This window comes from Chlorobaculum tepidum TLS (assembly GCF_000006985.1).
GTDB lineage: Bacteria > Bacteroidota > Chlorobiia > Chlorobiales > Chlorobiaceae > Chlorobaculum > Chlorobaculum tepidum.
On the sequence record NC_002932.3, the window covers coordinates 2,037,501 to 2,091,776 of the forward strand.

The following is a 54,276-nucleotide window of genomic DNA, read 5'->3' on the forward strand; positions in this document are numbered from 1 at the left end:
CATCGCGAAGAGCGTCTTTCCTGCGAAGCGGCTCTTGCGGATCAACTCATGGTATGGAACCTTGGCGAGCAGGCGCGTGCCGACCTGTTCGGCGAACTGGTCGAGCATATTGGTACCGCCGCCTTTGGTGTAGTCAACACGGTTGGCCACGATGCCGGCGAGCTGCACCTTGTAACGCACGCTCTTCTGCTGAATGGCCATGCAGAGGCGGTTGGCCGCGAAGATGCTGTCGAAGTCGTTGGTGGCGATGATAACCGCATAGTCGGCATAGTTCAGCGGGGCGCTGAAGCCGCCGCACACCACGTCGCCGAGCACATCAAAAAGAATAACGTCGTACTTGTCGTACACCCCCATCTCCTGCAACAGCGTCACCGACTCGCCGACGACGTAGCCGCCGCAGCCGCTTCCCGCAGGAGGCCCCCCCGCTTCGAGACCGTCGATACCCGCAAAACCGGTTTCGACGATATCTTCGGGTGAAAGCTCCTCGTGGTGGAAATCGACCTCTTCAAGAGCCTCGATGACGGTTTTCTGGAGCTTTCCAGTAATTGGAAAGGTGCTATCGTGCTTCGGGTCGCAACCGATCTGGAGCACCTTAGCCCCCTTGAGCGCCAGCGCTGCCGAAATGTTTGCGCTGGTCGTGCTCTTGCCGATCCCGCCTTTTCCGTAAACGGCCAATACTAAACTCATGGTATGATAGAGGTCAATTGGTTTATCGATTTTTCAGATTCTCCTGTTATCCACCGAGATGCTCCTTCGCCTTGCGGAACACATCGGCCGTGACAACAGGCTCGCCGATTTCGCGGGCGTAGTTGTCGGTATTCTTGCGCACCTTCTTGCGCACGAAAAAAGGCACCTTGCCAAGCATTTTCTCGGCTTCAGCGGTCCAGCTCAGTTCGCCGGTTGCCGTTGCGGTCACGACCGCAGCTTCTGACGGAGCCTCTGCGGACGAAACTGAGGCAACCGTGCCGTTGCCCGACATCGTTGGTTCGGTGAACGCTTCCGGCTCCTCCGCCTCGTATTCGAGGCCGGCATCGCCGAAGAAGTCGATCAGATGCTTCTCCAGACCAAGCTTGGCCGATGTGTAAACCCGGTCGGCCATCACATCCGCGCCATCGAAACCGAAGAACGGATAGTAGCCGAGCAGGTGGTTTTCGATATGGGTGGGCGCCGAAATGACCATGCAGGGCACGTCGAGCTTGCGGCAGCTGTGCCGCTCCATCTGGGTGCCGCAGACCAGCTCCGGCATCTCTTCCTCGATGAAGGCCGAAACCTCCTGAAACTTGTCGGTCACCATCAGCTCGCCCGGCAGGTAGCCTTCGAGCTGCTCGCGCACCCAATCCGCCTGCTTCGGCAAATAGGTACCCGCGCCGATGATCTTCATGCCGAGCTCGTCCTTGAGGAACTTGGTAACGCCCACAACCTGCGTGGCGTCGCCGAACACGAACGCGCGCTTGTTGCTGAAACTCTCCATATCCGCCGTACGCGCGAACCACGGCACGCTGCTCGGAGCGCTCTGGCCATCGAGCGAAAAGTCGCGCAGCTCCGGCATTGCCATCGGAGCCATGCCCTTCTCCGCACCGATTTTGTTCACCTCGGCGATAATCGCCCGGAGCCAGCGCAGCGTTGCGTTGACGCCCAGCGGCGCTTCGGTGATCGAGGGCATTCCGAATTTCTCCTTGAGGTATCCGGCAGCTTGGCAACCGATCTCACGAAACGGCGCGATGTTGACCCACGCGGCGGGCAACTTTTTCAGATCGTCGATACCTGCACCCCAGGGAGCCACCACGTTCACCTCGATGCCGAGCGTCTTGAGCATCCGGCGCAAGCTGGTAAGGTTGGAGCGTAGGTGGAAACCGAGGGAGGTGAAGCCGAGCAGGTTGACCGAAGGTTTTTCGGTTTTCGGCTGTTCGGCGGCGAAGCGCCTCACCAGTTCGGTGAAGAGTCCTTCGGCGGCCTCGTTTTCAGCCACGCGGAACGGGTTGACCGCATAAACCATGATCTTGCTTTGATCGACGCCGGAAGCACGAGCCATCTGGCCGAGGTCCTCCTGGAGCAGCGCCGTGCTGCAACTCGGGGCTACCACGATCAGCTCCGGCTTGTAGTGCTTGTCAACCTGCTCGACCGTGCCGGGCAGACGCGAAGTGCCGCGCGCCAGATCCTGGCCGCGAACAACGCTGATGGAAAGCTTCGGGAATTCGGGCGTCCGTTCGAGCATGGTGTAGGTCGCCGTAATATAATCGTCACCCTGCGGAGCATGGTAAACGGTATGGACCCCTTTCATACTGTTGGTCACACGGCTGACACCGTGCAGCGCGGTCCCTTCATACAACCAGAAAGCTAAACGCATGTTGGTTCGTTGGTTTTCGTCTTGAAAGTTACTGAGCGCTGGGCATCACCCCTTCGAGCCACACCGATTCGTCGAACTCCGGCAGGCTCTCGCGGCGCAGGAGCGGCGAAACGAACAGGTTCGCCAACGTGAACACGCCCGACCAGCTGTGGATCGACATGAGCGTGAACTCCATGCTCCACTTCACGATGAAGCCGTTGCCGACGAACGGGTTGGCCGTCATGAGCGAGGTAACGATCATGTCGGGCCTCGTCGCCCTGATCTCTTCGAGCTGGCGATGGAAGTTGGGCTGCTCGACCACCTTGACGCCTTCAAGCGCTTCGAGTTCGCGAGCGTGGAATTTCTTGTTGATGTAGGCGCTGCTGCACTCGACAACCTCCGCGCCAGCGTTCTTGAGGAAGCGAGCCAACGGCAGCTCCATCATCGTGTCGGCGGTGAGGAAAATCTTCTTGCCCTTCAGCAGATCGGTCTGCGGCTTGATCTTCTCCCATGCCGCCTCGGCACGATCGGAAAGATCGACCTTGATACCAAACATGGCAGCGAGGTCTTCCCAGAAGGTCTTGGTGCCGTCGGGGCCAAACGGGAAGAGTGAGGTGAGCACCTGCGAGCCGCGTTCGCGGTTCAGGCGCGAGCAGACGCGCGACAGATAAGGCTGGATCGGCGCGAGCACCGTGTCGGGGCCGATGGCAGGAAGCTTGTCGAACCGGCTCTCGGGCAGGAAGCCGCCCACCGGAATGCCGAGCTGTTCAGCCTCGGTGCGCAGGTCGTCCGCCGTGATGTCGTTGACCGAGCCGACGAAAACCACCTTTTTCTCACCGGCAGGAGCTTCGGGGCAGAAGGGCACGAGCGCCTGAAGCACCGAGTCCTCCGCCTGCGTGAAGTTGAATACCAGACCGCTGGCCGGAACGAAGAGCACGGGCGTCTTGTCGGTGCTGAGATGATGGGCCAGCCCCTTGAAATCGACCTTCATGACTTCGGGGGTACAGGAAGAAAGCAGGAAGATCACCGACGGATTGTGGTCGCGCTTGATTTCCTCGATCACCGCTTCGAGCTGAGGTTCCGCGCGGGAAAGATCGGCCTCCTCGATGAGCGCCACGCCAAAGCGAGGCTTGGCGAAGATCATCATGCCGAGGGCGTTCTGGAGAAAGTGCGCGCAGGTGTGGGTACCGAGAATGAGGAAAAAGCTGTCCTTGATCTTCTGGTAGAGCCAGCCGACGCAGGCCAGGCCGCAGAAGCTGTGGGTAACGTTATCCTCTTTGAGAATCTGGCAATCGCTTGAAACCGGCATCATGGCAGTATGACTTTATAGGATGGTGCTGGCTGCTCCGAAATGGCTCCGGGCGCTCAACCCTGGAAATTGAGAACTCGAAAATAAAAATATTTTTTCATTTATCCGGCTTAACCGCTTTCCGGGCCTCGACCGACGCAACCTTGTCACCAATGGCTACCGATTTGTCGCGACGATCGTCGATCTTCATCACGGTGTAGACCCTCGCCACACCCTCGACAAAGCAGTATTCGTGAAGCTTTCGGGCAATGGCGAACAGCTCGTCCGCCGAACCTTCAACGATAGTGCCCATGTCGTTCAGCCGGAAGGGCAGACAACTCTCTTCGAGCAGCGACTCGAGTCCTGCAATCCAGGCACTCAAACCGCTGCCCACCGTACCAAGCGGAATTACCGTGATTTCGAGAAGAGCCATGCCGCTACCGAAATAAAATTGGGCTAAAGCCCTTGTCTGTTTTGCGTTATTCATAAACCCCGGACTAAAGTCCGGAGCAACTTTTGAGAGTCCTGACAAGATGGACATATACCCATACATGCCGTTCAATTACCCCGGCATTCTCATACTCTCAGGAGGGGTCCAGCCCGACGGACATTCATCCCCTCTTGCATTCATGTTGCCCCGGCTTTCACGCCGGGGTTACGGAGCAAAAAAATCCGGGCTTCAGCCCAATTTCTTACTTGAAGACCGTCTCGTCCCTGCCCGGTCCGACAGAGATGAAGGTCACCGGAACCTCCAGAGCCTCTTCGAGGAAGTTGACGTATGCCTGAGCGTTGGGATGCATCTCCGCGAAGCTCTTTGCCTTGGCATTCGAAGCCATCCAGCCCTTGAGCGACTTGTAAACCGGCTGCACTCGCGACAGGGTCTGGTGCTCGGTCGGGAAGTCGAAAATTTCCTTACCGTCGAGCATGTATGAGGTGCACACCTTGATCTCCTCGAAGGTGTCGAGCACGTCGAGCTTGGTCAGCGCCAGCTCGGTCACGCCGCTGACGGTAACCGAATAGCGCAGGGCGACGAGATCGAGCCAGCCGCAGCGACGCTTACGCCCCGTGGTCGCGCCAAACTCGCAGCCGATGCGACCAAGCGCTTCGCCAGTCTCGTCATCCAGCTCGGTCGGGAAATCGCCGTTGCCCACCCTTGTCGTGTAGGCCTTGCAGACGCCGATGATCTTGCCGACGTGGTTCGGAGCCACACCGGAACCGGTGCAAGCGCCGCCGGAGGTCGGGTTGGAGGAGGTCACGAAGGGATAGGTGCCGTGATCGACATCGAGCAGGCAACCCTGCGCGCCTTCGAGCAGGATGGTCTTGCCCGCCTTGATCTGGCGATTCAGGAAGAGCTGGGTGTTGGTCACGTAGGGATCGATCGCCTTGTCGAACTCCTCGTACTCGCGGATGATCGCCTCGACGTCGATCTCCTCCTGCTCGTACACCTTGCTGATCAGCTTGTTCTTGGCCGCGAGGTTCTCGCGCAGCTTCTCCTTCAGCACGTCGCGATCGAGCAGATCGACCACCCGGATGCCTTTGCGGGCGAACTTATCCTCGTAGCTCGGGCCGATACCACGACCGGTGGTGCCAATCTTGTTATCGCCACTCAGGCAGGACTCGCTCAGCGAATCGAGCCGCTTGTGGTACGGCATGATCAGGTGCGCGTTGTGGCTGATGTAGAGACGCCCCTTGACGTCGTAGCCCAGCTCCTCAACCTTTTTGATCTCATCCATGAGCGCGTTCGGATCGATCACGACGCCGTTGCCGATCACGCAGATGCAATCCTTGTTGAAGATGCCCGAGGGGATGAGGTGGAGCACGACGGTTTTGCCGTCGAAGCAGATGGTGTGACCGGCGTTGGCACCGCCCTGGTAACGCACCACGATGTCGTATTTGTCCGAAAGGTAATCGACCAGCTTGCCTTTGCCCTCGTCGCCGAACTGCGTGCCCACAAGCACGGTAGCAGACGCTGCCGGCCTGCTGAATATTTTTTCTTCCACGTCGCTTGTTTTTACTGAGTAAAAGTATCGATCGAAGCCAGAAGCCTGTCCCGGCCACTGCCCGACAAAGACGAATAATTTACAATAAATCTGGCATTCGGTGCACAACTTTCAATCGTGCGACTGGCTTTCGACTTTTCGGCCTGCTTGAGTTTATCCCACTTGGTGAGCACGATGCCAAACGGCCGCCCGCAATAGTCAAGAAATTCCATCATCTCCAGGTCGGAGGCCATCCCCGGATGCCGCGAATCCACCAGCAGCACCACGAGCGCGATCTCGCCACGCTTCTGGATGTAGCCCGTCAGCAGCTTCCCCCAGCTCTCACGCTCACCCTGCCCGACCTTGGCATACCCATACCCCGGCAAATCAACGAAGTACAGATTGTCGTTGATAATGAAATAGTTGATAAGCCGCGTCTTTCCCGGCGTCGAGCTGGTCTTGGCCAGCCCTTTGCGGGCGCAAAGCGAATTCAGCAGCGAGGATTTACCGACATTGGAGCGCCCCACGAAAACGATCTCCGGCCTTCCGTCTGATGGAAGTCCGTTCAAGCTCGAATAACTACAGAAAAAATCAGCGGTGGTAATGTTCATGGACGCGGGTGAAGAGTAAAGAAGCTCAGATAGAAATGGTCTGCGCCTCGTGCTGGTTGCCAAAGGGGTGAAGCTAAACAATAGCGGAGGGAAATCCCAAAGGGGGATAGTGGAACATCGGCATACTGAAATACGCTCTAAGCGATAACACTGCCTATGTCGCAGCCTAACCTATTGATTTACGAAGAATCTATAGGCTCCTCGCTGTTTCAAGTGGGTAACGTGTGAGAAGCGTATCTTCTGGTTTGCCCATTTTACCACTTTGCTTATGAAAGACCTCGACCTTTTTCAGTGAGCCTTGGGACTTGCATCGCCCTGGCAGGTAAGCATCTCATCGTTCGATGCCGAAAAGAAGCGCCTGGACATCCACCTTGACGTTGCGCCGGGCAGTACCTTTTGTTGCCCAGAGTGCGGTATTCTCAAGCTGCAATCCTTTCCCTGGTCTGGCCGTGACAGCGGTTTTACGCTGCTGTTCGAGGCGATGATTATGGTGATGGCCAGGTCAATGGCGGTCAAGGCAATCGCCACGATAGTCGGCGAGCACGATACCCGCATCTGGCGTATTGTGCATCATTACGTCGATCAGGCCCGCGAGATGGAGGACTACTCAGCCGTCACCACGGTGGGCGTCGATGAACCCTCCAGCAAGCGAGGGCACAACTCTGTGACGCTGTTTGCTGATCTTGCGAGATCGAAAGTGCTGTTCGCCACCGAGGGCAAGGACGCCTCGACCGTTGAGCGATTCCGCGACGACCTGGTGGCTCACAAGGGTAATCCGGCATCGGTCACCGAATGTTGCAGTGACATGTCGCCAGCGTGTATCAGCGGTATTGGCAGTCATTTTGTCAATGCGCATCTGAGCTTTGACAAATTTCACGTCATGCAGATCATCAATCATGCCGTCGATGAGGTGCGGCGTCAGGAGCAACAAGAGCGGCCCGAACTGAAAAAAAGCCGGTATCTCTGGCTGAAAAACCAGCAAAACCTGAAGGCAAAACAGCGTAACCGACTCGAAGAATTGTCGTTAGCCAAACTGAATCTGAAAACAGCGCGAGCCGACCGGATGCGTCTGGCGTTTCAGGAATGCTTCAATCAGCCGGTGACATTGGCCGAATCGTTTCTGAAAAAGTGGTGTTTCCGAGCGGCAAACTCAATTTCGCCCTACCCACTTGAAACAGCGAGGAGCCAAGATAACGACGGCTGGACTCATCGGGCATCTTGGGCAGGTATTTGACATCGACAGGCACAACTCCCGGCTCGTGGTCTTTGTCGCTCTTTTTGAGCTTGGGCTCTCCCTCTTCGACAGGCATCAACGCGTTCAGGTTGGCGACGCCATGCCGGCGCAGACAGCGGTTCGAGTCCGGAACGCGAGACCTTTAGGTTGATGCATTCGCGAACGATGGCCAGAAGATCATCGAGTGGCAAAAGCAACGATTTGCTGAGTTCGATGACAACCAACGCTTCCAGATCGCTCATGGTCTTGTTGAACCGGTGCGGCGTATTGGGAAGGTCGTCAACCTGGTCGCGGTTTTTCCATTGCAGGGCCGTGGCTTTACCAATGCAATGCCTGGCCGCTTCTCCTATCCTGAATTTTCCGCTTTCGATTTCCAATACCACTTTCAGCTTGAATGCTTCGCTATAACGCTTCGATTCCATCGGTCAACTCCTCTTGGTTGGTGTCAACCTTTTGCAGGACGGGACATGATCTCTACAACACCAGCGATCATTCCCTTACCTTTGATTCAGGCTCATTGGCTGTATTAGACCGCCTTCTCTGGCTTTAGCGAGATACAATGCCGTACGTGCTCCCTCTCGAAGCTCATTTGGTAATCCGTTGACAGAGCAAGCATACCAGCATAATTCAGCAGAGGTGGCCGCTGAAAAGCCTTGCCTTACCGAGCCAAATGTTTAACTTTTAAAACATTTTCCGGTCATAAGCCGGGATTCGGCAACTCTTCATCGCTATCCGGATGTCCTCTCTGCATATCTACAACTCGCTTACCCGCACAAAGGAACCCTTTAAACCCATCCATCCCGGTCTGGCGACTATCTACGTTTGCGGCCCGACCGTGTACGGCCACGCTCACCTCGGCCACGCCAAAAGCTACGTATCATTCGACGTGGTGGTGCGCTGGCTGCGTCATGTCGGCGAAGAGCAGGGCTACAAGGTTCGGTACGTGCAGAACATCACCGACGTAGGCCACCTGACCGACGACGCCGACGAAGGGGAGGACAAAATCCAGAAGCAGGCTCGGCAGGAGCGCATCGAACCGATGGAGGTGGCGCAGTACTACACCCGCAGCTTCTACGAGGATATGGACCGGCTTGGCGTCGAGCGCCCGAACATCGCGCCGACCGCGACCGGGCATATCCCGGAGCAGATCGCGCTGGTCGAGCGGCTCATCGAAAGCGGCCACGCCTACGAATCCAACGGCAACGTGTATTTTGACGTCAACTCGTTCGAGGGGTACGGCAAGCTTTCGGGCCGTACCGACCAGGAGGCGTTGCAATCGGGCGGGCGCGTCGCAGAGCGAAGCGACAAGCGTAACCCTTCGGACTTCGCACTCTGGAAAAAGGCCGAGCCGGGCCACATCATGAAATGGCAGTCGCCCTGGGGCGAGGGCTATCCAGGCTGGCATCTGGAGTGTTCGGCGATGGCGATGAAGTACCTCGGCGACACCATCGACATCCACGGTGGCGGCATGGAGAACAAGTTCCCGCACCACGACTGCGAGATCGCGCAGTCCGAAGCGGCCACCGGCAAGCCCTTCGTGCGCTACTGGATGCACAACAACATGGTGACGGTCGATGGCGTCAAGATGGGCAAGTCGCTCAAGAACTTCGTGAACCTCAAGGAGCTGTTCGGGAAATTCGACCCGCTGGTCATCCGCTTCTTCATTTTGCAATCGCACTACCGCTCCCCGCTCGACTTCTCCGAAGCGGCCATCAGGGCATCGCAGTCAGGTTTCGAAAAGTTGCAGGAAACGTACAAGCGATTGGTAGAGTCGGCGGAGGGCAAGGGCCAGCTCGACGTGGCAACGTTCGAGCAGAAAATCACCGACGCGCTCAACGACGACTTCAACACACCGGTCGCCATTGCCGTGCTTTTCGAGTTCATCAAAGCGCTCAACGGCGCGCTCGACAAAGACGGGCTTGACGCCGCATCAAAATCTGGCGCTCAGAACCTTTTCGATAGCTACGCCGGAAAAGTCCTCGGCATTCTGAAAAGCCGCGACGAACTGCTGGCCGGAGAGAGCGGCGAAAGCGCGCAAACCCTCAACGACGTCATGGCTGTGCTGCTCGAACTCCGCAAGGAGGCTCGCGCCAGCAAGGATTTCGCCACCAGCGACAAAATCCGCGACCTGCTCATGGAGCGCGGCATCGAAATCAAGGACACCAGGGAAGGCGCAACGTGGTCAAAGAAAAAAGCCTGAAAAAAAGAAAGCCGGAGGTTGTGCTCCGGCTTTCTTTTTTTCTCTGACCACCCCACATCATCCTACAGGAACCCCTCCAACCCCGGCTCCCGCCTCATCATCTCAACCGCTTTGACCACCTTTTGCGACTCGCCCGCCTTGCAGATAAGCAGCGCGTCGGGCGTATCGACCACGATAATGTCATCCACGCCGATGCTCACCACCGCCTTGCCATGGGGCTTCCGGACAAAGACGTTTTTCGAGTCGATCATGATCGACTCGCTGCCATCCATGTCGCGTCCTTCGAGGCCAAGACCAATCTTGATCACCTCGTCCCAGCATCCAAGATCGGTCCAGCCAAAATTCCCGGCAAGCATATAGACCTTCTCAGCCTTTTCCATGATGCCGTAGGCAATCGAAACAGGGTGAACCCAGCTATAGACATCCTCGATGACCGACTCCTGCCGCTCGGTACCGATAAAGGCGTGAACGTTCTGCATATCTTCATACAGATCGGGCAACGAGCGGCTGTACTCCCGGCTAATGTCATCGACGTGCCAGATGAACACGCCACTGTTCCACCAGAAGTCCTGGCTTTGCAAAAAATGCTCGGCAGTAGCCAGATCGGGTTTCTCGGCAAAGGTTTTCACCCGGAAGAGTGCAATGTCATCGTCATCCGGATCGTCGTTTTCCTCCCCGATCATAACCGATGGTTCGACCTGGATATATCCATATCGCGTCTCAGGCCTGTCAGGATGGATGCCGACCGTGATCAGCCCTCTCTGTTTCCGCGCAAGTCTGACGCCCTTGGAGACCGTCTTCAGGAAATGCTCTTCGTCAAGCACGAGATGGTCGGCAGGCAGTACGATAGTGACAGCGTCGGGATCGCGCTTGCGAATGAAGGTCGTGGCCAGCGCGATGCAGGTGGCCGTATCCTTGATGGTGGGTTCGATAATGATGTTATCGACATCGAAATCGGGAAGCGAGTCGTTGACCAGGCGCCTATGCTGCTTGCCGGTGATGATGAGAATGTTCTCTCTCCGGACGGCACCGGCAATTCTTTCGACCGTTTTCCGGATCATCGTTCCGCCGTCGAAGAAATGGAGAAACTGCTTTGGGGATTTCTTTCTCGAAAGAGGCCAGAGCTTGCTGCCTATACCTCCGGCCATAACCACCGCATAGACATGTTTGTCGGCAATCTGCTTCATACTTCATAATCTTGCTGATCTTACAACGCTTTCACCAAAAATCCTTTTTTGTTAATGTACGACATTTTCCACCAGTGCCGACGGGCATTTCCCCGGGGCACAGAACATTTGCCATTGGCGTTAAAATGTCGTTTTTTCCCTGTTGTATGCTTTTTCATCACCATCGCAGCCGAACTATTCGTCATGCAGAACGACCTGCACCTACTCGAGGGACTCTGCCGTCAGCACGGCATCCCGGTTACCAAAAATGCTCTTACACTTCTGGTGCGCTATGCCAGGCTTCTCGAAGCCTGGAACCTCAAGGTAAACCTCGTCAGCCGCAAGGAACATGCGCCGGTCATCGTCAAGCATGTGTTTCACTCGCTGCTCATCGCCCGCATCCACGACTTCAAACCCGGCGAAACGGTGCTCGACCTCGGCACCGGCGGCGGCTTGCCAGGCATTCCGCTGGCCATCCTTTTTCCTGAAACCTCATTCCTGCTGGTCGATTCCACCGGCAAGAAGATCGCTGCCTGCAAAGCAATGATCAAGGAACTTGGCCTCGAAAACGTCATTGCCCTGCATTCAAGAGTCGAAGAACTGAAAGGTGTGATCTTTGACACGGTGCTCAGCCGTCAGGTTGCACCGCTCGAAGAGTTATGCGCCTACAGCGCCAGGCTGCTCAAACACGATGGGGTGCTCATCTGCCTCAAAGGCGGCAGCCTCAATGAAGAGATTGCCGAAGCGGTGCTGTCAAGGGAGAAGCATCTGGGATTCCCCGCCTCAGTGGATCAGCTTCCGATAGGAGAGATCGATCCGATGTTCTCAGAAAAGCAGATAGTCATCGCCCGCTGGTGATCGAGAAGATCGAGCGAACGATGACTACCGTGTTTTTTCTACAATCCGAGAAGATGTCGCCTTTATTCAGCGGCGTCACCACCCTCGTTCTCCTGAGATCTGCTCTCGGCTTTCTTGGAGCCTTTGACGCGCTTTGCGCGATCCTGCTTGGAAACTACCGGTGCTGCGGACGGAGCCTCGGCATAATCCACCAGCTCGATAACGGCCATCTTGGCGGCATCGCCATAGCGAGGAGCGAGTTTGATAATGCGAGTGTATCCACCGTTACGCGAACCGATTCTGCCCACGATCTCTTCGAAAAGTTCACGGACGGCCTCTTTGTCACGAAGGGCACCGAAAACCTCACGCTGGGCATGGTGGGTTCCTTTGCGCGCCTTGGTAATGATCTTCTCGACAACCTTGCGGGTTTCCTTGGCTTTCGCCTCGGTGGTCTCGATACGCTTGTGGATCAGCAGCTGCGTCGAAAGGTTCGACAGGGTTGCTTTTCTATGGGCACTCGTTCTTCCGAGTTTTCTTGCTGGCTTGACTTTACGCATTTCTTGTTTTCGCTCTCATTGATGTTCAATAAAACAAAGAACCCTTCTCAACCCTTTAGCTGGTAACGGGTGATATCCATCCCGAACTTGAGGTTAAACTTTTCAAGCTGTTCCTTCAGTTCGGTCAGCGACTTCTTGCCAAAATTTTTGTAGTTGAGCAGCTCCTCTTCCCTTCTGGAGACCAAGTCACCAAGCGAATCGATTTCGGCGAGCCTCAGGCAGTTGTGCGAGCGAACCGAAAGATCGAGGTCCTCGATTTTAGTCTGCAGGAGCTTGCGCATGCTTTCAAACTCGTCGTCGAGCTGTTTGTACTCCTCCTCGGAGAACTCCTCTTCAGTCGGAGAGAAGTTGGCAAAAAAGGTGATATGATCGTTGATGATCTTGCCGGCGAGGCTGATCGCGTCATCGGGAGTGATCGAGCCGTCGGTTTCGACATCGAGAATCATCTTTTCGTAGTCGGTCTTCTGGCCGACACGGGTGTTCTCGACGGTCAGTTTGACGTTCTTGATCGGTGTATAAATCGAGTCGATGGCGATGAAGCCAATCGGCATTCCGTCGCTGCGATTCTCTTCGGCGGGCACATAACCACGCCCGCGGCCGATATAGATATCGATTGTCACGGTAGCCTCGGAGTTGATCGTCGCGATATGCAGATCCTTGTTGAGCACCTCGAATTCACCTTCCTGTGCAACGATGTCGCCAGCAAGGAAATCTTTCGGCCCGGCAAGGGTCAGGGTTGTTTTGCAGCTGCGCTTGCAGTTCGACTTGAAGCGCACTTTTTTCAGATTGAGTACAATTTCGGGCACATCCTCGCGAACGCCGTCAATCGTTGAAAACTCGTGAAACACACCATCGATCTTGATCCCGGTGATTGCTGTTCCAGGAAGAGAGGCAAGCAGAACCCTTCTCATGGCATTGCCCAGCGTAACTCCGTATCCCCTCTCCAGCGGCTGGGCTATGAATCGCCCGAAGCTGCCGGTGTGGGTCGCTTCGTCCACATCGATCTTTGTAGGCATCTGCATCTGATATATCATAGTCTTGCTCCCTTAGGAATTCAAAAAGATCACTTGGAGTACAACTCGACGACAAGCTGTTCGTTGAACGGCTCCTGCACGGCTTCGCGCTCAGGAATAGCCAGGAACACCGCTTTGCGGTTCGCTTTGTCAACCTGGATCCACTCGGGAATCCTTGAATCGGGCACCTTGTTGAGCGAATCAGCTACGGCATCGAGGTTGCGGCTCTTCTGCCTGAACTCGATCTGATCGCCAGGTGATACCAGGAATGAGGGAATGTTGACCTTCTTGCCGTTGACCAGCATGTGCCCATGCGTAACAAGCTGACGGGCACCGGCGCGAGACGGCGAGAATCCGCAGCGATAGACCACGTTGTCGAGTCGGCGTTCGAGCATCTTCACCAGGTTGTCACCGGTAACACCTCGCTGAGCTACAGCTTTTTTATAATAGTTCCTGAACTGCTTTTCGAGAATGCCATAAAGATATTTCATCTTCTGCTTCTCTCTGAGCTGCAGCGCATATTCCGACACTTTGCCTCTGCGGGACTGACCGTGCTGACCCGGAGCGTACGGGCGTCTTTCGAGATATTTTTCAGCCTTGGGAGAAAGAGCTATTCCCAACCTACGAGAAACCTTGGTAATTGAGCCTCTGAATCGTGCCATAGCAATTGCTTCATTGAAAATTCTTAATTATAACCATCAGACCCTTCTGCGCTTGGGAGGCCTGCAACCGTTATGCGGAAGCGGCGTAATATCGCGAATGGAACGCACCTCCAGACCAACTCCCTGAAGCGCCCTGATGGCAGCATCACGACCGGAACCAGGTCCTTTGATAAGCACGTCGACATAACGCATACCAAGATCGTAGGCCTCTTTGGCTGCCGCCTCGGAAGTCACCTGCGATGCATAAGGGGTATTTTTCTTGGAGCCCTTGAAGCCGTTCTTGCCAGCGCTCGACCATGAAACCGTATTGCCGAGCGTATCGGTAATGGTCACCATGACGTTGTTAAACGAAGCCTTGATATGGACGGTACCTTCCGGGGTAACCTTGACTTTCTTTTTTTTCCTGCTCGCTGTTGCCATGAGTCTGTCGGTATTTTATCTCTCTTGTTGCTTATTTGCTCCGCTCGTTACTTCTTGCCGGCCTTCTTCTTGCCTGCAACCGTCTTGCGCTTGCCTTTCCTGGTTCTCGCGTTGGTGCGGGTACGCTGACCACGAACCGGCAGAGAACGCCTGTGACGAAGACCACGATAGCATCCGATATCCATGAGGCGCTTGATGGAAAGCTGCTGTTCAGCACGTGCCTCACCCTCAACCGTGTATTCGTTGCCGATAATTTCCCTGATAGCGTGAGCCTCTTCATCGCTCAGCTCTGAAATTTTCTTGTCAGGAGCGACTCCGGCTTTGGCGAGTATGTTTTTGGCGGATGTGTTCCCGATGCCATAAACATAGGTCAACGCAATGACCGCATGCTTGTTCAATGGCAAATTAACCCCAGCTAACCTCATATGTTTTTTTCAAATCTGTTGATTGTTCCTGAAGATCACCCTTGGCGCTGCTTGTGGCTTGGATTCACCTTGCAGATCACAAATCGTTTTCCTTTGCGCTTGATAATCCTGCAGTGCTCGCAACGTTTTTTGATAGACGAATATATTTTCATGGTAAACCCCACATGCTATGATTGTCCGGTCTGTCCAAAATATGAAAAGGCATGTAATGTAATAAATACATCCTTAATAATCAACCGGATAAAGGACGATTATTTCTGTTTTTTACTTGTACCGGTAGGTAATCCGGCCTTTGCTCAAGTCATAAGGAGAAATCTGAACCTTCACCTTGTCACCGGGCAGAATCCGGATGTAGTGCATCCTGATCTTTCCCGAAACGTGCGCAAGCACTTCGAGACCGTTTTCGAGCTTGACCCTGAACTGCGCGTTCGGAAGCGCTTCCAGAATTTCGCCTTCTACCTCAATTGATTCTTCCTTGGCCAATGTGTATCTCTCCGCTTTCTGATCGTTATACTATGATTGTGATGCTTGCCCTGCCTGCGTTACTTCGTCAGGATTTCCGCCTGAGCTTTCCCGATGGCGATGGTATGCTCAAAATGGGCTGAATAGCTTCCATCCTCGGTCACCGCGGCCCAGGCACCCCGCTTGCTGACCGCACGACGGGAACGACCGAGCGCGATCATCGGCTCAATGGCCAGCGTCATACCGGAACGAAGCTTCACCCCGGTATGCGGTCTTCCATAATTCGGTACTGCCGGTTCTTCATGCAACTCGCTGCCGATGCCATGGCCAACCATATTCTCGATCACACTGTAGCCAAATGAGCGAGCATGCTTTTCAATCGCTGCCGAAATATCATGCAGACGGTTTCCCTCGACAGCCTGCTCGATGCCAAGATCAAGACACTCACGAGTAACATCAACCAGTTGCCGCACCGCAGGATCGACCTCGCCGATAATGTACGTCCGCGCTGAATCTCCATGATAACCGCTCTTGTATACTCCGCAATCGACCGAGACGATTTCGCCCTCGTGAATAATGCGCTTCGTGCTCGGCACACCGTGAACAACCTCCTCATTGATCGACACGCAAAGCGTCGCCGGATAAGGCGTCACGCCAGACTCGCCTTTCGGAACGTAATTCAGAAAACTCGGCACAGCGTTATGATCTCTGATGAACTGTTCGGCAAGCTCGTCAAGGCGCTTGGTTGAAATGCCGGGCCTAATCTCGTTCTCCAGCATGTCAAGCACGCGGGCGACCAGTCTTCCAGCCTCCCGCATCAGTTCTATTTCCCGTTCGCTCTTGATGGTGATCATGTCCCGTCTCTTGCTTACCGGCGTCCGCGCGCCTTGGCCGTCTTCATGAATCCGTCGTAATGACGCATCATCAAGTGGCTCTCGACCTGCTGAAGCGTATCGAGTCCCACGCTGACGACGATGAGCAGACTGGTACCGCCGAAGAAGTTGGCGAAGCCTGGAGTCACGTTGACAAACTTGGTCAGAAAAGTCGGTAAAATTGCGATTACAGCAAGCGCAATGGCCCCCGGAAGCGTGATCCGGGTCAGGATGTTGTCGATGAACTCCTCGGTGTTCTTGCCCGGACGAACGCCCGGAATGAAGCCGCCCTGACGGCGCATCGTGTCGGCAACCTCTTTCGGGTTAAAGGCGATGGCCGTATAGAAATAGGTGAAGAAGACGATCATCAGACCGAACACGACCGCGTAAAACCACGAGTCGTAAGCGAACGCCGCAGCGACTTTCTGCATCGCCTCGCTCTCTGGGAAAAATGAAAGGAAAGTGCTCGGAAGAAACATGATCGACTGGGCGAAAATGATCGGCATGACGCCAGCCGTGTTGATCTTTATCGGGATGTACTGCGTACCGCCACCATAAACCTTGCGGCCCACGACGCGTTTGGCGTGCTGTACGGGGATCCTTCTCGTGGCGACGGTCAAGATGACGACGATAGCCACAATGGCTACCATCAACGCCATGATAACAATCTCGACGATCCAGTTCTTGCTGCCAAACGAAACCGACTGGGCTTCAGCAACCAGCGAGGCCGGGAACCTTGCCAGAATACCGATCATGATGATAAGCGATATGCCGTTTCCGATCCCCCGTTCCGTGATCAGCTCGCCAAGCCACATGACAAACACGGTGCTGGCAGTGAGAATAATGACCGCAGTGATGGTAAAGAAAAAACCCGGATCGGGCACAACCACCTTGCCGAACGATGATGGGCTTGAAAGGTTGACACTCACGCCCCACGCCTGCAGCAGCGCTATAAGAATAGTGCCGTAGCGAGTATACTGGTTGATCTTCTGGCGTCCCTCCTCACCCTCTTTCTGGAGCTTCTGCACATAAGGAGTCACCGCGCCAAGCAACTGGATGATGATGGAGGCCGAGATGTACGGCATGATGCCAAGAGAAAAGATCGAGGCGCGAGCGAACGCGCCTCCGACAAACAGGTCAAACAGACCGAACAGGTCGTTGGAATGAGAGGTGGTTGCGCTCGCTACCGCAGAGGCGTCAACCCCTGGGATGGTGATATGCGATCCCAGCCTGTAAACAAACAGAAGCAGGAGGGTATACAGTATACGCTGCCTTAACTCCGGGATTTTATTGATATTCCTGATACTCTCAGTAAGCTTCATGGCAGCTCATTCCCTGATTCAAGACTTGACCGATTTCTTCTCTTTCTTGACCTTGACAACTTTGGCTTTAGGAGTCAAAAGAGCCTCTTCAAACGGCAGACCGTTAACCTTGGCAGCCTCTTCGAGGGTGCGATACGCCTTGACGATCTTGCCGCCAGCCTTGGCGATCTTCTCTTCGGCACTCTTGCTGAAGAAGTGTGCCGTGATGGTCACTGTGGAAGTAAGCTCACCGTTGCCGAGTACCTTGAAATACTCCTGGTTGCTGGCGTTGCAGAGGTGCTTGAGATCGAGCACGCTGATCTCTTCGCCAACAAGCCCTTTCTCGATCCACATCTGGATCTGGGCGACGTTGACGCAAGCCACAGCCTTCTGGTTGGGAGGAGTGAAACCGAATTTCGGAAGTCTGCGGTAGATCGGCATCTGACCGCCCTCGATGACCGGACGCTGGTAGCCGCTGCGCGACTGCTGACCCTTGTTGCCCTTGCCCGCTGTCGTACCATTACCTGAACCGGGGCCGCGACCGACCCTTTTTCTTGCTTTGACTGCACCTTTGGCAGGGCGGAGTGAACTTAAATCCATTGCTTTGATTCCCGACTGTCTTTATTGATTCTGTTAAAGCTCTTCAACCTTGACAAGGTGCTGGACGACGCGAATCTGACCTCTCGTGCAGGCGTTGTCCTTGATTTCGACCTTGTGGTTCGGCCTTCCCAGACCGAGAGCCTTGATCGTGTCTTTCTGCTTCTTGGTGCCGCCGATAACGCTGCGCACTTGGGTAACCTTTATCATTTTCTCGCTCATGATCACCTTATCTCCTTTTTAGCTTTCAAATACCTCTTTCAAGCTCTTTGAGCGGCGCTCTGCCACATCGTTGGCGTCAGAGATGTTCTGAAGTCCCTTGATAGCTGCCTTGACCACGTTGTGCGGATTGGAGGAGCCGAGAGACTTGGTCAGAATATCATGGATCCCAGCCATTTCAAGCACGGCCCTGACGGCACCGCCAGCAATCAATCCGGTACCAGGGGTCGCCGGCTTCATCAGCACTTTGGCCGAACCGTATTTGGCAACGATCGGGTGGGGAATGGTTCCCTTGACAATCGGCACCTTGATGACGTTCTTTTTGCCATCCTCTACGCCCTTGGCAATAGCATCCTGAACTTCGTTCGCTTTTCCAAGCCCGTATCCAACATGACCTTCCTTGTCACCGACAACCACAATCGCGTTGAACCCGAAGCGCTTGCCGCCCTTGACCACCTTGGCGGTCCTGTTGATGTGCACCAGCTTCTCTTTCAGATTCAACTCTCCGGGCTTGATATTCCTGCCAGATTTTTTCGACATGTACGTTCTCTCTTTGAAAAGTTTTAAAAGATGAGGCCGGCTTCACGGGCACCGTCGGCCAGGGCCTTGATGCGACCGTGATACCGGAATCCGTTTCTGTCGAAGACGACCCTGGAAATCCCCTGTGCAAGAGCCTTCTCGGCAATCTGCTTGCCAATCGCTGCACTCACCTCGGATTTGGTACCGGTAAGCCCGGCATTCTCTTTCGACATGCTCGATGCCGCCATAAGGGTCTTGCCGCTCTCGTCGTCGATCAGTTGCGCATAGATCTGCGAAAGACTCCTGAAAACGCACAGTCTTGGCCTTTCCTGGGTGCCACGCACGACAGCCCTGCTGCGTGCCTTGATTTTCTGCCTGCGTGCAGTTTTATCTACTTGGCTCATTATCTCTAACCGTATAAATGTTTTTTACCTGACTTGTTTCGCTCATGCGGCGCGGCGGCTTACTTGCCGGCAGCCTTGCCTTCTTTGCGGCGGATGACTTCGCCTTCATACTTGATGCCCTTGCCGCGATATGGTTCCGGCTTTCTGAAGGAGCGAATCTTTGCGGCGATCTGGCCAACCAGAGCCTTGTCGATACCGCTGACAAGAACGGTAGTCGGATCCGGCACCTCGATCTTGATCTCGGCAGGAGGCTGGAAGTAGATCATGTGCGAGTATCCGAGGGTCAGCGCCAAGAGGTTGCCCTTGAGCTCAGCGCGGTAACCGACGCCGGACATCTCGAGTTTGCGGGTGAACCCTTTGGTCACACCTTCGACCATGTTGCTCACCAGCATACGGTACAGTCCGTGCATAGCACGCGCACGCTTGCTATCGTCCTTTCTCTGGACAGTCACGGCGCCGTCGGCAACCGAAACGATAACCTCATCGACCAGAGCCTGAGAAAGCGCCCCCTTCGGACCGGTCACGTTGATCATATTCTCCTTGACCTCGACCTGAGCCTGATCGGCAAGCCTGATCGGCATTTTTCCTATTCTTGACATGGTAAACTGATGCTCTTTGGCTTATGAAATTAATAAATACGGAACAGCACCTCGCCTCCGACGTTCTGTTCGCGCGCTTCCTTGTCGGTCAAGATGCCTTTCGAGGTCGAAAGGATGAAAAGACCAAGCCCGCCAAGGTATCGCTTGATATCCTTACCCTGATAGACCCTGCGGCCAGGTTTGCTGACCCGGCTGATCTCCTTGATGGCGTGCTGGCCATCCTGCATGTATTTCAGCTCGACACGAATGAAAGGAAACTGCTCGGAGGTGATCACCGTGTAGTTCTTGATGTATCCCTTTTCGAGAAGAAGCTTCGAGAGATTTTCCCTGACTCTGGTATAAGGAATATCGGTCGTCTTGTTTTTTGCACTTCCGGCGTTTCTGATCCGGGTGATAAAATCGGCTATGGAATCCGTTACGGGCATGGCTCTAACAGTTGGTTACATTCGTAAATGAACAGACATCTTTCTCTTGATCTCCGCAGGCGCGCTTACCAGCTTGCTTTTCTGACACCGGGAAGCTTTCCTTCGAGGGCCAGTTTGCGGAACATGTTGCGGCAAAGCCCGAACTTCCGGTAGTTACCGCGGCCACGTCCGGTCAGGACGCAACGGGTGCGAAGCCTCGTGGCTGAGCTATCTCTCGGAAGCTGGCTCAGTGCCTGATAATCGCCTGCCGCTTTCAGCTCCTCACGTTTAGCCGCATACTTTTCGACGAGCTTCTTCCTCTTTTCGTTTCGTGCAATGATGCTTTTCCTTGCCATCTTGGTACAGGGCTATGATTTATTGGTTCTTTTTCTTGAACGGCATGCCGAGCAGGCTGAGCAGCTCGTAGGCCTCTTCGTCTGTTTTCGCGGAGGTGACGAAGCTGATATCCATACCATTGATTCTCGGCACCTTGTCGATGTCGATCTCAGGGAAGATAATCTGTTCTCGGATACCGACATTATAGTTTCCACGGCCATCGAAGCTCGTATCGCTCAGGCCGCGGAAATCGCGGATCCTCGGCACAGCAACCGAGATAAAGCGGTCCATGAACTCAAACATGATCTTGCGGCGAAGGGTAACGCGGCATCCGATGGCCTGTCCCTCGCGGAGCTTGAAGTTCGAGATAGCCTTCTTGGCCTTGCGAACCTGCGGCTTCTGGCCGGTGATCTGGCCAAGCTCTTGCATGGCGGTTTCAAGCAGCTTCGGCTCCTGTGCGGCTTCGCCAACACCGATGTTCACCGAAATCTTCTCAAGGCGGGGCACCATCATGATGCTCTTGTACTTGAATCGCTCCATCAGTTTCGGAACGACGGTCTCACGGTAGTAGACCTCAAGGCGGGCAGGCATAGCAACTTCCTGCGCTACACTCTCTTTTTTTGACATTTTTGCTTGCACTTTTTACACAGGATGGTCTTGGTCATCCTGCCTTTTAATGAAATCTCTTTCAGCTCTTCTTGACGTTCGAGACATGAATCGGAAACTCGCGCTCGATGATCGCCCCCTGGGGCATTCCCTGGGTCGGACGCATGTGACGCTTCCGGATGTTGACGCCCTCGACAATCACGCGGCCTTTCTGAGGGAACACCTTCAGGACTTTACCTGACTTGCCCTTGTCGTTACCGGCAATGACCGTTACCTCATCGTTTTTCCTGACGTGGAGCTTGACCTTTTTGATACCAGTTTTCATGATTGACCTGTATGATAGTAATTCTTGAACGTGAGCGGGAGACGGGACTCGAACCCGCGACCAACAGCTTGGAAGGCTGTGACTCTACCAGCTGAGTTACTCCCGCTGATCGGCTCTCAGAGAACCTCCGGAGCCAGCGAAACGATTTTCATATATCTTTTGTCGCGAAGCTCGCGCGCCACCGGGCCGAAAATACGGGTGCCTCTCGGCTCGCCCTGTGCATTAAGCAGCACGACGGCATTCTCGTCAAACCTGATATAGGAACCATCTTTTCTTTTCTGCTCCTTGACGCACCTGACCACAACTGCCTTGCAGACATCTTTTTTCTTGACGACGCCGCCAGGAACCGCAGCCTTAACCGATACCATGATCTGGTCTCCAAGCGCGGCATAACGCCTGCCGGTACCGCCGAAAACATGAATGCACCGTACTTTTTTCGCTCCGCTATTATCGGCGACAACCAGGTTAGTCTCTTTCTGGATCATCCTGCATTAACCCCTTTAAATGATAATAAATCCGTTACTTGGCCTTTTCGACGATTTCAACAAGCCGGCAGCTCTTGTTCTTGCTGAGCGGCCTGCATTCGGTGATCCTCACCAGATCGCCGACACCTGCCTCATTGTTCTCGTCATGAGCCATCAGACGGGTTGTCTTCTTGAAGTACTTCTTGTAGACCGGATGCTGAACCCTGCGCTCGACGGCAACAACGATACCCTTATCCATGCTATCGCTTACAACCTTGCCCAACCAGCTCTTCTTTCTGCCCCTCGTTTCAGCTCCACTTGACATTGCTGCGTTGTCCATTTGTTATTCTTCCTGTTTGTTTACTGACGCACCCACTATCAGGCGTTGCTTTTTTCCTGCCTGTCGATCTGGGTGAGCCTGGTTTTCATCCGGGCGATATCCCGCTTCAAATTACGGAACACCATCGGGTTCTGCGCCGGTTCGATCGCCTGGTAAAAGTTGAGATCGGCCAGTCTGTTTTCGAGCTCTTTAATCTTTGAGAGGAGCTCTTTTTTGTCCATGGCCGCTATTTCATAGTTTTTCATAATACACTTCTCTGGCGGTTAGATTGCACCTTATCCTTCGTAATCTGGCCTGACGATGAACTTTGTCTTGATCGGCAGCTTCTTGGCAGCAAGCCTAAAGGCCTCTACAGCGACCTCACGCGGCACGCCATCCGCTTCGAACATAACGCGGCCCGGCTTGACGACGGCAACCCAGAACTCTGGGGAACCTTTACCGGAACCCATTCGGGTCTCCGCAGGCTTCTTAGAAACCGGCTTATCAGGAAAAATCCTGATCCAGATTTTTCCATCCCTCTTCATATAACGGTTCATCGCGATACGAGCGGCTTCGATCTGGCGGCTGGTGATCCATGCCGGCTCCATAGCCTTCAGGCCGAAGGAGCCAAACGTTACCGCCGTTCCACGCTGGGCGTTGCCCTTCATGCGGCCACGCTGCGTCTTTCTGTATTGAACCCTCTTTGGCATTAACATACCGGCAACTCCATTCTCTCAGTTTCAAATTATATGGTACTTGGGTCAGGTCAGGCCTTCTTGGCGGGACGGCGGCGGCGTTTTGCTCCGCGCCCATCGCCACGACCCCTGCCACGGGAATCACCACGGCGTTCCTGCATTTTCTTCATCTCTTCCTCTTCAATGGCGTCGAGCCTCTGCACGAGAACCTCGCCCTTGTACACCCAGACCTTGATGCCGATAGCACCGGCGATGGTGTGAGCGGTCACGCTTGCGTAATCGACGTTGGCGCGGAGCGTGTGAAGCGGAATCTTTCCTTCTTTGTATTGCTCGGCACGAGCAATTTCAGCACCGCCGAGACGGCCTGCACAGCGAATCCTGACGCCTTCAGCGCCGGCACGCATCGCCTGCTGGATCGCCATCTTCATGGCACGGCGGAAGGAGACGCGATTTTCAAGCTGATAAGCGATATTCTCGCCGATGAGCTGCGCTTCGATTTCCGGCTTGATCACTTCGATGACATCGATCTTGACCTCTTTGCCGGTGATGCGAGTCAGCTCCTGGGAAAGGTTATTGATCTCCTCACCCTTGTGGCCAACGATAGCGCCCGGACGAGCCGCATAGATATTGATCTTGATATGCTTGGTCGTGCGCTCGATAACAATCTTAGCTATGCCGGCTTTCTCTTTCTTCAGCCTTGCATGGACGTAGTTGCGGATAACCTGATCCTGCTTGATCTTTTCGGCGATAACCGGTCCGTCATCGTACCAGCGGGAAGTCCAGTCTTTGATGATTCCCAGTCTGAATCCAGTTGGATTTACTTTCTGACCCAATGCTATCTCCTTGTTTTATTTGGTTACCTTGTTCTCAACCTTGTCCACGACAATGGTCAGGTGATTCGAACGCTTGCGAATCCTGTAGGCGCGGCCCATCGGAGCCGGCAGGAGCCTCTTGAGCGAAGGACCTTCATCGACGAAGATCGCTTTGACGAACAGCTCGTTATCGTTGAGCCTTTCGTCAGGATTGAGCTGCGACCAGTTCGCCACAGCCGATTTGAGCGTAACCATCACGTTACGGGAAGCGCTTTTGGTGGAGTTGTGCAGGATGGCTTTCGCCTGATCGACCCGCTTGCCACGAACAAGGCCGGCCACGAGCCGCATTTTTCTGGGCGACGTCGGTGTATGCCGTAAAATTGCTTTAGCTTGCATGATATCTCTTACCTTTCCGCGTTATTCAGTTTATTTTTTCCTGGGTGCCGAACCGCCCTTTTCAGCCTTGCCGCCCGCATGGCCGCGGAACAACCTGGTCGGAGCGAATTCGCCAAGTTTGTGGCCGACCATGTTTTCGGTAACGTACACTGGCACATGGGTCTTGCCGTTATGAACCGCTACGGTGTGACCGACAAAATCAGGAGAGATCATCGAGCTTCTCGACCAGGTTTTCACCACCTTCTTCTCACCTTTGCTGTTCATATCAAGGATCCGCTTTTCCAGCTTGAATTCGATGAACGGGCCCTTTTTCAATGATCTTGGCATAATTCTCTCTGCTTGTTGTTTGTTACCGCTATGTTACTTGGCTTTTCTGCCGCGGACGATCAACTTCGTCGAGGCTTTTTTCTTATTTCTGGTCTTCAGACCCTTAGCAAGCTGCCCCCAAGGAGACTTCGGATGCTTTCTGCCGCCACCAGATTTCGATTTACCTTCACCACCACCCATCGGATGATCAACCGGGTTCATGGCCATACCACGGGTCTGGGGACGAATACCGAGCCAGCGGCTGCGTCCTGCTTTACCGAGGCTGATGTTCTCGTGCTCAGCGTTTCCAATAACGCCGATGGTTGCACGGCACTCGATGCGCACTTTCCTGATTTCGCCTGACGGCATCTTCAGGGTTGCGTAGTTGCCTTCACGAGCAGCAAGCACGGCATATGCGCCGGCTGACCTTGCTATCTGTCCGCCTTTTCCGATCTTCAGCTCAATATTGTGTACATCGGAACCGATCGGGATGTTTTTCAGCGGCATGGTATTGCCAACCTTGATATCCACCTTTTCGCCGCTTTCGATGCGGTCGCCGACCTTCAGATTTTTGGGAGCGAGAATATAACGTTTTTCTCCATCAACATAATGAAGAAGTGCAATCCTTGCTGATCGGTTCGGGTCATATTCGATCGCGGCAACTTTTGCAGGCACGTTGTCCTTGTTGCGCTTGAAATCGATGATACGGTAGAACCTCTTGTGACCACCGCCCATGTGGCGAGAGGTCACGCGACCGGTGCTGTTGCGTCCTCCAGTCCTCTTGATCGGCACAAGAAGGCTTTTCTCGGGAGTACTCTTGGTGATCTCATCGAAACCTGCATATGAGGCGAACCTCGTGCCCGGAGTAACCGGCGCTAATTTCCTGATTGCCATCGTACTATTTATCTTATCCAGTTGATAATCTTATTTCTCGCTCTTTTCAGCCGGCTTGGCATAGTAATCGATCGTCTGGCCATCGCCAAGGGTCACGATCGCTTTTTTCCAGTCGCTCTTCTTGCCGGCGATGAGCCCTTTGCGGGTGTACTGACGCTTTGACTTGCCGAGGCAGTTGATGGTACGGATGGAAACGACATCGACACCGAACTTCTCTTCGACGGCTTTCTTGATATCAAACTTATCAGCATCTATCTTGACCTGGAACACATACTGGCCTTTTTGCTCGGTGAGTTTCGTGCTCTTTTCAGTCAGCCACGGGCGCAGCAACGGGTTTTTCATTGCAATCTTCTCCTTTTTACTGGCAAACGGTAATTACCCTAATGTTTCTTCTATTTTCTGCAGGGCGCCCTTCTGGAAAAGCACGACCTGGCTGTTGAGAATATCATAGGTCGAAGCCTGATCAGCGACCATGACGTTGAGCTTCTCGATATTTCTGCCGGAGGTGCTGACCACGTTGTCGTGATGCGGCATCATGAGCAGAGTCTTCTTTTCTGCGAGACCGAGATTTTTAAGCATATCGGCAACCGGACGGGTCTTGATAGCCTCAAAACTGAAATCATCGACCACGACGATCTGACCGGCAGCGGCCTTGGCGCTCAACGCCGAACGGCGGGCGAGCTGCTTGACCTTGCGGTTGACCTTCTGATCGTAGGTGCGAGGCTGTGGGCCGAAAATGGCACCACCGCCGACCATGAGACCGGAGCGAGTTGATCCCTGGCGGGCATTACCAGTGCCTTTCTGGCGAAACGGCTTCTTGCCGCCACCGCGAACTTCGGCGCGGGTCTTGGCTTTATGGGTCCCCTGGCGGCGATTGGCAAGAATTGCCTTCACATCCAGGTACATAGCATGTTCAGAAACTTCAACGGCGAAAATCTCATCGTTCAGCGTAACCACTTCACCGGTTTCTGCGCCTTGTATATTGAGTACTTTTAATTCCATGGTTCTCTGCACTCACCATTTACTTGGTTGTTGAAACAATCTTGACATAGGAGTTCTTCGGTCCCGGCACAGCGCCTTTCACGACGATGAGATTCGACTCAGGCATAACCTTGACGATCACAAGATTCTGAACCGTCTTGTTTTTTCCACCCATTCTGCCTGCCATTCTGGTGCCCTTAAAGGTTCTCGAAGGGTCGGACGAACCACCAACCGAACCCGGGGCCCTGAGCCTGTCGGACTGACCGTGCGTTCTGGAACCGCCACCGAAGTTGTGACGCTTGACGACACCGGCAAAACCTTTACCCTTGGTGACACCGAGCACATTGACCTTGTCGCCTTCCTTGAAGACATCGACGGGCACGGTAGCACCAGCTTCGAGTTCCCCAACAATCAGACTCTTGCTGACTTCGGACAGAATGTATCCGGGATTCTTGCCAGCTTTTTTGTAATGGCCTGCCAGAGGCTTGGAGACCTTTTTTTCATCACGCTCGCCAAAACCGAGCTGATAGGCTTCGTAGCCATCTTTTTCCGTGCTCTTTACCTGAGTCACATAACACGGCCCGGCCTGAATCACCGTGCAGGGAACTGCTTCGCGTTTATCATTGTATAAACGGGTCATGCCGATTTTTTTCCCGAGAATCGCACCCATATCCGATTAGCTTTTCTATTTACTTTAAAACACGTTATGACTTGATTTCCACATCAACGCCGCTCGGAAGCTCAAGCTTCATGAGCATATCAATCGTTCTGGCCGTCGGGTTGATGATCTCGATCAACCTCTTGTGCGATGAAAATGCGAACTGCTCACGGGATTTTTTGTCCACATGAGGTGAACGGTTGACCGTATAAACATGAGTTTTCGTGGGCAGCGGAATGGGGCCAAAAATGATGGCCTCCGTCTGCTTGACCACATCGATAATCTTTAAAGCCCATTTATCAACGAGGCTATGGTCGTACGACTTGAGCTTGATCCTGATCTTTTGCTGAACAGCCACTGGTCTATCCCTGTTTCGATGGTTTCAATAAAAAAGGGGCGAGAGCGCTGCCTCGCCCCGGGATAACGATCAATCCGATCACTCGACGATTTTGGTTACCGAACCGGCACCAACCGTACGGCCGCCTTCGCGGATTGCGAACCTGAGGCTCTCTTCCATGGCGATAGGAGCGATCAGCTCGACATCGATGGAGAGGTTGTCACCAGGCATAACCATTTCGACGCCCTCAGGAAGGGTCACCGAACCGGTAACGTCGGTGGTTCTGAAGTAAAACTGCGGACGATAGCCGTTGAAGAACGGAGTGTGACGGCCACCCTCTTCCTTCTTCAGGATGTAAACCTCAGCCTTGAACTTGGTGTGTGGGGTAATCGAACCCGGCTTGGCGATAACCATGCCGCGCTCGAGCGCATTCTTGTCAACACCACGGAGAAGCAGACCTGCGTTATCGCCTGCCTGACCTTCGTCGAGGGTCTTCTGGAACATTTCAATACCGGTAACAACCGATTTTGCGGTCGGCTTGATACCGACGATCTCGACTTCGTCGCCAACCTTGATGCGGCCCCTCTCGATACGACCAGTACCGACGGTACCGCGACCAGAGATGGAGAACACGTCTTCGACCGGCATTAGGAACGGCTTGTCAATGTCACGGACAGGCTGCGGAATGTAGCTGTCAACGGCGTCCATGAGTTCCATAATCTGCTTCTCAGCCTCCGGATCCCCCTCGAGCGCCTTGAGTGCCGAACCTTTGATGATCGGAATATCGTCGCCAGGGAAGCCGTATTCGGTAAGAAGCTCACGAAGCTCCATCTCGACCAGCTCAAGAAGTTCCGGATCAGCGATGTCAACCTTGTTCAGGAAGACGACCAGCGCAGGAACGTTCACCTGACGGGCAAGCAGGATGTGCTCACGGGTCTGGGGCATCGGGCCGTCGGTACCGGCAACGACGAGGATAGCGCCGTCCATCTGGGCCGCACCGGTGATCATGTTTTTGATATAGTCAGCGTGACCAGGGCAATCAATGTGAGCGTAGTGACGCTTTGCGGTCTGATACTCGACGTGTGCCGTCGAGATGGTGATACCGCGCTCTCTCTCTTCGGGAGCTTTGTCGATGTCACTGAACTCACGTAAAGTTGCCATGCCCTGCTTGGCGAGAACGCTGGTGATTGCAGCGGTAAGAGTGGTTTTACCGTGGTCAACGTGACCGATTGTACCAATATTTACGTGAGGTTTATCCCTCTTGTATGACTCTTTAGCCATAACTCTTCTCCCTGTCGGTTATCTGTTTAGTAATGCGGTGATGAAAAACTGTTATTCGGAATCCTTGCCAACCCTCTTCTCTTGCAGTGCTTCGGCGATGTTGCGAGGAACCTCGCGATAGCTCTCGAACTCCATCGAGTAGTTCGCGCGGCCCTGAGTCATCGATCGGAGATCAGTCGAGTAGCCGAACATTTGAGACAGCGGCACTTTTGCGCTGACAAACTGGGCACCAGCACGCTGACCCATGCCTTCGATGTGACCGCGACGTCCCGAGAGATCACCCATCACATCGCCGAGATACTCTTCCGGAGTGATGACCTCAACCTTCATAATCGGTTCGAGCAGCACCGGATTGGCCTTTTTGGCCGCACCCTTGAAGCCGATTGAACCTGCAATCTTGAATGCCATTTCCGAAGAGTCAACCTCGTGGTACTTACCGTCGATCAGTGTAACCTTGATATCCTGCATCGGAAAGCCGGCGACAACACCGTCTTTCATTGCCTCCTGGATACCTGCGTTGACTGCGGGGATATACTCTTTCGGAATCACGCCACCCTTGATCTCATCGACAAACTCATAGCCTTTGCCCTCTTCGAGCGGCTCAACCCTAAGCACAACCAGACCGAACTGACCTTTACCGCCAGACTGGCGAACAAACTTGCCTTCGTATTCAACCGTACCGCGAATGGTTTCGCGATAGGCCACCTGCGGCTGACCAACGTTGGCCTCGACCTTGAATTCGCGCTTCAGACGATCAACCAGAATTTCGAGATGAAGCTCACCCATACCCGCGATAAGCGTCTGACCGGTTTCCTCATCAGTTTTCACCCTAAAGGTCGGATCCTCTTCGGCAAGCTTGGCAAGAGACATGCCGAGTTTGTCATTATCCGCCTTGGTTTTTGGCTCAACCGCAATCTCGATAACCGGTTCGGGGAAAACCATCTTTTCAAGTACAATCGGCTTGCTTTCGTCGCAGAGCGTATCACCGGTCCTCACATCCTTGAGACCAACGGCAGCGGCGATATCGCCAGCATACACAGCATCACGCTCCTCGCGCTTGTTGGAGTGCATCTGCAAAACGCGACCAACACGCTCCTTTTTGCCGGTAGTCGAGTTGAGCACGTAGCTGCCTGCATTGAGCACGCCTGAATAGACCCGGAAGAAGGTAAGCTTGCCGACGAACGGATCGGTCGCAATCTTGAAAGCAAGCGCAGCGAACGGCTCCTCGTCTTTCGGCTGACGGACGATCGGTTCTTCAGTTTTCGGATCATGCCCCTCCACTTCACCATCATCGACCGGCGAAGCCAGGTAATCGATCACGGCATCCAGCATGAACTGCACGCCCTTGTTCTTGAAGGACGAACCGCAGAGCACCGGAACGATAGTCACACCCAGGGTAGCCTGGCGAAGCACGGTGCGGATCTCCTCTTCAGTAATGTCCTCACCGTTAAGATATTTTTCAAGAAGGGTCTCGTCGAGCTCGGAAACAGCCTCAAGCATGTTGATGCGCCAGGTGCGAGCCTCGTTTTCAAGATCGTGCGGAATTTCAACTTCGGTGTAGGTGCTACCATCTTCCTTGTCGTAGATAATCCCCTTCATGCGGATCAGATCGACGAAGCCGGCGAAGACCTCGCCCTGACCGATCGGGATCTGAATCGGTACCGGGTTGGCACCGAGACGCTCGCGAATAGCCTTGACAGTCTCGAAGAAATTCGCGCCGACGCGATCCATCTTGTTAACATAGGCGATCCTCGGAACGCCATACTTGTTAGCCTGACGCCAGACGGTTTCAGACTGGGGCTCGACACCGCCCACAGCACAGAATAGCGCAACCGCTCCATCGAGCACACGAAGGGAACGCTCCACCTCGACCGTGAAGTCAACGTGGCCGGGAGTATCAATAATATTGATCCTGTGATTGAGACCGGCGTAATTGCCGTATTTCGGAGTCCAAAAACAGGTTGTCGCAGCGGAAGTAATCGTGATACCACGCTCCTTCTCCTGCTCCATCCAGTCCATGGTGGCGCCACCTTCATGCACCTCGCCCATCTTGTGCAGGCGACCCGTGTAATAGAGAATCCTCTCTGTCGTCGTGGTCTTGCCCGCATCGATGTGGGCCATGATACCAATATTTCTGACTCTATCTAACGCAACCTGCCGTGCCATAAATCGATCGTTTTTTAAGTAATTCTTTCTTGCCTACAGACTCAGAACCTGAAGTGAGCAAATGCCTTGTTGGCCTCAGCCATGCGATGCACCTCGTCACGCTTCTTTACCGAAGCGCCCTGCTCGTTGGAAGCATCGAGCAGCTCAGCCGCGAGCTTCTCGGCCATCGAACGACCGCCACGACGGGCCGCAAACTGCTTGATCCAGCGGAAAGCCAGTGCGGTTCTCCTGGAAGCCGGAACCTCCATCGGAATCTGGTAGGTAGCGCCACCAACCCTTTTGCTGCGAACCTCGACCAGCGGAGCGACGTTGCCCATCGCCTTGCGGAAAACCTCAAGAGCATCACCACCCTCAACCTTGTTCGCAATAATATCAAAAGCATCATACACAATCTTGGTCGCCACAACCTTCTTGCCATCGAGCATGATTGCATTGATCAGACGAGCAACCGCCTCATCGTTGTAACGAAAATCGCCGCCGCGCGGTCCGTATCCGGAACCCTTCTTTGCCATTATAATCCGAGTTAAGATTCAGTTTTATTTCTTCTTCGCAGGAGCAGCACCAGCCTTCGGAACCTTGGCCCCGTACTTGGAGCGACTCTGCTTGCGATCAGCGACACCCGACGTATCGAGGGAGCCGCGAACGATATGATAACGGACACCAGGAAGATCCTTCACCCTTCCGCCACGAATCAGCACAATGGAGTGCTCCTGAAGGTTATGACCCTCACCCGGAATGTAAGCCGTCACTTCAATCTTGTTGGACAGCCTGACACGAGCGACCTTGCGAAGCGCGGAGTTCGGCTTTTTTGGGGTAGTCGTGTAGACACGGGTGCAAACACCCCTTTTCTGAGGGCATTTTTCCAGAGCTGGTGAGGCGGTCTTTGACGCCTTCATACTTCTTCCGTGCCTGATAAGCTGCTGAATCGTCGGCATACAGTAAACTCTTTTCTATTTCGTTTGAGACTTCTGATGAAAAATCATTCAGGGAAAACCATAAGGACGACCAAAGTAAAAGAATTACCTCAAAAAACAAAATCTCATCTATCGTTTTTTTGACTTACCTGCCTCTTTTATCCATTTTTATCGCCCGCCAAACCCGAATAAGATTAAATTGAGCGATTCTCATCTGCTGAATACCAGGCAAAACCTGCCACGTGAACGTTTTTCTCTTGGAATTGAATCCGGTTTACGCCACTTCCTGAAATCCGTCCCCCCTCCGAGGCTTGTGCAACGAGCGCTCTGGAGTGATCACGCTCCGGGAACGATGCCAGTCAAAAAATCGTAGATTGAGCAAAACGGAACGAGGCGCGCGAAATGGAACCACGGCCGTCCAGAACCTGAGACATGAAATGATGATTATTTCGAAAGAGGCCGTCACCCTCATCCATACCGACACGCACATCGCCGGAATTCCGGAAGAAAAGCTTTTCGAAACGCTTACCGATGAGGAAAAAGAAAAAGCCGATCGATTTCGTTTCGACAACGACCGACATAACTTTCTTCTCCGCAGAGGTCTTCTCCGGCTTCTGCTTGGCGAGACGCTCAGCATTGAACCGTCCCTGATCCGGTTCTCAAGCACGCAGGTCGGCAAGCCGTTCATGACCTTCCCCGAAAACACTGGCCTCTACTTCAACCTCTCCCATTCAGGCCGTCAGATTGTCTACGCTTTTTCAAAACACCCTGAAATGGGCGTTGACATCGAAAGGATACGAACAGTGGATGACATCGATCTGCTGGCCCGCAAATACTTCTCCGCCGAGGAGTACGCGATCATCGTCAACCTGCCCAGTCGCGAAAAAAACAAGGCATTCATCCGGATATGGAGCATCAAGGAAGCCCTGATCAAAGCCAGCGGCTGGCCGCTCGAACACGGCCTTGCCGCCTTCGATGTCGCCACGCAGTACCGCATGACTCGCTTCAAGATGCCATTCGGAGCCAACCGGAGCCTCACCTGCATCACGCCCGTGTTCGACTACATGTGCGGCTTCGCCACCGCGCTGGCCATCCAGCTCGACAACAACGAACCGTTGAACCTTCGCCGCTACTCGCTGCAAAACGGTGAGTATATCGAACTCTGAACAGCTTATCGACTTCGTGCTCTCACAACTCTCCCGCGATCACCATCAGCAAAAAGGAACGTAAGAGAAAAAACATGGAGCCTGTTCACAAACGAAGAGATAGCTATAAACGGCAGGCGATACGCTGATGTGCTTGCGCTCTTTCGACCGTAACCTGAAACAGACTCACTCAAAGTCGAGCAATAAAAAGAATAACCCGGCATTCATTCTTGACAGATAAACAGGCTAATGAGAAGTGAGTTGGTTATCTCTTGCGTTTTGCTACAGCGAAAAGATCGATGTCAATCCTTCACACACCGCACGGCGAAGCCATTCCCGGGGCCAACTTCTCCGCCGCGCAGGGCGTTGTCGTAGAAGCCGAAAGCTCGGGCGAGAGCTTTGCCGTTACTGGCCGGCGTGAAGGTCCAGAAGCGCGCAAACTGGCCGAGCATGAGGGAAACACCGTCAGCATCCCGGCGAGCACCGGAGGGCAAGGCGCCGCAACCGATCAAACGCAACCTTCTTGTGATGGTTGACGACAGCCTTCTTGCCAATCCAGTCCAGTGACGGCATTCGATAACTCCGTGAAAAAGCGTGGTGAGAAGTAACGTTATGTGTTGTAAGCCCTTCAAAGGTCGAAAGAAAACGCCCACTCCATTACAGCCGCAATCTGCCAACAAAAAAAAGAGTAGCGTTGCTGCGCTTGTCTGCACTCACCAGAACTGTTCCATTTCACCCATCCATTACCTAACTTATGCGCTGCAACAACAACGGCTATCAACCCATAAACCAATCACCATGCAGCGACTGCTCTCTTCAAGCCGGTACCTTGTAATCATCGCAGTTGCGGGAACGTTTCTTGCCGCACTGACACTGCTTCTGTATGGGGGTATTTCGGTGGTTCAGCTTATTGCCGATACGGTCATGCACGCAGAAATTTCCGGTAAAACCGGCAAGATGCTCGTGCTCGGCTTCATTGAGAGCATCGATCTGTTCCTGCTAGGCACAGTCTTTTTCATCATCTCGCTGGGGCTGTACGAACTGTTCATCGACGATACACTCGAATTGCCACACTGGCTGGTCATTCATACCCTCGACGATCTGAAAAACAAGCTGATCGGCGTCATCGTCGTGGTGATGTCGGTCGTCTTTCTCGGCCATGTGGTGCAATGGCACGGTGAACAGGAACTGATCTGGCTTGGCGGGGCAATTGCGCTCGTCACCGCAGGACTGACCTATTTTGTCGGCAGCAAGAAAAAGTAGGTGCGGATGTGTTTGTGAATTTCAGTCCGGTCAGGTTTCCCCGCATCTGGCCGGGCCTGATAAACCATTCCTTCAGAACCATTTCCTCGACCGGTAATATTTCATGAAACCCAGAACGATCAGCACCATGAGGCCGAGCACGGCGTAGTAGCCCCACCAGAGGTTCAGTTCCGGCATTTATTTGAAGTTCATGCCGTAAACCCCGGCAATGAACGACAGCGGCATGAAGATCGTGGCGATCATGGTGAGGAACTTCATGATTTCGTTCATCCGGTTGTTGACGCCGGCCAGCCAGGTTTCGTGCATGCTGGTGACGATCTCCCGGAACACCTCGACCGTGTCGATCACGAGAATGACGTGGTCATACACATCCCGGAAATAGTGCTCGACCAGGTCCCCCACCACGGCGAAGTCGTCTCTCGCGACGCTGCCGATGATCTCCCGCAACGGCCAGACCGCTTTGCGGAACATGATCAGCTCCCGCTTGAGCGCGTTGAGGGCATTGAAGGTCTCCTGGCTGAAGGTGGCCATCAGGTCGGCGTCCAGCATATCGATCCGGTTCTCGATCTCTTCGAGTATCGAGAAGTAGTGGTCAACAACCGAATCGACGAGGGCGTAAGCAAGAAAATCGGCCTCGTGCTTTCTGACTTTGGCGTTGCTGCTGCCGATCCGCTGCCGGAGGGCGTCGAACGTGTCGCCCGGCTTTTCCTGAAAGGTGATGAGCCAGCCGGGGCCGAGCACGATGCTCAGCTGTTCCTGGCTGATTTCGCCGGTCTCGCGGTTGAAGTCGAGCATCTGGAGCGACAGGAAGAGGTAGCGTTCGAAATCCTCAACCTTCGGGCGCTGGCCAGTGTGCAGGATGTCCTCCTGCGTCAGCGGATCGATGCCGAACAGCTCCCCGAGCTTTTCGATCACGCCAGTTTCGTGCAGGCCATCGACATTGATCCAGAGCACTTTGAATTTCTCTTTCAGGGCGAAGCACTCTGCGGCATCGCTGACGGACATCGTGACCGTCTGCTTTTCGTCATAGCCGATGACCGTGATTTCAGCCTTCTCGACCTTCTATTCGCCGATATGGATGAGCGAGCCCGGCGGCTGGCCGATCGATTTGTGGCGGCTCCTGAAGAGCCGTTTTTCATACTTCCGCTTGTGGGCATGTCCGTGAAGCGGATGTGGTACGGGCTGCTTGTTCTTCATCGGCGGCTCCTCAATGGTTACCCTTCTTCGTTCATGAGGCAAACCGGTTTGACGGCCTGCCGGTTCCGGATTGGCAAATCAGCAGATCGAATCAAAAGCCCGAACAATAAAGCCTCAATGCAATGGCTGGCTGGCGATCGCTCTCGTCAGCTCGTGCATGACGGTGCCGATGGCGTGCTTCTCCCGGAGCCAGTCAGGCGTGCTGTGCAGGTTCCCGAACGACCAGGCAGAAGCCATCGCACGGAACAGCTCCATGATCGCTTTTGCGTCTCCGGCGGGCGCAGACATGCCGCCGGCATCGAGCACCAGCCGCGACGCTTCGCCATCGGGCGCGATGACGCACAAGGGCAGGCCCATGCCAAGCGCGTCGACCAGGCGATCCGGCACAATGCTTGCGCTGGCCGCGGAGTTCCCCAGCACGGCACAGAAAAACGCTGTCTTCCTGCACTCCTCCAGCTCACTGTCGATTCCGCCGGTTGCATCAACGGTGAAGAGTTTCCGGACCCGTTTTTTGGCAGTGCGGCGCAGAAGCTCCGGCACACCATCGCCGAGAAGCACGATCTCGATGCCTCCGGCGATGATGCCGTCTGCCTGTATCCAGGCCTCAAGGCCGGAGACGAGCGCCTTGAGATTGGCAACAGGCAAATCGGCCACCAGCAACGCGATGCGCAGCACTGTGCCTGAACGGTTCGGCTCCTGCCGCCTGAATGCCGGATGTGACGGATCAAAGGCTGGGGGCACGATGGTCACAAGGTTGTTGTCGAGCTTGCCGTGGTATTTTTTCAGGAAATACTCCTTGAGAAGGCGGTTCGGCGTCAAGATCGGCACGCCCGAGAGCATGACCTGCTCCTCGGCTTTGGCCGCCGCGGAGGAACGGGATGCACCGGGCCGGGGCATCGACGGATCGAGCGGCTCGGTGATGTCGAGCATGATGTTCAGCGAGTGCTTCCGGGCGATGTCAAATGCGAGCCAGAGCGGCTCCAGAGGCGGCCCCTGGGCATAGAGCAGCTCGATCTCCTGATCCTCTTCGAGCAGCCGCTCGACCGTGGCCGTGGCATTTTTCAGCCAGAGTTCGCCGTCAGTCGCGCTTTTGAACGATTTGGCCTGCCGTCCCTTGAACAGCCCCGTCGTACCAGGAACCTCCTGCCCATGCAACAGTGCGCACCGGCCTGCCGCGTCGAGTTCACCGGCATCAAGGTCGGGGGCAATGCGGCACACCTCATTGACGGGATTCGCGCCAGACTTCACGCCCCCAGCCATGCCGGCGATGGCGGGAGGGGCGACGACAACCGGCTCCCAGCCAATGGTGGTGAAATTTGAGGCGAACTTCCATACCCTCGATGCGCTGCCGGTGACGTATGGCGGAAAGTTGCGGGTAAGGATCAGGACTTTTCTCACGGCTTGTCCGAAGATTTGATGGTTTTCGATGACGTTCTTCCGGTAACGATTCCAGCGGCGATGAGACCGATCGACAGGAGCGTGGCGACGAGCGAGACCGTCCGGCCCGTTTCGAAACGGCTCCGGTCATAGACGAACCGCACCTCGTGCTCGCCCGGTGGCACTGCTATGCCACGAATGATGCCATCGATTTTGAGCGTCGGCTGCTCGCGGCCATCGACTGTAAGCTTCCATCGCTCGGGATAGAAGACTTCGCTGAGCACGAGCAAAGCGTCGCCCTCCGCACGAACCTTCATCGCGATCGATTCGGCGCTCCGCTGCATTGAGAGCACCGTGCCGGTCGAAAAACGCTCCATCCCCTGCCACGGAACTCCGGTCACAAATGCTCCGCCGTCGGCACCCCGCCCGGCCATGACCGCCGCGATGGCCTCATCGTCGCTCTGAACGGCGACAGCCCACGGCGCGAACCAGGCTCGCGGCATCGAGCCCGCAAGCTCATACACCGCAACCGGCACTTCGCCGGAAATGAGATTGAGCTTCCCGGCAGCCACCGCCTTCAGCGCAGGATTGTCGATCGGTGCAGGGCTGAGCACATAGCCTACGTTCAGCATCCGCAACACATCGAGGTTGGCCAGATTGTCGGTACGGGCGAGCAGCTCCTGATAGACTCCGAGCTTGGCTGCATGGTAGCCGCCAACCGATTCGATGCCAGCAAGGCTGAACTTGTTTTCAGTGAAAAGGCGGCCTGCCGGATAAATCCGGAACACGCCCGGGCGGCTGGCAAGGAAGCGGGTGATCTCATCACCTTCGAGCGCTCGGTCAAGCGCCGTGCGTTCAACCAGCGGTGAAACCCGCAAGGAGTGGTCATCGGGAGAGACGATGCGATGGTCGATCCAGCCGAGGTCGGCGCACGACAGCGCAACCAGTACGATGGCCACCGCTCTCGCCCCGATCATGCCCCGCGCGGCGATCCACAACAGGCCAGCAATGGCTGCCGCCACAACGATCAGCACGAAGAGGCTCCCGCTCCACAGCTCCCAGCGAAGATTGCCGACCATCGGAACCAGATCGTAGTTGTCGATCTGCACCGCAGGAAAGGCAGCGCGAAGCAGTTGTTTGAGTTCCCCTTCAAACGCGAGAAAGAACACTGCCGCCACACCGATGACGAGACCGCCCCACTTGAACACGGGAGACGATTCTACCAGCGGCCTGTCGAGCCACGCCTGAAGCCCATACCCGGCAAGCAGCGCAAGGCAGAGCGCCACGACGACGAGCGCCATCGACGGCACCCGGAAGGAGCTGAACTTTGGCGCGAAGTAGTAGAAAAGGTCATACACCGGGCTGAAAAAGTTGCCGAATGAGAGCAGAAGCGCCAGCGCCGTCATGGCGGAAAGGAACAGCACCATCGGCTTTTTGCGACCAGCGACGACTCCGGCAATGGCGAAGCCAAGCACGACGAGGCCCGCGTAGTGGGGAAAATCGGTGAAGGGCATGAAGCCCCAGTAGGTGATGCCGCCAAAGCCGAACGCGCCGGGCATCAGGTAGGTAATCAGCTCCAGCGGATGCATCGACCACAGCGTTGCGTAGCGATAAGCCTCGGCGGCATCGCCAGCCCCCGAACGCGCTGAGAAAGGCAGATAGCCGAGCGCAGGCAGATAGACCTGCAAGGCGATAGCCCCGCCAAGCGCGAGCGCCGCGAGGGCGAGCACTCCGACCTTCCCCTTCGAAACGCCGGGCGGCTTCGTGTCGATCAGAATCTTCACCACGAGCAGCGGCACAGCGAGCATCCAGGTGTACCACGCGATCTGCACATGCGCGCGCTGGAGCTGCAAGCCGAGCATCAGCGCCAGTAGTCCCGCGTCGGCAAGGCGGCCCTTTTCGCTGAGGCGAAGCGCCGCCCAGAAAACCCACGGCATGTACGCCGCCGTCATGAGCTGACTACCGTGACCATACACGAGCATGGCGGTCATGTAGGGATTGAGCATAAAGGCCGACCCCGAGAGGAACGCAGGAATGCTGCCGAGACCAAGCCGCCGCGCGAGCACGAAGCCGCCCATTCCGGCAAACACGAGATGCAGAAGCTGAATGTACATCGGGTCGAAATGCAGGAATCCGAACAGCAGGTTCGGCAGATAGAGCTCGCTCAGGTAGCTGAAGGCCTCGACGGTGGGCATTCCCGAAAATGTCCAGGGCTGCCAGAGCGGGTAGCGGCCGGATTGCGCCTGCAATGCTTCGAGCGCTTTGTCGAGCGCCATCGGCGCGACGCTGTCCGGCGAACCCGGCACGAAGCGCAGGGTGAGAAGCGGGCCGAAAGGCACAACGAGCAGAAGGGCTAACAGGGCTATGGCGACCAGGGACGGCCAAGGGGCTTTTTTCACGGCGCGGCGTTCGTTCTTTGACGTTTCAGAAAAGGCATAAAATTTAAAATAACTTCCATCTCCTCCCGTTCCAACCGGAGCGCCCGGATCAGCAGTATATACACGAAACCTCCCGCTACACCTGCCACGGCAAGCAGCATGAGCGGCGGTAGCGACGAGGCCCCGTACCTGATTGCAAGCATGATTGCCCCTACGGCGATACCCGCCGCGAGCGGCTTCCAGAGTTTGCCCGAAAGTGCCGGAATGCCCAGCTGAGAGCGCAATTCAGCCATCCGCACGATGGTCAGCAACGCCATGACGGCGAGCGTCGAGAAGGCCGCCCCGTTCAATCCAAATCGAGGGATCAGGAGCCAGTGCAGAAGAGTCTGAAGCAGCAGCGCCCCGGCCTGATTCATCATGCTCAGCCGCTCCCCGCCGCTCATGGCAAGCACCGTGTTGCCGAGACCAAACGAGGCATACAGAAGCGACGTGACAGCCAGAAGCACCAGCGCTGTCGATCCCGCACCGAAGCCCTTGCCAAACACGGAGAGCACCTCGTCAGGAAAAAGCACGAGCAGCAGGAACGGCACCATGACGAGCATCACAATCCAGCGGTTTACTGTCTCGTAGGTCTCCCGAATGCCTGTATTTTCCTGCCGCCCATGGTATCCGGCGATTATGGGGGCAGCGATCCCGGAAAATGCAAGCAGTACAGAACGCAATAGCCCGGCCGTGCGTGCGGCGGACTGGTAGAGGCCAACCGTACGCACATCGGTCAGAAAACCGAGCATCACCACGTCGATCCAGTGCGACAGGATCGAGAAAAGTGCCACGGCAAGCAGCGGCAGGGAGAACTGCCACAGCTCCCGGTTGCCGTAGGCGCGGCACACGTCGCTCAGGCCGATACCAGTCACTTGCCTGAAACCCGGCAGAATCCAGACGAGTGCCGCCAGCGGCGCAAGTAGAAACGGCAAGGCCAGCGCCGCGCTGACGCCCAAAGCGTAACGGGCGGCAACCATCGTGAGCACCAGCAGCACCGGTTGAATCACCTGCGTGGCCAGCACCTTGGGTAAAAGGTTGTGATGCGCCTGCATGGTAACCCCTGCCATGATCGTCATCACTGACAACGGCAAGGCCAGCGCCGCGCTGCACAGCGCCAGCTGCATAAGCCAGCCTCCGTGCAACAGCCCGGCAACATCCCCCGAAAAGAGCAGCACCAGCACACCGGCAAGCATCGACGCAAGCACCGAACGCTTCATAGCCGACGCGATGATGCTCTTGCGCTTTTCGCCCTCCCGCTGGCTGACAAAGCGCAGCAAGCCCGCATCAAATCCACCTACAGCCACCACTTCGCCCACCTGCATCACGGCGACCACGAGCGCGTAGGTGCCGAGAGCCTCCGCGCCAAGTAACCTTGCCGCCGCGAAGTTGTAGCCAAAGCGGAAGAGCTGGCCGAACGCAAATCCTGCCATCGCGATACTTCCCTCCCTGGCGATGGTCACGTCCCGTTTCACGAGAGCCTCCGTTGCATGGCATTACGCAACTCGTGCACCATCGTTTCGGCAAGCGCCTCCCAGCTGTGCGCTCTGGCGAATGCCTGCCGCGCCGCTTTTCGCCCGTCGGCCAGCGCCTGCGTCACGAGCCGCACGAACTCCTCGGGCGTCGAGGCCACATGCGCTACGCCGCTCGCCTTGCGGACAGCATCGCAATAGTCGATGGCAAGAATCGGCACTCCCGCCGCCGCGTATTCGTAGAGCTTGTTCGGATTGGAAGCTCGCTTCAGTGGACTCCGTTCGAGCGGCATCAGCGCCAGATCGAAGCGCTGCACCCACGCCGGAAGCTCGTCGTAGCCAACCTTGCCGACCCAGTGAACATTCGGCAGGGACAACAACTCAACGTGCCTATCCGCCCAGTCATGCGCATATGCCGGGCCAACGAGAACGACGCTGTACTCCGGCCAAGCGCGGGCGACCGAGGCGACGAGATCGGCATCGATCCAGTCCATCGCGCCAGCGTAGCCGAGTATCGGACCCGGTAGCGAGCAAAGCTGTTCCGGCGTTTCGGGACGCGGCACAGCGAAGTGGTCGAACTCGACGCCGTTGCCGAGTTCGACGCAGCGCTGCTCCGGTCGTGGACTGAGCTTGTCGAGCAACGGATTGCTCACGTAAAAAATCAGGTCGGCCTTTTCGACAAAGCGATGCATGGATTCGCGCAGCCACGGCTGGCCGGACGTGAAACCGAGGTGATCGTCGTTGGCATCGTAAAAACGCACCCGGCACGGCATCGAGGCGGCCACCCCGCCCCAGTAGATGTTGCTCAGCCCGATGAGCCGCTCAGAGGACGAAAAGCCGAGCGCCTGGCACCAGAATGCGGCGATCATCCGGCCTGCAAGCGCGACAAGCCAGCGGATAAGCGCGTTGTCGAAAAGCTGCGGCTCACCCGACGGAATGTTTTTGAGGAACGGCACGGTCACCACCGTCACGCGCCCGCGCTTCGCGGGCAGCCAGTGGCTCCGGCGGCCAACGGCGAACGGCTCGACGAAGAGGATGCGCCACTGTTCCGGAAAGCGATTGAGCAGGCGCTGCTTCCGGGTAGAGAGAAAGTCCCACTGGATTTCGGAGAACCAGATGAGATCGATGTGCTCAGCGCCGTGCCGCAAGCTCGTAAATCCTGATTTTTTCGAAAATGCACCGCAGGAGGGGACGGACGCCGCGCAGGCAGAAAAGAGGCGAACGGATGCCAAACTCCGCGCAGCGCACTACCTCAAAGCCAGAGCGAGACAGAAGCGCTTCGAGTGAGCGGCGAGGCATTTCGTGGAAGTGGTCGGGACTTTGCAGAAAGCCCGGCTTCCTCGCCGGAGTCGAGAGAAACAGGCGCGACGACGGGGCGGGATCGAGCGCGGCGCGAATCTGGAGCAGAAGATGGAGCGGGTTGTAGAGGTGCTCGATCACCTCGAACGCCGTCACCACCGGATAGCGAGTAGCCACGTTGAGTGGCTCGGTGTCGAGATCGACCGAGGTCGTGTCGAAACGGCAGCCGAAGTGCGCTTCGAGCATGGCGGTCATGGGCGTGCGGTCGCCAATGTCGAGTCCCGCCTGCACCGGAAGCGAGATTGCTTCAGACGCCGCGACGAATGCCAAACTCATCTCCCACCGCATCCGGTGGGCCGGGTCAGCGCTCCAAGCGCCATCAACGACCGTCCGAAACTCCTGGCCGCGCGTCATGCCTCTTCCCGCTCTTGCGATGACGTCCACCTGAAAAACTGGAAGCGCAGCAGACCGAGCAGCGCGCGGAAGGGCAGAAGCAGCGGATAGAGCACAAGGCCGCCGATCATGCCGTGCTTGGCGAACAGCATCATCGCCGCACCGCTTTTACGGAGCTGCTTGCCGAGGTTCATCTCGCCGCCGGAGGAAGCCGAAACGCGATGCCAGATACGCGACGCGGGCTGGTACATGACGATGAGGCCGCGCTCGCGCACCTTCATCGAGAGATCGACATCCTCGCCGTACATCCGGAACCGCTCGTCAAAACCACCGACCTCCTCGAACACGCGGCACCTCATTGCCAGGCAGCAACCGGTGGCGTACCAGACCGGCTCCGGCGTATCGAAGCGCGGCCCGTCAGGCTGGCGAATACCGGTGTGCTCAATCAGCCCGGTCGCTGATTCGAGCACGCCGCCCGCGTACCAGATGCGCCCCGGATCGTCCATGTAGAGAATTTTCGGCGCGGCAATGCCTACCCACGGCTTTTGCAGTTCGTCGAGCAGAGGCTGGAGAAAACCGGGATCGACGACGGTGTCGTTGTTCAGGAACACCACGCGGTCAAAGCCGCGCCCGCGCAGAGAACGGAATGCCGCGTTGTTGCCGGCTGCGAAGCCGAGGTTGCGCCCAAGCTCGAGAATCTCGACCTCCGGAAACGCCTGGCGAACGAGGCCCACCGTGCCATCGGTAGAACCGTTGTCCGCCAGAATGACCGTAAACGCTGGCTGCCGCACCTTCGCGAGTGAGGCCAGGCAGGCGAGGGTATCGGCTGCACCGTTCCAGCCCAGCACAATGACCGCAGTTTTTCCGCCATTCATGCCGATCTCCGGCTGCACGTTTCCAGAAAAGTCGCAGCTTGCGAAGCGAATTCGCGCCACGAATTGCGGCGGCGGAAGTCGCTGATGCCCTCCTCCAGCGGCAGGCGCTCTCGCTCGCGGAAAAAGTCGAGAATCCCGTCAGCCAGTGCCTCGGCGCCCTCCTCGCGGACGAGCCAGCCGGTACGTCCGTGCTCGACCTGATTGCCGAGGCCGCCGGTGTCGCAGGCGATCACCGGCACGCCGTGGCCGAGCGCGAGTGGCACGATGCCCGACTGCGTGGCCGAGCGGTAGGGCAGCACCACCGCATCGGCGGCAGCCATCAGCGTAGCGACCTCACCAGCGGGCACGTACCCTTCGCGGAATTCGACCGCGCCATCGATACCGAGCCGTCGGGCCTCTTCCCGAAAACGCGATGAGCCGAGAATGAACTCCCCGGCCACGACAAGCCGCGCCGACGACTCGCGTTGAAGCACAAGCGCCATCGCTTCGAACAAGGTGTCAAGGCCCTTGTATTCCCGAACGTAGCCGAAAAAGAGCAGCACCGGCGCATCCTCCGGCAATCCGATCGAACGCCGTGCGGCGGCTTTTGATGGCCCGGGGGTCTGTCGTTCGTAGAGCGGATGGAACAGGCGTAGCGTTTTCGCAGCCGGAGCAAACGCCCGCAACTCCGACTCGACCGTTTGGGAGAGGGTAATGAATCCGTCGGACGACGAGACAAGCATGCGCTTTAGCATCGATTCTCCCGAAATGGGTTCATGAGAGGTGAAGTTGTGAAGCAGCACGAAGGTTGGCAGTCCACTTGCCCGGCGCATGAGCGCGCAAAGCGGGGCGAGAACGCCGCTCCAGTAAGCGATAAGCAGCACATCTGGTTTGATATTGCGAAGCTTTCGGGCCGCCGTGATCCAGCTCAACGGATTCATGAGATCGAAGGTGAATGGCGAAGCGGGCACGTCAGATTCTCCAGGCTCTGTCGCCGTACGACCATTCATGAGCCATCGCGGATACAGCCGCCGAAAAGGCATAGGCACCACCTCGCATCCCGCCGCTTCGAAAGCCCGGCGCAACTCATCGCTGAATCGGGCGATTCCACCCTTGAGCGGCGGAAACGGACTGAGCAACGCTATCTGCAAGGGCGTCAAGGGATCAGGATTCCGGTTTGGTTTCGCGTTGTTGCTACGCTTCGCCGAACCCCTGTTCGAAAAATTCGATAAGGTGCTTGGCCGCTTCTGCTTCGTCCTCGCCCTCCAGTTTGAGCACCATGCGCGACCCTTTGGGCGCGGCCAGGCTCATGACGCCGATGATCGACTTGGCGTTGATTTCCAAGCCATCCATCTCGATGAAAAAGTCCGACTTGAATCTGGAGGCGAGCTTGACGACCGCCGCCGCTGGCCGGGTGTGCAGACCCGCGCTGTTTCTGATAATCACTTCCTGGACAATCACTGGTACTGGTGGCCGGTTAAAGGTTATCACTGGATTAGAGCTGGCTGGGCCTCTGATTGGCCCCTTACAACGTTTTGACCATGGCGATTTCGTCACATGCCATGCGTTTCGGGCAATTGGTGCAATCACGCCAGATTTTCTGGGGAAAATACTCCTTTTCGATCTCTTTGTACCCCATTCTCTTGAAAAATCCGGAATTCAGGGTCAGCACGAATACCTCGTTAACTCCCTCTTCGCTCAGCACGGCCTCTGCCTTTTCTACCAGAAGACGCCCGATTCCCTTGTTCCGAAACTCTTCGAGCACGGCGAGCGAGCGGATTTCAGCGAGCTTCACCGTGTAAAATGCGATGGCACAGCATCCGATGACTTGGCCTTTGTAGTCGGCCACGAAAAAATCACGGATATGCTCGATAATATTCTCGACCGAGCGCTTGAGCATGATCCCCTCACCCGCATAGCCCTCGGTGATTCGTGAAATGGCCGAAGCGTCGGCAAGACGCGCATTTCTGACGCAGGTATCAGCTGCCGGCATGTTCAGAAGGTGACTGGTTCTGGAGAGAGACCTGCCGCCACAGCTCATCCTTGAGTGCCTTGAGTCCCTGTCCCGCCACACTCGATATGGCGAGCACCTTGACCCCTTTTTCAAGCTCCGGCATGGTGAAATCCTCAGGCGCAATATCCATCTTGGTGATCACCACGAGTCTTGGCTTGGAGAGCAGCGACGGGTCGAACTTCTCCAGCTCCTTCAGGAGCGTGGCGTACTCGGCGGCAATATCCTCCGTATTGGACGGAACCATGATGAGCAGCGTCTTGGTGCGCTCGATGTGGCGCAGGAACTGGATGCCCAGGCCGCGCCCTTCCGCCGCCCCTTCGATGATGCCCGGAATATCGGCCATGACGAAGGATTTGTAGTCCTCATAGCGCACAATGCCGAGATTCGGCACCAGCGTCGTGAACGGGTAGTCGGCGATTTTCGGCCGTGCCGCGCTGAGTACCGAGATCAGCGTCGATTTGCCTGCGTTGGGAAAACCAACGAGGCCGACGTCGGCCATCAGCTTCAGCTCCATTTCGAGTTCGTACTCCTCGCCCGGCTCGCCGGGCTGGGCGAATCGCGGAGCCTGCCGGGTCGCCGTGGCGAAGTGCTGGTTGCCCCAGCCACCGCGTCCGCCCTTGGCGATCATTATCTCCTGCCCGTCCTCGACCATGTCGCATATCACCTCGCCGGTCTCGACGTTGCGCACCACCGTGCCGCACGGCACGCCAATGATGACGTCCTTGCCATCCTTGCCGCTCTTGCGAGCGCCAAGCCCATGCCCGCCGCGGCCGGCGATGTAGGATTTGCGGTACTTGAAATCGAGCAGAGTGGTAAGCTGCTTGTTGGCGCGCAGATAGACGTGGCCACCACGGCCACCGTCACCGCCATCAGGCCCGCCTTTCGGCACGAACTTCTCTCTCCTGAAACTCACGCAACCCCGACCGCCGTCACCAGCCTTCACCGAGATTTTCGCACTATCGACAAACTTCACGCTTCCGTCCTTTTTGTAATAATCGCTATCGTTACCTATGTTACTCTCAATTTTAAACCAGACCGACCGATGCCCGCTTCAAGCAAATCCCGCACAAGTGCCGTGCCGACCATCGAAGAGCTGATCCAGCGCCTCGAAGAGATCACCCGGAACATCGAAAACCCGGACACCGGGCTTGAAAACTCCATCGCGCTTTACGAGGAGGGAATGTCGCTCGCCGAGGAGTGCCGTAAGCGCTTGCTGGAGACCCGCAAGAAGCTTGAAACGATCAACCCCGCCGAGACCGCCCGGCCCGCCAAACCTGAAAACGCTCCCGAAAGCCCCCGCATGAACGATCTGTTCGGCACGGAGAGCTGACGAGTCAACCCTGCTCAGGCGTCGAGCATCGACCTCAGAATATCGTTCACCATTTTCGGGTTCGCCTTGCCCTTCATCTTCTGCATACATTGGCCGACGAAGAAACCAAAAAGCTGCGTTTTGCCGCTGCGGTACTGTTCGAGCTGCTTCTGATTCGCTTCGAGAATCTCCCTGATGGCCGCCTCGATGGCTCCCCTGTCCGAAACCTGCGCCAGCCCCTCGCGCTCGACAATGGCTTCCGCCGTCGCCTCGTCCTGCTGCATGATCTCGAACACCTGCTTGGCAATGGTGTTGCTGATCGCGCCCGCGTTGATGAGTTTGATCAGGCCGCCGAGCCGCTCCGGCGAAATGGCGAATTTGTGAATGTCGAGATACTTCTCCTTCAGCGTGCGCATCACTTCACCCATCACCCAGTTCGACGAGGCTTTGGCGTCGCCCGACACCTTGACCGTTGATTCGAAATAGTCGGCCAGCTCTCGGTCCACGGTGATAACGCCAGCGTCGTACGCCGGAATGCCGAACTCGGAAACGAAACGCGCCGCGCGATCTTCCGGGAACTCCGGCAACTCCTCCTGCATCCGGCGGATCATACCGTCGTCTACCAGCACCGGCACAAGGTCCGGATCAGGAAAGTAGCGGTAGTCGTGGGCGTGCTCCTTGCCGCGCATCGAACGGGTTTCGAGCTTGTCGGCATCCCACAGGCGCGTCTCCTGCACAATCGTGCCGCCGCCCTCGATCACCTCGATGTGGCGCTTGGCTTCGTACTCGATGGCGCGCTCGACGTTGCGGAACGAGTTCATGTTCTTGATCTCCGTGCGGGTGCCGTACTCGGTCGCACCAACCGGCCTGACCGAGACGTTGGCGTCGCAGCGAAGGCTACCCTCCTCCATGTTGCCGTCGGAGATACCGAGGTACCTGACGATCTGGCGCAGCTTCTGCAGGTAGGCCGAGGCCTCCTTCGGCGTGCGCATGTCGGGGTAGCTCACGATCTCCAGCAGCGGCACGCCGCAACGGTTCACGTCGATGTAGGTGTCGTCGCCGATGTCGTGGATCGATTTACCCGCGTCCTCCTCAATGTGAATCCTCACCAGACGAACATCCTTGCCCCCCTCTTCGAGATCGATATGGATCACTCCCTCCGAGCAGATCGGCTCTTCGTACTGCGAAATCTGGTAGCCCTTGGGAAGGTCAGGATAGAAGTAGTTCTTGCGCGCCAGAATCGAGTGACGGGCGATGGTGCAGTTGGTGGCCAGGCCGAGCTTGACGGCGTCCTCAACCACGCGGGCGTTCAGCACCGGCAGCGCGCCGGGAAGCGCCAGGCAGACCGGACAGACGTTGGTGTTGGCCGGTTTGCCGAACTTGGCAGAACAGCCGCAGAATGCCTTGCTTTCGGTATTGAGCTGACAGTGGACCTCGAGGCCCACGACAATTTCATAGTTCATCAGAAAATGAGATAGTGATAAAAACCTTGTCGAATGCCGGTCGAATCACCGGTACTGCCTGAAAGTGAACTTCTGGGCGCCAACAGTGAGTTCTCCCATCAAGCCCGCGTTAGGCATGGCAAAAACGGCCACGCCGTTCGAGTAGTCGGTATTGGTGGCCATGCCGGCCCTGACGGCAACAACAGCAAACTGAGCGCTCAGCTCGTAATTGCCTTTGGTGAAGTCAGCAAGCGCCGCCCGGTCCTTGAAGAAAATGATCTCGGAAAATGATTGTCCGCCGAGCTGAGGCCCAACATTGAACATCGTCACAGTCGCATGGCCAATGGGCCGTCCCTGATCGAAAACCACCCCTTTGCCGTGACCGCCGCCGACGATCATGAACCCGCCCTTGTAGATATCAGAAAAAACCGCATAACCATAAGCCTTTGAAAAGAAACGCTCAAGAGACGGATCAGCTTTCCTGAACATCCCTATTGTCCGCTCGGCATTAACCTCGTCAGCCGGATCCCAGCCCGCACGAGCCGTTCCAAAAAGCATTGTCACCGCCGCCAAAGCAATCAGCAGCGCCCGCATCAAATGTACTCTCTTCATCATGGCAACCATTTTTTCGTTGGATAATAAAATCAAACCGGCAAAAAGTTGCAACGCAACACCAGCTTATAATGTACGATTTTCCAGCCTGAAAACCCGGATCGCGTCAGAGCGTAAAAAACCGAAAAATCAATTGGTTGGACGCTAAACGAGAGCAATTCATTCGGATGAGAGGGGAGCCCCATCAGTTCGCCAGAGAATGCCAGCGAAATCGTTGCCAACAGTTTGCAGGGACATGCGATTTCGATTCAGCCGCGCTGCGTTATTACGCCGATGCTTTACGCTTTCGAAAAGCTGGCTACAGGACAATGCCCAGCTTATTCAGCATTTGATTCGATATATGATACCTATTTCCCGTGGCGATACTGACGGCGCAAAGCCTCATCCGGCAGCAAGCGCCTTCTGGTAAACGTCGAGATCACGGTCTGAAAAGCAGCAGAAAATGACCTTTTCGATACCCCTTTCGTCCGCGAGCATTTCGCGCACTGTCGTGATGGCGATAGCAGCGGCCTGTTCGACGGGATAGCCGTAGATGCCGGTGCTGATGGAGGGGAAGGCGATGGTACGGCAATGGTGCTCGATGGCGAGCTTCAGCGAGTTGCGGTAGCATGAGGCAAGGAGTTCGGCTTCGCCGTGGTTGCCGCCATGCCAGACCGGGCCAACGGTGTGGATGACAAACGTTGCGGGCAGCCGGTAGCCCTTCGTGATCTTCGCTTCGCCAGTGAGACATCCTCCAAGTTCGCGGCATGCTTCGAGCAGCTTCGGCCCTGCCGCCCGGTGAATCGCCCCGTCAACGCCTCCGCCGCCAAGCAGCGAAGTGTTCGCCGCATTGACAATGGCATCGACCGTCAGCGAGGTGATGTCCGCCTTTATGGCATGGATCAACACATTATCTGGCACAGTTGTCCCGTTTTTATGCTTCGGACAACAAGCATTATCAATTGTCAACTATCCATTATCAATCGAGTCCGCCTTCACCTCTTCAAAATCGGCATCGATCACTCTTGGAATTGGCTCTCCCGAGTTTTGAGCGGTCATTTTTTCCCAGTCGAGAAACTCGTTGAGGTCGTGGTTGATCGAGGCGAGCACGGCAGTGAGCACGGCGGCGTCGTCGAAAAAGCCGATCAGCGGGAGAAAGTCGGCAATCGCGTCGAACGGGTTGATGAAGTAGAGAAGCGCCGCAACGGCGAGAATGACGGTTTGCCAGGGCACGACCCGGTACTGGCGGTTGACGTAGGCACGAACAAGCCTGATGATTGCCTGAAACTTGTCGGTCAGCTCGCCGAATGGCGATGAGGTGCTCGCACTGCCAACCATATGCAGCGCGGCGTCGATGACATTCCTGATTTTTTCAGGGTCGCGCAGGATCTCTTCGGCGGCCTTGCGGGCGCGCTCGAAAATGCGGCCTTCCTTTTTGCTTTTCATGCCGGAGTGGTGCATATCGTGCAGGGGTGCGCCGCCGGAGGATCAGCGTTTACCTGCCTTGAGCAATGTGCGTTTTTCCTCCGCCGTCAGGGAGTCGTAACCCCTGCTCGAAATCTTGTCGAGAATCCGGTCGATCTCGGCTTCGGAGGTATCGTCATCCTTGCCGCCGCCTTGCCAGAGAACCGGCCCTTTCGGTTTTTTTGGCAGAGAGAAGTCCCGAAACATCCGCTTGATCGTCCATTCATTCCGCCGGATCACGATGTAGATATAGCCGAAAAGCATACCGCCAAGATGGGCGAAATAGGCGATGTCGCTGCCGCTGCCCATCGTCCGGTTGCCGAGACCCATGATGAACTCGATCAGGGCGTATCCGGCCACGAAGTACTTGGTCTTGATCGGCAGAAGGAAGTAGAGATAGATGTATCGGTCGGGGAACATCATACCGAACGCGAGCAGCACACCGAAAATGGCTCCAGAGGCGCCAATGGTCGGGTAGGGGCTGCCGTAGGTCGCCAGAAGATTGATGAGCGCGGCGCCAATGCCACAGATAAAATAGAAACTGACGAAGTTTCTGGTTCCCCAGTAGTTTTCGATTTCAACGCCGAACATCCAGAGCGCGAACATGTTGAAAAAGATGTGCGCGAAACTGCCATGCAGAAAGAGATAGGTAATGGGTTGCCAGAGGTGAAACGAGTAGCCCGCCGGGTTGTGCGAGCCTATTGGCCAGAGTGCGCCAAACGTGGTGAGGGCAGGGCCGAAAGCGCTGTTCTGGAAGAGGAACACAATCACATTGGTGATGATGATCGCCTTGATGGCCGGCGGCATCACCTGGAAGCCGCCGGGCGAGTATGGCTGGTCGTATCGGGTCATTTAGCAGCGTTTGCAATGAGGGCGCGTCTGGAAAACATGCTGACCGGTGTCGAGCCGTTTCTCAGACGCGCCCATGATTGTTCATACGGTTCGGAAATCGCTTGCGTGACGATCAATGCTCGTCAGGGTCTAATCGTTCAGGGCTGCGATGCCCGGCAGCTCCTTGCCTTCGAGGAATTCGAGGCTGGCGCCACCGCCGGTCGAAACGTGCGTCACCTTGTCGGAGAGGCCAGCCTTTGCGATGGCCGCCGCCGAGTCGCCGCCGCCGATGATGGTGATCGCGCCCTCTGCGGTTGCGTCGGCAAGCGCCTGGGCGACGGCGAAGGTGCCCCTGGCGAACTGGTCGATCTCGAACACACCCATCGGGCCATTCCAGAGCACGGTTTTCGCGTCGAGAATTTCCTTGCGGTAGGTTTCGATGGTTGCCGGGCCGATGTCGAGACCAATCATGCCTGCGGAGATGGCGCTGACCGGCTCGACACGCGAAGGCGCGTCGGCGGAAATCTCTCCGGCCACGACCACGTCTTCCGGAAGAAGCAAGCGCACGTTTTTCGCTTTGGCTTTTTCAAGCAGGGAAACAGCCAGTTCGAGCTTGTTTTCTTCGACAAGCGAGTTGCCAACGTCGAGGCCCTGAGCCTTAAAGAAGGTGAAGACCATCGCGCCGCCGACAAGAACGGTATCGACTTTCTCGAAGAGGCTTTCGAGCACGTCGATCTTGCCTGAAATCTTCGCGCCGCCGAGAATGGCCACGAACGGACGCTGTGCATCGTTGAGCGCCGTACCGAGATAGCGCAGCTCCTTTTCGATGAGGTAGCCCGCAACGGCGGTCTGCATGAAGTGGGTGATGCCCTCGGTCGAGGCGTGGGCGCGGTGCGCCGTACCGAATGCGTCGTTGACGTAGATTTCGCCCAGCGAAGCCAGCTCCCTGGCGAAGTCAGGATCATTAGCCTCCTCTTCGGGGTGGAAGCGGAGGTTTTCGAGCATGAGCACGTCACCGTCCTGCAAGGCGAGCACCTGCTGCATCACCTCGGTGCCGATGCAGTCACCAGCCATCGTCACCGGGCAATCAAGCAGCTCGGAGAGGCGCTTTGCGACCGGTGAAAGGGAGAATGCCGGGTTGACCTTGCCTTTCGGTCTTCCGAGGTGCGACATCAGAATCAGCCTGCCGCCATTGTCGATGACCTTGCGGATTGAAGGCAGTGCCTCCACGATCCTTTTCTCGTCAGTGATGTTCCTGTCCTGGTCGAGCGGCACGTTGAAATCGACTCGCATCAGGACGCGTTTTCCTTGTAACGATATGTCAGACAATGTCTTTTTCTGCATTTCCCTGTCAGTTGGTTGATGAAACTAAAAGTGTTTGCCTGCGTGAATATACATAATATCCGGCATCCGCGGTATACCCGGAGCGATTCGTCAAGGCGTGCCGCCGCCGGGGTTCTTTTGCTGCTCTTTTCTGGCGGCCCTGTAGCGCTGGACGTTCCGGGCATGTTCGGCAAGTGTGGTGGCGAAAGCGTGGCCCCCCTGGCCGGTCGCGACGAAGTACAGGTAACCGGTGTTCGCCGGACTCAGCACCGCGCGAATCGACGCCGCACCGGGATTGCAGATTGGCCCCGGAGGCAGTCCTGCGTGCCGGTAGGTGTTGTACGGCGAGTCGATAGCGAGATCCTTGTAGTGGAGTGGCCGACTCTCGCCCGGAATGGCGTATTGCACCGTGGGATCAGCCTGCAAACGCATGTTTTTCTTCAGACGGTTCAGATAGACGCTGGCGATGACCGGTTTTTCCTCATCGAGTGGCGTTTCGGCCTCTACGATTGAGGCCAGCGTGAGCAGTTGATGTTCATCGAGGCCCGCCTGTTTCGCCTCCTGCTTCAGGCTGTCGGAGTAGAACGCGCGAAACCTTCTTGTGAGAAAGGTGATCACCTCCTTCGGCGTGCTGGCCCAGGCGAAGTTGTACGTGCCGGGAAAAAGATAGCCCTCGGTGCTCTCGCCTTTGATGCCGAGCGAGGCGAGCAGGCGCGGATCGCGTGAGGCTGCAATGAATGCGGTCGAGTCGATATCGAGGTTGGCGGCTATGATCCGGGCGATTTTGCGCTGCTCGACGCCGTTCGGGATCATGACCCGCACTTCGTCCTGGGGGCGCGAATGGAGATACCACAGCAGGCCAAAGACCGAGTGGTTGCCGGAGATGGTATATCTGCCCGGCTTGATCTTGTGCAGCGGCGGAACAAGCGCCCCGGCGGCCAGCAGTGGCCAGCGGAAGCGAATCACCCCGGCATCGTGCAGCTTTTCGACAATGCGGCGGAATCCCTCTCCCCGGTGGACAGCGATCCTGGCAGGCTCTTCCTTCGGCGACATGGAGTTGATGCCGGGTACGAACAAAAGCGTCACCACGACAGCCGCAATGGCCAGCAATATAACCCTTGGTGCGGTTGCGCGAAAGGGGGCTTTTCTAGGAGGCATCAAGGTTTACGACTTATCGGGAGGAATGGTTCTGTTGACCATTCTTGTACTCCTGCTGAAAGAGGCGCGATTCATTGAGAATGGAGTGGTAGATCCGTTCGAGCGCCTGGCTCATCGCGGGTGAATCGGTATGGGCAAGAACGTTGATGAGCACCTCTTTTTCACGCTCTGGCTGAAGCACGGCTTCTCCAATCCTTGATTTTACGGAGCTGATATTTCCGGCGAACTGCAAACGCTGGCACAGGAGGGCAGCTACCTGCCGGTCGATCTCGTCGATTTTGCCTCTCCATTCTTCAAGCTCCCGCCAGTGATCATTGTTTATTTCACAGCTTTCAGACATGATACGGTCGTCGGTTAAAGGGGGTCGGTTAAACGATTAACCTCGTAGTATAACAAATTGTCTCAAGATACAGAGGCAGATTATCGCCTTCAGCGCTTTCTGGCGAAGAGGCCAAGCCAGTAATCGACCTCCTTGTCGGAGAGCAGCCCCGAAGCGTTTTTGTTCATCTTTACGCCGGACTGTTGTCCTTTTCGCCGCCCGTCTTTATCGATGGCAATGCCCATCGCCGCCAGCTCATCGATAAAGGTTTCCGAATCGACGCACTTTGCGCCATACGCTTTCGAGTAGCGCTGGATTTCACGGTCGGAGCTGACGACAAACGTCATGGTGGCGCGTACGCCCAGCGAACGGACATGATCAATAATCCACCGGTCAGCGGATTTGACGGTGCCGCTAAAGGTAACATCGACGGCTCCGGTCAAGGTCAACGGTTTCGGCCCGCTGCCTCCGTCGTATACCAGGATGACATGACGCCGGGCTTTCTGCCGGTACCGGGCAAGCATCGCTTCGAGCCGTTCCCGCAGATCAGCCATAGAGGCTCCAGGCCCGGCTTTTCCAAGCTTGTGAATCAGATTGTATCCGTCAACGACGGTCTCCCGGTAGGTGGAGGACATGATCATCCTTTCGATGCTTTTTGCTCTCCGAAAACAGAAAATATCGCCTCCTGCTGACAGGCATGATAAGTCGAAAAATGCAATCAGCCCGCGAAGCTCCAGGGAAAAACGCCATAAAACGGCTTACACAACATGTTCTGTCGGATTATCTCAATAACAAAAAAGAAAACAGTGCATGATCGATGCAA

General features: G+C 56.0%; 71 protein-coding genes and 1 tRNA gene (2 of these 72 running past the window's edge). 7 read left to right on the plus strand and 65 right to left on the minus strand.

Features of this window, described 5'->3' with window-relative positions:
* From bchL to yihA, 6 genes are all read right to left on the minus strand, one after another.
* Positions 1-687, minus strand: partial view of a ferredoxin:protochlorophyllide reductase (ATP-dependent) iron-sulfur ATP-binding protein gene (gene bchL / locus AYT24_RS09735; RefSeq protein WP_010933803.1) — the 5' portion only. 144 nt of this gene lie to the left of the window's left edge; only the first 687 of its 831 coding nucleotides appear in the window; its start codon is at positions 685-687; its stop codon lies off the left edge, out of view.
* A gap of 46 nt (positions 688-733) precedes the next feature.
* The gene (locus tag AYT24_RS09740; protein ID WP_010933804.1) at positions 734-2,347 is read right to left on the minus strand and encodes a ferredoxin:protochlorophyllide reductase (ATP-dependent) subunit B; all 1,614 of its coding nucleotides are present in this window, start codon (positions 2,345-2,347) and stop codon (positions 734-736) included.
* A 28-nt stretch (positions 2,348-2,375) separates the two neighbouring features.
* Complete coding sequence (gene bchN, locus AYT24_RS09745; RefSeq protein WP_010933805.1) at positions 2,376-3,638, minus strand: ferredoxin:protochlorophyllide reductase (ATP-dependent) subunit N; 1,263 nt, start codon at positions 3,636-3,638, stop codon at positions 2,376-2,378.
* Positions 3,639-3,732: 94 nt separating this feature from the next.
* Positions 3,733-4,047 (minus strand): MTH1187 family thiamine-binding protein, encoded by a 315-nt coding sequence (locus tag AYT24_RS09750; protein ID WP_164927166.1) that lies wholly within the window; start codon positions 4,045-4,047, stop codon positions 3,733-3,735.
* A 259-nt stretch (positions 4,048-4,306) separates the two neighbouring features.
* Positions 4,307-5,614, minus strand: coding sequence for an adenylosuccinate synthase (locus tag AYT24_RS09755; protein ID WP_010933807.1), 1,308 nt, complete (start codon positions 5,612-5,614; stop codon positions 4,307-4,309).
* An 11-nt stretch (positions 5,615-5,625) separates the two neighbouring features.
* Complete coding sequence (gene yihA, locus AYT24_RS09760; protein ID WP_010933808.1) at positions 5,626-6,204, minus strand: ribosome biogenesis GTP-binding protein YihA/YsxC; 579 nt, start codon at positions 6,202-6,204, stop codon at positions 5,626-5,628.
* Positions 6,205-6,502: 298 nt separating this feature from the next.
* On the opposite strand from yihA, the gene AYT24_RS09765 reads away from it, so the two are divergent.
* Entirely contained in the window at positions 6,503-7,438 is a 936-nt protein-coding gene (locus tag AYT24_RS09765) for an ISL3 family transposase (protein WP_010933809.1), read from the plus strand.
* On the opposite strand, the gene AYT24_RS09770 is transcribed toward AYT24_RS09765, so the two are convergent.
* Complete coding sequence (locus AYT24_RS09770; protein ID WP_010933810.1) at positions 7,411-7,860, minus strand: hypothetical protein; 450 nt, start codon at positions 7,858-7,860, stop codon at positions 7,411-7,413. The two genes, AYT24_RS09765 and AYT24_RS09770, sit on opposite strands and share 28 nt — an antisense overlap.
* A gap of 314 nt (positions 7,861-8,174) precedes the next feature.
* On the opposite strand from AYT24_RS09770, the gene cysS reads away from it, so the two are divergent.
* Positions 8,175-9,638, plus strand: a complete 1,464-nt coding sequence (cysS, locus tag AYT24_RS09775) for a cysteine--tRNA ligase (protein WP_010933811.1) — start codon at positions 8,175-8,177, stop codon at positions 9,636-9,638.
* A gap of 62 nt (positions 9,639-9,700) precedes the next feature.
* Here cysS and AYT24_RS09780 read toward each other — a convergent pair whose 3' ends face one another.
* Entirely contained in the window at positions 9,701-10,825 is a 1,125-nt protein-coding gene (locus AYT24_RS09780; protein ID WP_010933812.1) for a mannose-1-phosphate guanylyltransferase, read from the minus strand.
* 183 nt (positions 10,826-11,008) lie between these two features.
* Here AYT24_RS09780 and rsmG point away from each other — a divergent pair, with 183 nt between their 5' ends.
* Entirely contained in the window at positions 11,009-11,662 is a 654-nt protein-coding gene (gene rsmG, locus AYT24_RS09785) for a 16S rRNA (guanine(527)-N(7))-methyltransferase RsmG (protein ID WP_010933813.1), read from the plus strand.
* Between the two features lie 62 nt (positions 11,663-11,724).
* On the opposite strand, the gene rplQ is transcribed toward rsmG, so the two are convergent.
* From rplQ to rpsL, 35 genes are all read right to left on the minus strand, one after another.
* Entirely contained in the window at positions 11,725-12,198 is a 474-nt protein-coding gene (rplQ, locus tag AYT24_RS09790) for a 50S ribosomal protein L17 (RefSeq protein WP_010933814.1), read from the minus strand.
* A gap of 47 nt (positions 12,199-12,245) precedes the next feature.
* Positions 12,246-13,232 (minus strand): DNA-directed RNA polymerase subunit alpha, encoded by a 987-nt coding sequence (locus AYT24_RS09795; protein ID WP_010933815.1) that lies wholly within the window; start codon positions 13,230-13,232, stop codon positions 12,246-12,248.
* 29 nt (positions 13,233-13,261) lie between these two features.
* Positions 13,262-13,873: a 30S ribosomal protein S4 gene (rpsD, locus tag AYT24_RS09800; RefSeq protein WP_010933816.1), complete on the minus strand. Its 612-nt coding sequence runs from the start codon at positions 13,871-13,873 to the stop codon at positions 13,262-13,264.
* 36 nt (positions 13,874-13,909) lie between these two features.
* Entirely contained in the window at positions 13,910-14,293 is a 384-nt protein-coding gene (gene rpsK / locus AYT24_RS09805) for a 30S ribosomal protein S11 (RefSeq protein ID WP_010933817.1), read from the minus strand.
* Between the two features lie 47 nt (positions 14,294-14,340).
* Complete coding sequence (gene rpsM / locus AYT24_RS09810; RefSeq protein WP_010933818.1) at positions 14,341-14,718, minus strand: 30S ribosomal protein S13; 378 nt, start codon at positions 14,716-14,718, stop codon at positions 14,341-14,343.
* Between the two features lie 35 nt (positions 14,719-14,753).
* Positions 14,754-14,870: a 50S ribosomal protein L36 gene (gene rpmJ / locus AYT24_RS09815; protein WP_010933819.1), complete on the minus strand. Its 117-nt coding sequence runs from the start codon at positions 14,868-14,870 to the stop codon at positions 14,754-14,756.
* A gap of 112 nt (positions 14,871-14,982) precedes the next feature.
* Positions 14,983-15,201 carry a translation initiation factor IF-1 gene (gene infA / locus AYT24_RS09820; RefSeq protein WP_010933820.1) on the minus strand — a complete coding sequence of 73 codons (219 nt, stop codon included), beginning with the start codon at positions 15,199-15,201 and terminating at the stop codon, positions 14,983-14,985.
* Positions 15,202-15,260: 59 nt separating this feature from the next.
* A complete protein-coding gene (map, locus tag AYT24_RS09825; RefSeq protein ID WP_010933821.1) occupies positions 15,261-16,034 on the minus strand; it encodes a type I methionyl aminopeptidase in 774 nt (257 codons plus the stop codon).
* A gap of 14 nt (positions 16,035-16,048) precedes the next feature.
* Positions 16,049-17,374 (minus strand): preprotein translocase subunit SecY, encoded by a 1,326-nt coding sequence (secY, locus tag AYT24_RS09830; RefSeq protein WP_010933822.1) that lies wholly within the window; start codon positions 17,372-17,374, stop codon positions 16,049-16,051.
* 18 nt (positions 17,375-17,392) lie between these two features.
* A complete protein-coding gene (rplO, locus tag AYT24_RS09835; protein WP_010933823.1) occupies positions 17,393-17,953 on the minus strand; it encodes a 50S ribosomal protein L15 in 561 nt (186 codons plus the stop codon).
* Positions 17,954-17,986: 33 nt separating this feature from the next.
* The gene (gene rpmD / locus AYT24_RS09840; protein WP_010933824.1) at positions 17,987-18,172 is read right to left on the minus strand and encodes a 50S ribosomal protein L30; all 186 of its coding nucleotides are present in this window, start codon (positions 18,170-18,172) and stop codon (positions 17,987-17,989) included.
* Positions 18,173-18,190: 18 nt separating this feature from the next.
* Positions 18,191-18,709 carry a 30S ribosomal protein S5 gene (rpsE, locus tag AYT24_RS09845; protein ID WP_010933825.1) on the minus strand — a complete coding sequence of 173 codons (519 nt, stop codon included), beginning with the start codon at positions 18,707-18,709 and terminating at the stop codon, positions 18,191-18,193.
* Between the two features lie 23 nt (positions 18,710-18,732).
* The gene (gene rplR, locus AYT24_RS09850; RefSeq protein ID WP_010933826.1) at positions 18,733-19,092 is read right to left on the minus strand and encodes a 50S ribosomal protein L18; all 360 of its coding nucleotides are present in this window, start codon (positions 19,090-19,092) and stop codon (positions 18,733-18,735) included.
* Positions 19,093-19,151: 59 nt separating this feature from the next.
* Positions 19,152-19,691 (minus strand): 50S ribosomal protein L6, encoded by a 540-nt coding sequence (gene rplF / locus AYT24_RS09855; protein ID WP_010933827.1) that lies wholly within the window; start codon positions 19,689-19,691, stop codon positions 19,152-19,154.
* A gap of 29 nt (positions 19,692-19,720) precedes the next feature.
* Positions 19,721-20,116 (minus strand): 30S ribosomal protein S8, encoded by a 396-nt coding sequence (rpsH, locus tag AYT24_RS09860; RefSeq protein WP_010933828.1) that lies wholly within the window; start codon positions 20,114-20,116, stop codon positions 19,721-19,723.
* Between the two features lie 65 nt (positions 20,117-20,181).
* A complete protein-coding gene (gene rpsN, locus AYT24_RS09865) occupies positions 20,182-20,451 on the minus strand; it encodes a 30S ribosomal protein S14 (RefSeq protein WP_010933829.1) in 270 nt (89 codons plus the stop codon).
* 19 nt (positions 20,452-20,470) lie between these two features.
* Entirely contained in the window at positions 20,471-21,058 is a 588-nt protein-coding gene (gene rplE, locus AYT24_RS09870; RefSeq protein ID WP_226986816.1) for a 50S ribosomal protein L5, read from the minus strand.
* Positions 21,059-21,119: 61 nt separating this feature from the next.
* A complete protein-coding gene (rplX, locus tag AYT24_RS09875) occupies positions 21,120-21,362 on the minus strand; it encodes a 50S ribosomal protein L24 (protein WP_010933831.1) in 243 nt (80 codons plus the stop codon).
* A gap of 33 nt (positions 21,363-21,395) precedes the next feature.
* Positions 21,396-21,468: transfer RNA gene (locus AYT24_RS09880), tRNA-Gly, on the minus strand.
* 10 nt (positions 21,469-21,478) lie between these two features.
* Positions 21,479-21,847, minus strand: a complete 369-nt coding sequence (gene rplN, locus AYT24_RS09885) for a 50S ribosomal protein L14 (protein WP_010933832.1) — start codon at positions 21,845-21,847, stop codon at positions 21,479-21,481.
* Between the two features lie 34 nt (positions 21,848-21,881).
* A complete protein-coding gene (gene rpsQ, locus AYT24_RS09890) occupies positions 21,882-22,151 on the minus strand; it encodes a 30S ribosomal protein S17 (protein WP_010933833.1) in 270 nt (89 codons plus the stop codon).
* A gap of 53 nt (positions 22,152-22,204) precedes the next feature.
* Positions 22,205-22,411, minus strand: coding sequence for a 50S ribosomal protein L29 (rpmC, locus tag AYT24_RS09895; RefSeq protein WP_010933834.1), 207 nt, complete (start codon positions 22,409-22,411; stop codon positions 22,205-22,207).
* A 30-nt stretch (positions 22,412-22,441) separates the two neighbouring features.
* A complete protein-coding gene (gene rplP, locus AYT24_RS09900; protein ID WP_010933835.1) occupies positions 22,442-22,861 on the minus strand; it encodes a 50S ribosomal protein L16 in 420 nt (139 codons plus the stop codon).
* Between the two features lie 50 nt (positions 22,862-22,911).
* Complete coding sequence (gene rpsC / locus AYT24_RS09905) at positions 22,912-23,673, minus strand: 30S ribosomal protein S3 (protein WP_010933836.1); 762 nt, start codon at positions 23,671-23,673, stop codon at positions 22,912-22,914.
* A gap of 15 nt (positions 23,674-23,688) precedes the next feature.
* The gene (rplV, locus tag AYT24_RS09910) at positions 23,689-24,048 is read right to left on the minus strand and encodes a 50S ribosomal protein L22 (RefSeq protein ID WP_010933837.1); all 360 of its coding nucleotides are present in this window, start codon (positions 24,046-24,048) and stop codon (positions 23,689-23,691) included.
* Positions 24,049-24,078: 30 nt separating this feature from the next.
* The gene (gene rpsS, locus AYT24_RS09915; protein ID WP_010933838.1) at positions 24,079-24,375 is read right to left on the minus strand and encodes a 30S ribosomal protein S19; all 297 of its coding nucleotides are present in this window, start codon (positions 24,373-24,375) and stop codon (positions 24,079-24,081) included.
* 33 nt (positions 24,376-24,408) lie between these two features.
* Complete coding sequence (rplB, locus tag AYT24_RS09920; protein WP_010933839.1) at positions 24,409-25,248, minus strand: 50S ribosomal protein L2; 840 nt, start codon at positions 25,246-25,248, stop codon at positions 24,409-24,411.
* 30 nt (positions 25,249-25,278) lie between these two features.
* Complete coding sequence (gene rplW, locus AYT24_RS09925; protein ID WP_010933840.1) at positions 25,279-25,590, minus strand: 50S ribosomal protein L23; 312 nt, start codon at positions 25,588-25,590, stop codon at positions 25,279-25,281.
* A gap of 33 nt (positions 25,591-25,623) precedes the next feature.
* Positions 25,624-26,250 carry a 50S ribosomal protein L4 gene (gene rplD / locus AYT24_RS09930; protein ID WP_010933841.1) on the minus strand — a complete coding sequence of 209 codons (627 nt, stop codon included), beginning with the start codon at positions 26,248-26,250 and terminating at the stop codon, positions 25,624-25,626.
* A 19-nt stretch (positions 26,251-26,269) separates the two neighbouring features.
* A complete protein-coding gene (rplC, locus tag AYT24_RS09935; RefSeq protein ID WP_010933842.1) occupies positions 26,270-26,899 on the minus strand; it encodes a 50S ribosomal protein L3 in 630 nt (209 codons plus the stop codon).
* Between the two features lie 34 nt (positions 26,900-26,933).
* A complete protein-coding gene (gene rpsJ / locus AYT24_RS09940; RefSeq protein ID WP_010933843.1) occupies positions 26,934-27,245 on the minus strand; it encodes a 30S ribosomal protein S10 in 312 nt (103 codons plus the stop codon).
* 78 nt (positions 27,246-27,323) lie between these two features.
* A complete protein-coding gene (gene tuf, locus AYT24_RS09945) occupies positions 27,324-28,505 on the minus strand; it encodes an elongation factor Tu (protein WP_010933844.1) in 1,182 nt (393 codons plus the stop codon).
* Positions 28,506-28,556: 51 nt separating this feature from the next.
* The gene (gene fusA / locus AYT24_RS09950) at positions 28,557-30,671 is read right to left on the minus strand and encodes an elongation factor G (protein ID WP_010933845.1); all 2,115 of its coding nucleotides are present in this window, start codon (positions 30,669-30,671) and stop codon (positions 28,557-28,559) included.
* 41 nt (positions 30,672-30,712) lie between these two features.
* Positions 30,713-31,183: a 30S ribosomal protein S7 gene (gene rpsG, locus AYT24_RS09955; RefSeq protein ID WP_010933846.1), complete on the minus strand. Its 471-nt coding sequence runs from the start codon at positions 31,181-31,183 to the stop codon at positions 30,713-30,715.
* A gap of 24 nt (positions 31,184-31,207) precedes the next feature.
* Positions 31,208-31,606 (minus strand): 30S ribosomal protein S12, encoded by a 399-nt coding sequence (gene rpsL / locus AYT24_RS09960; RefSeq protein ID WP_010933847.1) that lies wholly within the window; start codon positions 31,604-31,606, stop codon positions 31,208-31,210.
* Positions 31,607-32,022: 416 nt separating this feature from the next.
* Between rpsL and AYT24_RS09965 the strand changes: the two genes are divergently transcribed.
* Positions 32,023-32,751 carry a 4'-phosphopantetheinyl transferase family protein gene (locus AYT24_RS09965; protein ID WP_010933849.1) on the plus strand — a complete coding sequence of 243 codons (729 nt, stop codon included), beginning with the start codon at positions 32,023-32,025 and terminating at the stop codon, positions 32,749-32,751.
* Positions 32,752-33,032: 281 nt separating this feature from the next.
* On the opposite strand, the gene AYT24_RS09970 is transcribed toward AYT24_RS09965, so the two are convergent.
* On the minus strand, positions 33,033-33,242 hold the full coding sequence (locus tag AYT24_RS09970; protein ID WP_226986817.1) for a fibrobacter succinogenes major paralogous domain-containing protein: 210 nt from the start codon (positions 33,240-33,242) through the stop codon (positions 33,033-33,035).
* 286 nt (positions 33,243-33,528) lie between these two features.
* Between AYT24_RS09970 and AYT24_RS09975 the strand changes: the two genes are divergently transcribed.
* Positions 33,529-33,993, plus strand: a complete 465-nt coding sequence (locus AYT24_RS09975) for a YqhA family protein (protein WP_164927167.1) — start codon at positions 33,529-33,531, stop codon at positions 33,991-33,993.
* A gap of 177 nt (positions 33,994-34,170) precedes the next feature.
* Here the strand turns inward: AYT24_RS09975 and corA are convergent, their stop codons facing one another.
* The 12 genes from corA to obgE form a co-directional block, all read right to left on the minus strand.
* Positions 34,171-35,037 carry a magnesium/cobalt transporter CorA gene (gene corA / locus AYT24_RS09980; RefSeq protein WP_226986898.1) on the minus strand — a complete coding sequence of 289 codons (867 nt, stop codon included), beginning with the start codon at positions 35,035-35,037 and terminating at the stop codon, positions 34,171-34,173.
* Between the two features lie 18 nt (positions 35,038-35,055).
* On the minus strand, positions 35,056-35,190 hold the full coding sequence (locus tag AYT24_RS10645) for a hypothetical protein (protein WP_264357648.1): 135 nt from the start codon (positions 35,188-35,190) through the stop codon (positions 35,056-35,058).
* 114 nt (positions 35,191-35,304) lie between these two features.
* Positions 35,305-36,588 carry a hypothetical protein gene (locus AYT24_RS09985; protein ID WP_010933857.1) on the minus strand — a complete coding sequence of 428 codons (1,284 nt, stop codon included), beginning with the start codon at positions 36,586-36,588 and terminating at the stop codon, positions 35,305-35,307.
* Entirely contained in the window at positions 36,585-38,966 is a 2,382-nt protein-coding gene (locus AYT24_RS09990; RefSeq protein ID WP_010933858.1) for a hypothetical protein, read from the minus strand. The genes AYT24_RS09985 and AYT24_RS09990 overlap by 4 nt, the downstream gene beginning before the upstream one ends.
* Positions 38,963-40,459, minus strand: coding sequence for a polysaccharide biosynthesis C-terminal domain-containing protein (locus AYT24_RS09995; protein WP_010933859.1), 1,497 nt, complete (start codon positions 40,457-40,459; stop codon positions 38,963-38,965). The genes AYT24_RS09990 and AYT24_RS09995 overlap by 4 nt, the downstream gene beginning before the upstream one ends.
* Positions 40,456-41,604 carry a glycosyltransferase gene (locus tag AYT24_RS10000; RefSeq protein ID WP_164927168.1) on the minus strand — a complete coding sequence of 383 codons (1,149 nt, stop codon included), beginning with the start codon at positions 41,602-41,604 and terminating at the stop codon, positions 40,456-40,458. The genes AYT24_RS09995 and AYT24_RS10000 overlap by 4 nt, the downstream gene beginning before the upstream one ends.
* Positions 41,588-42,199 carry a methyltransferase domain-containing protein gene (locus tag AYT24_RS10005; RefSeq protein WP_319792414.1) on the minus strand — a complete coding sequence of 204 codons (612 nt, stop codon included), beginning with the start codon at positions 42,197-42,199 and terminating at the stop codon, positions 41,588-41,590. The genes AYT24_RS10000 and AYT24_RS10005 overlap by 17 nt, the downstream gene beginning before the upstream one ends.
* A complete protein-coding gene (locus tag AYT24_RS10010; protein WP_010933862.1) occupies positions 42,166-43,023 on the minus strand; it encodes a glycosyltransferase family 2 protein in 858 nt (285 codons plus the stop codon). Before AYT24_RS10010 ends, AYT24_RS10005 begins: the two co-directional genes overlap by 34 nt.
* Positions 43,020-44,153 carry a glycosyltransferase gene (locus tag AYT24_RS10015; protein WP_226986818.1) on the minus strand — a complete coding sequence of 378 codons (1,134 nt, stop codon included), beginning with the start codon at positions 44,151-44,153 and terminating at the stop codon, positions 43,020-43,022. Before AYT24_RS10015 ends, AYT24_RS10010 begins: the two co-directional genes overlap by 4 nt.
* Positions 44,154-44,196: 43 nt before the next feature.
* Entirely contained in the window at positions 44,197-44,463 is a 267-nt protein-coding gene (locus AYT24_RS10020; protein ID WP_010933864.1) for an HPr family phosphocarrier protein, read from the minus strand.
* Positions 44,464-44,527: 64 nt separating this feature from the next.
* Complete coding sequence (locus AYT24_RS10025) at positions 44,528-44,995, minus strand: N-acetyltransferase (protein WP_010933865.1); 468 nt, start codon at positions 44,993-44,995, stop codon at positions 44,528-44,530.
* Positions 44,982-45,989 carry a GTPase ObgE gene (gene obgE / locus AYT24_RS10030; protein WP_010933866.1) on the minus strand — a complete coding sequence of 336 codons (1,008 nt, stop codon included), beginning with the start codon at positions 45,987-45,989 and terminating at the stop codon, positions 44,982-44,984. The genes AYT24_RS10025 and obgE overlap by 14 nt, the downstream gene beginning before the upstream one ends.
* A gap of 69 nt (positions 45,990-46,058) precedes the next feature.
* Here obgE and xseB point away from each other — a divergent pair, with 69 nt between their 5' ends.
* Positions 46,059-46,346, plus strand: a complete 288-nt coding sequence (gene xseB, locus AYT24_RS10035; RefSeq protein ID WP_010933867.1) for an exodeoxyribonuclease VII small subunit — start codon at positions 46,059-46,061, stop codon at positions 46,344-46,346.
* Between the two features lie 14 nt (positions 46,347-46,360).
* On the opposite strand, the gene gatB is transcribed toward xseB, so the two are convergent.
* From gatB to AYT24_RS10080, 9 genes are all read right to left on the minus strand, one after another.
* A complete protein-coding gene (gene gatB, locus AYT24_RS10040; protein WP_010933868.1) occupies positions 46,361-47,788 on the minus strand; it encodes an Asp-tRNA(Asn)/Glu-tRNA(Gln) amidotransferase subunit GatB in 1,428 nt (475 codons plus the stop codon).
* A 45-nt stretch (positions 47,789-47,833) separates the two neighbouring features.
* Complete coding sequence (locus AYT24_RS10045) at positions 47,834-48,361, minus strand: hypothetical protein (protein ID WP_164927299.1); 528 nt, start codon at positions 48,359-48,361, stop codon at positions 47,834-47,836.
* Between the two features lie 399 nt (positions 48,362-48,760).
* On the minus strand, positions 48,761-49,279 hold the full coding sequence (locus AYT24_RS10050) for an O-acetyl-ADP-ribose deacetylase (RefSeq protein WP_010933872.1): 519 nt from the start codon (positions 49,277-49,279) through the stop codon (positions 48,761-48,763).
* A gap of 48 nt (positions 49,280-49,327) precedes the next feature.
* On the minus strand, positions 49,328-49,804 hold the full coding sequence (locus AYT24_RS10055; RefSeq protein WP_164927170.1) for a YkvA family protein: 477 nt from the start codon (positions 49,802-49,804) through the stop codon (positions 49,328-49,330).
* A 42-nt stretch (positions 49,805-49,846) separates the two neighbouring features.
* Positions 49,847-50,674, minus strand: a complete 828-nt coding sequence (locus tag AYT24_RS10060) for a rhomboid family intramembrane serine protease (protein WP_010933874.1) — start codon at positions 50,672-50,674, stop codon at positions 49,847-49,849.
* 129 nt (positions 50,675-50,803) lie between these two features.
* On the minus strand, positions 50,804-51,997 hold the full coding sequence (locus AYT24_RS10065) for a phosphoglycerate kinase (RefSeq protein ID WP_010933875.1): 1,194 nt from the start codon (positions 51,995-51,997) through the stop codon (positions 50,804-50,806).
* Between the two features lie 90 nt (positions 51,998-52,087).
* Entirely contained in the window at positions 52,088-53,134 is a 1,047-nt protein-coding gene (mltG, locus tag AYT24_RS10070) for an endolytic transglycosylase MltG (RefSeq protein WP_010933876.1), read from the minus strand.
* 13 nt (positions 53,135-53,147) lie between these two features.
* Positions 53,148-53,474: a chorismate mutase gene (locus AYT24_RS10075; protein ID WP_010933877.1), complete on the minus strand. Its 327-nt coding sequence runs from the start codon at positions 53,472-53,474 to the stop codon at positions 53,148-53,150.
* Positions 53,475-53,563: 89 nt separating this feature from the next.
* Positions 53,564-54,088 (minus strand): NYN domain-containing protein, encoded by a 525-nt coding sequence (locus tag AYT24_RS10080; protein ID WP_164927171.1) that lies wholly within the window; start codon positions 54,086-54,088, stop codon positions 53,564-53,566.
* 182 nt (positions 54,089-54,270) lie between these two features.
* Between AYT24_RS10080 and AYT24_RS10085 the strand changes: the two genes are divergently transcribed.
* Positions 54,271-54,276 carry the beginning of a hypothetical protein gene (locus AYT24_RS10085; RefSeq protein ID WP_164927172.1) on the plus strand. 384 nt of this gene lie beyond the right edge of the window, so 6 of the gene's 390 nt are visible here — the first part of the coding sequence; the start codon lies at positions 54,271-54,273; its stop codon lies off the right edge, out of view.

Coding starts and splice junctions, on each gene's coding strand:
- AYT24_RS09740 (WP_010933804.1), bottom strand. CDS start 2,347: ATGCGTTTAGCTTTCTGGTTGTATGAAGGGACCGCGCTGCACGGTGTC.
- bchN (WP_010933805.1), bottom strand. CDS start 3,638: ATGATGCCGGTTTCAAGCGATTGCCAGATTCTCAAAGAGGATAACGTT.
- AYT24_RS09750 (WP_164927166.1), bottom strand. CDS start 4,047: ATGGCTCTTCTCGAAATCACGGTAATTCCGCTTGGTACGGTGGGCAGC.
- yihA (WP_010933808.1), bottom strand. CDS start 6,204: ATGAACATTACCACCGCTGATTTTTTCTGTAGTTATTCGAGCTTGAAC.
- AYT24_RS09770 (WP_010933810.1), bottom strand. CDS start 7,860: ATGGAATCGAAGCGTTATAGCGAAGCATTCAAGCTGAAAGTGGTATTG.
- cysS (WP_010933811.1), top strand. CDS start 8,175: ATGTCCTCTCTGCATATCTACAACTCGCTTACCCGCACAAAGGAACCC.
- AYT24_RS09780 (WP_010933812.1), bottom strand. CDS start 10,825: ATGAAGCAGATTGCCGACAAACATGTCTATGCGGTGGTTATGGCCGGA.
- rsmG (WP_010933813.1), top strand. CDS start 11,009: ATGCAGAACGACCTGCACCTACTCGAGGGACTCTGCCGTCAGCACGGC.
- rplQ (WP_010933814.1), bottom strand. CDS start 12,198: ATGCGTAAAGTCAAGCCAGCAAGAAAACTCGGAAGAACGAGTGCCCAT.
- AYT24_RS09795 (WP_010933815.1), bottom strand. CDS start 13,232: ATGATATATCAGATGCAGATGCCTACAAAGATCGATGTGGACGAAGCG.
- rpsD (WP_010933816.1), bottom strand. CDS start 13,873: ATGGCACGATTCAGAGGCTCAATTACCAAGGTTTCTCGTAGGTTGGGA.
- rpsK (WP_010933817.1), bottom strand. CDS start 14,293: ATGGCAACAGCGAGCAGGAAAAAAAAGAAAGTCAAGGTTACCCCGGAA.
- rpsM (WP_010933818.1), bottom strand. CDS start 14,718: ATGAGGTTAGCTGGGGTTAATTTGCCATTGAACAAGCATGCGGTCATT.
- rpmJ (WP_010933819.1), bottom strand. CDS start 14,870: ATGAAAATATATTCGTCTATCAAAAAACGTTGCGAGCACTGCAGGATT.
- map (WP_010933821.1), bottom strand. CDS start 16,034: ATGATCACCATCAAGAGCGAACGGGAAATAGAACTGATGCGGGAGGCT.
- secY (WP_010933822.1), bottom strand. CDS start 17,374: ATGAAGCTTACTGAGAGTATCAGGAATATCAATAAAATCCCGGAGTTA.
- rplO (WP_010933823.1), bottom strand. CDS start 17,953: ATGGATTTAAGTTCACTCCGCCCTGCCAAAGGTGCAGTCAAAGCAAGA.
- rpmD (WP_010933824.1), bottom strand. CDS start 18,172: ATGAGCGAGAAAATGATAAAGGTTACCCAAGTGCGCAGCGTTATCGGC.
- rpsE (WP_010933825.1), bottom strand. CDS start 18,709: ATGTCGAAAAAATCTGGCAGGAATATCAAGCCCGGAGAGTTGAATCTG.
- rplR (WP_010933826.1), bottom strand. CDS start 19,092: ATGAGCCAAGTAGATAAAACTGCACGCAGGCAGAAAATCAAGGCACGC.
- rplF (WP_010933827.1), bottom strand. CDS start 19,691: ATGTCAAGAATAGGAAAAATGCCGATCAGGCTTGCCGATCAGGCTCAG.
- rpsH (WP_010933828.1), bottom strand. CDS start 20,116: ATGCCCGTAACGGATTCCATAGCCGATTTTATCACCCGGATCAGAAAC.
- rpsN (WP_010933829.1), bottom strand. CDS start 20,451: ATGGCAAGGAAAAGCATCATTGCACGAAACGAAAAGAGGAAGAAGCTC.
- rplE (WP_226986816.1), bottom strand. CDS start 21,058: ATGTCAAAAAAAGAGAGTGTAGCGCAGGAAGTTGCTATGCCTGCCCGC.
- rplX (WP_010933831.1), bottom strand. CDS start 21,362: ATGAAAACTGGTATCAAAAAGGTCAAGCTCCACGTCAGGAAAAACGAT.
- rplN (WP_010933832.1), bottom strand. CDS start 21,847: ATGATCCAGAAAGAGACTAACCTGGTTGTCGCCGATAATAGCGGAGCG.
- rpsQ (WP_010933833.1), bottom strand. CDS start 22,151: ATGTCAAGTGGAGCTGAAACGAGGGGCAGAAAGAAGAGCTGGTTGGGC.
- rpmC (WP_010933834.1), bottom strand. CDS start 22,411: ATGAAAAACTATGAAATAGCGGCCATGGACAAAAAAGAGCTCCTCTCA.
- rplP (WP_010933835.1), bottom strand. CDS start 22,861: ATGTTAATGCCAAAGAGGGTTCAATACAGAAAGACGCAGCGTGGCCGC.
- rplV (WP_010933837.1), bottom strand. CDS start 24,048: ATGCAAGCTAAAGCAATTTTACGGCATACACCGACGTCGCCCAGAAAA.
- rpsS (WP_010933838.1), bottom strand. CDS start 24,375: ATGCCAAGATCATTGAAAAAGGGCCCGTTCATCGAATTCAAGCTGGAA.
- rplB (WP_010933839.1), bottom strand. CDS start 25,248: ATGGCAATCAGGAAATTAGCGCCGGTTACTCCGGGCACGAGGTTCGCC.
- rplW (WP_010933840.1), bottom strand. CDS start 25,590: ATGAAAAACCCGTTGCTGCGCCCGTGGCTGACTGAAAAGAGCACGAAA.
- rplD (WP_010933841.1), bottom strand. CDS start 26,250: ATGGAATTAAAAGTACTCAATATACAAGGCGCAGAAACCGGTGAAGTG.
- rplC (WP_010933842.1), bottom strand. CDS start 26,899: ATGGGTGCGATTCTCGGGAAAAAAATCGGCATGACCCGTTTATACAAT.
- tuf (WP_010933844.1), bottom strand. CDS start 28,505: ATGGCTAAAGAGTCATACAAGAGGGATAAACCTCACGTAAATATTGGT.
- fusA (WP_010933845.1), bottom strand. CDS start 30,671: ATGGCACGGCAGGTTGCGTTAGATAGAGTCAGAAATATTGGTATCATG.
- rpsG (WP_010933846.1), bottom strand. CDS start 31,183: ATGGCAAAGAAGGGTTCCGGATACGGACCGCGCGGCGGCGATTTTCGT.
- rpsL (WP_010933847.1), bottom strand. CDS start 31,606: ATGCCGACGATTCAGCAGCTTATCAGGCACGGAAGAAGTATGAAGGCG.
- AYT24_RS09965 (WP_010933849.1), top strand. CDS start 32,023: ATGATGATTATTTCGAAAGAGGCCGTCACCCTCATCCATACCGACACG.
- AYT24_RS09975 (WP_164927167.1), top strand. CDS start 33,529: ATGCAGCGACTGCTCTCTTCAAGCCGGTACCTTGTAATCATCGCAGTT.
- AYT24_RS10645 (WP_264357648.1), bottom strand. CDS start 35,190: ATGAAGAACAAGCAGCCCGTACCACATCCGCTTCACGGACATGCCCAC.
- AYT24_RS10010 (WP_010933862.1), bottom strand. CDS start 43,023: ATGAATGGCGGAAAAACTGCGGTCATTGTGCTGGGCTGGAACGGTGCA.
- AYT24_RS10025 (WP_010933865.1), bottom strand. CDS start 44,995: ATGCCGGCAGCTGATACCTGCGTCAGAAATGCGCGTCTTGCCGACGCT.
- xseB (WP_010933867.1), top strand. CDS start 46,059: ATGCCCGCTTCAAGCAAATCCCGCACAAGTGCCGTGCCGACCATCGAA.
- gatB (WP_010933868.1), bottom strand. CDS start 47,788: ATGAACTATGAAATTGTCGTGGGCCTCGAGGTCCACTGTCAGCTCAAT.
- AYT24_RS10045 (WP_164927299.1), bottom strand. CDS start 48,361: ATGCGGGCGCTGCTGATTGCTTTGGCGGCGGTGACAATGCTTTTTGGA.
- AYT24_RS10055 (WP_164927170.1), bottom strand. CDS start 49,804: ATGAAAAGCAAAAAGGAAGGCCGCATTTTCGAGCGCGCCCGCAAGGCC.
- AYT24_RS10060 (WP_010933874.1), bottom strand. CDS start 50,674: ATGACCCGATACGACCAGCCATACTCGCCCGGCGGCTTCCAGGTGATG.
- AYT24_RS10065 (WP_010933875.1), bottom strand. CDS start 51,997: ATGCAGAAAAAGACATTGTCTGACATATCGTTACAAGGAAAACGCGTC.
- mltG (WP_010933876.1), bottom strand. CDS start 53,134: ATGCCTCCTAGAAAAGCCCCCTTTCGCGCAACCGCACCAAGGGTTATA.
- AYT24_RS10075 (WP_010933877.1), bottom strand. CDS start 53,474: ATGTCTGAAAGCTGTGAAATAAACAATGATCACTGGCGGGAGCTTGAA.
- AYT24_RS10080 (WP_164927171.1), bottom strand. CDS start 54,088: ATGTCCTCCACCTACCGGGAGACCGTCGTTGACGGATACAATCTGATT.